The organism is Streptomyces sp. CNS606, from assembly GCF_000426325.1.
Genome location: NZ_AUFD01000009.1, coordinates 173015 through 229270 on the forward strand (window position 1 = coordinate 173015; position 56256 = coordinate 229270).

The window sequence follows — 56256 nt, forward strand, 5'->3', positions numbered from 1 at the left end:
GGACGGCGGCGCGCTGGCCGTCATCACCCCGGTCGCCGCGCGGACACCGGCGCACAAGCGGCACATCGCGCTCGACGAGAGCGAGATCGCCGCGCTGACCGGCGGGTGGGCGCAGGCGCTGCGCCGGGACGCGGACGGCCTGGCGATGCTCGTCCTGCGCGGCCCGGTGCGCGGGACTCGAACCACGGCGACGTCGACGTCCTGAGGGAGACGGGCGCGGGGACGCGCGGTGCGCGGTGACCGTCGTGGGCTGCTGCTGCCGGGTCGCCGACAGCGCCGCAGCGGCCCATGGCGCCGGGTCAGATGAGGGGCCTGCCGTTGCGGCGGGCCTCGGCCCACTCGCGGTAGAACGCCCGGCTGATCACGAACAGCACGCCGGCCACGATGACCGGCCATATCAGGATGTACACGGTCAGGGCGAGAGTGGTCACGGTGCCTCCGGGGTGCTCACTTGATCTTCACGGTCGACTCGGACTCGGCGTCGTCGATGCCAGGCTGTGGCGGAACGCCTGCCTCGACGTCGTGGGCGGCCGGTGCCCGGGCCGCGGCTTCGCCGTCGTCGAAGTCGCCGGTGCGCTGGGCGATGACGGCGAAGTCGAAGCCTTCCCGCTGCCGCGTGGACATGGCCCAGCAGATGACGGTGCTCACGGAGTAGGCGACGAGGGAGCCGCACAAGGTCGCGTACTCGTGCAGGGAGCCGAGGGCGAACGGGGCGGAGACCGCTGTCGCCAGCGCGCCGACGACCTTCGCCACCTTCGCGCCCAGGAAGCCGAACACCATCAGGCCCAGGACGACGCCGATGCCGATGACCGACAGCACGTCCACGGTGATGCCGACGGCTCCGTGGGCGGCTTCCATGGGGATCCAGGCGAAGCGGACCGGCAGGAACACCGCGAGTGCCGCGAGTACCGAGGTGGTGAACGCCCTTCCGGTGACCTTGTCCCAGTAGAAGCTGGCCAGCACCGGGAAGACGAGGGCGCCCCACAGCGCGCCGACGAACACCAGCAGGTCGAGGATGCTCAGTTGCAGGCTGGCGAAGGCGACGGCCGCAGCGGTCGCCACGACCATAGTGAGGCGTCCGACGAGCAGCATCGTCCGCGGGTTCGCGTTCTCCTTGCCGGAGATGTTCTGGCCGTAGACGTCGGTCATCATGATCGAGGACAGTGCCGAGAGGTCGGAGTCGGCGGTGGAGGACAGCGCGCCGATGATCATGATGAAGAACGCGGCCAGCAGCAGGGGCGGCAGGTAGGTCGCGGCCATCCCCGGGATGATGTTGTTCAGATCGCCGCCGGCCGGCTCGAAGCCCAGGTACAGGGCGAGTACACCGAGCATGCCGACGCCGATCACCATGGCGCCGTAGCCGATGGTCGCGGTGACGAAGGTCGGCTTGATCAGGGTCTCCTTCACCGCGAAGAGCCGCTGCGCGATGGTCTGGTTGCCGATGGCGTACGCCAGCACCGCGGCGATGTAGGGGGCGCCCTGCTGCATGAACGCCTCGCTGGAGAAGAAGTTTCCTTGCTGCGGGGTCAGGTTTCCCGCGCCCGTCTCGAACACCGCCGGGAAGTCCGCCGCGACGAAGACGAACGGGACGATGACCGCCACCGCTCCGAGCATCGCGAGGACCTGCACGAAGTCGGTCAGCACCGAGGCGCGGAAGCCGGACCACAGGGTGTAGAGCAGGACGCCCGCAGCCACGGCGAAGACTCCCTGGACGAAGGTGAACGGCGACAGCAGGGAGATCAGCACGCCGCCGGCGATGAAGTTCGACATGAGGCTGATGAGGCTGCCGACGACGTTGGAACCGGCGAGCATCAGCTGGCTGGAGCGGCCGTGCCGCGCGTACATCACCTCTGCCAGCGTGTGGGCCTTCGGCGCGACTGCTCGGATGCGCTTCCCGAAGGGGTAGATGAAGAGGATCATCAAGGCGCCCCAGAGCCCGTAGTGGACGGGCCCCGATATGCCGTACTGGTAACCGGACGTGGCGGACGCGTACATCGAGGACGCCCAGATCCAGGTCGCCGTCATGCTGGCGGCGGAGATCCCGAAGCCGATGTTGTTGCCGGCGGTCATGTAACCGTCGGCGTTCTCTTCCCTCTTGCCGATGCGGGTCGAGATCAGGAAGGTCCCTCCGTAGAAGAGGACCAGCAGACCCACTACCACCACGGCGCTGAACCGGGCTGTCTCCAGTCCGTCCACAGGCGCCACCTCCTTGTGCTCGGTGGAGCCCGGTCGGCCGCGGCTCCGGCACCGGCCGGGGGCCTGTGGGCGCGTTCTGCGCGCTGCGAGCGGCGGGAAGGGGCTCCAGGCCCGGCAACGGCGGCGTCGGCACCGGAACCGGGGGCGTTCACAACAACGTGCGGACCCTTTGAACCCGCAAACCTTTGCACGTTAACAGCCTCTTTACGGCGCCACGTCTGTGGGCGGCTCCGGGGTCCGTGAGGTGCATTCCTGCCTGATTCGGGGCAGTAACAGGTGATGCTTGCACGTTCACTTCATCGACATGTCCGTTTTGTCGTGCCCATGGTGTCCGTTTGCGCCTGTTTCTTTACGCGTCGCAACTGCGACGTCAATGTGCTTTCGGTGTGGTAGGGATCACCGGCCACGACGCGTCCGGGCCCTCCGCCGGGTCCACCGAGGCGAGGGCGGAGGCCCGTCCGGACATCAGGCCCGACAGCCCGGCGCCGGGGCTCTCGCCACCGGCGCCGGGCTGTCGGGCCGGGCTGCCCCGGGGGAACTACGACACGATGTCCTTGCGGGAGAAGTTGCGGAAGGCCAGGGCGAAGAGCACCAGGGCGAAGGTCACGGACACCGCAGCGCCCTTGACCATCCCGCCCCACTCGACCTGCGGTTGCAGCGCATCGACCCAGGCGAACTGCCAGTGTGCGGGCAGTGCTTGACGCCAGCCGCCCAGCGCCTCCACCGCGTCCAGGACGTTGCCGATGATCGTCAGCCCCACGGCGCCGCCGACCGCGCCGAGCGGTGCGTCGGTCTTGGTCGACAGCCAGAACGCCAGCCCTGCGGTGACCAGTTGGGAGACGAAGACGAACGCCACGATCACGCCGATCCGCAACAGGGTGTCGCCTGCCGGCAGCGAGCCGCCGGCAGGCAGCTTCAGCGGCCCCCAGCCGTAGGCGAGGGTTCCCGAGACGAGACCCACCAGGGGCAGCAGGAGCATCGCGGCGGCGCTGAACCCGAGCGCCACCGCGAGCTTCGACCACAGCAGCCGCGTGCGGGGCACGGGCGCGGCGAGCAGGTAGCGCAGGGACGACCAGCTGGCCTCGGAGGCGACCGTGTCGCCGTGGAACAGCGCGACCGGGACGACCAGCAGGAAGCCGGCCGACACGAAGAGGCAGGTGGCGGCGAAGTTCGCACCCGAGGCGGTGGCGGTGTCCATCAGGTTGATGCGCCTGCCGGGGCCGTCGTCGGCGGGGCTGCCTCCGATCGCGAAGGCCGCGATGAGGATCAGCGGCAGCGCGCCCAGCACGGCTGCCATCGCCAGGGTGCGGCGGCGTTTGAGCTGCCGCAGCGCCTCCACCCGCAGCGGCAGCGTGCGCCCGGCGCGGTAGCCGGGCGCGGACGGCCCGGACGGCCCGGACGGCCCGGACGGCCCGGACGGCCCGGACGACAGTGCGTCGGGGGCGGACGCGGCGGGCGTCGGTGCGCCCGGTCCGGTGTTCACCGGCGCGCTCATGCGGATGCTCCGATCAGGGTGAGGAAGGCGTCTTCCAGGCGGTGGTGCGGGGCGACGCCGCTCACGGGCACGTCCAGACGCACCAGTTCGGCGACGAGCGTCGCGGCCGGGGCGCCGTCGAGCCGTACGAGCAGCCCTTCGTCGGCACGTACGGCGGAACGGATCCCGGGCAGCGCCGCGATCTTCTCGACGGTCGGCTCGGGGACCGCGTGCTCGGTGGTGACGAGCAGGGTGTCGCCCTCGCCGGTGATCTCGCCGACCGGGCCCGCCTGGACCAGCCGGCCGCGGTCCATGACCACCAGGTGGGTGCAGCACTGCTCGACCTCGGAGAGCAGGTGGCTGGAGACGATGACGGTCCGGCCGTCGGCCGCGTAACGGGTCATCACCTCCCGCATCTCGCGGATCTGCGGCGGGTCGAGGCCGTTGGTGGGCTCGTCCAGGATGAGCAGGTCCGGCATTCCGAGCATGGCCTGGGCGATGGCGAGCCGTTGCCGCATGCCCTGCGAGTACGTGCGGACGGCGCGGGCCAGCGCGTCGCCGAGCCCGGCGATCTCCAGGACCTCCTCGATCTGGGCGTCGGCGGCCGGTCGTCCGGTGGCCGCCCAGTACAGCTCCAGGTTCTCCCGGCCGGACAGGTGCGGCAGGAAGCCGGCTCCCTCGACGAACGCGCCGACCCGGGACAGCACGGGCGCACCGGGCCGGATGGCGTGGCCGAAGACCCGGATCTCTCCTTCGTCGGGGCGGATCAGGCCCATCAGCATCCGCAGGGTGGTCGTCTTGCCGGCGCCGTTCGGGCCGAGGAGACCGAGCACCTGGCCCGGCTCGACGCGGAAGGACAGCTCCCGCACGGCGTACCGGTCGGACGCTCCGGCGTAGCGCTTGGTCAGGCCGGTGATCTCCAGCGGCACCTCGGCCCGTTCGGCGTCCGGGGCGGGCGGCACGGACCGGCGGCGTGCGGTGAGCAGGAGGGCGGCGGCCAGCACGGCGCCTGCTGCGGGCAGCGCCCACACCCACCAGGCCAGCCCGGCGTCCTCGGTCCGCACGTCCGGCGCGGTGGGCACGGAGAGGGCTCCCGTCACGGACGCGGTGTAGCGCGCGGGCTCGTCCGGGGACGCGTACCCGAGGTCGGTGGCCGCGAGGACCAGCCGCAGCCGGTGCCCGGCGTCGACCTCGTGGTCGACGGCCGGAAGGGTCAGTTCGACCTTCCTGCCGTCCTGCGCGTCCTCGATCCGGACCGGGGCGACCAGCTGCGAGGGCAGGACCTGCTGTCTGCCGCCCGGCCCGACGTCGTAGAGCTTGGCGAACAGCACCGCTTCGCCGCTGTCGGAGGCCACTTCGACGTCGACGGTGGGCGTGCCGGTGATGCGCAGCGGGCGGTCCAGCGGCGCCGACTCGAACCGCGCGTGCTGGCCGGGGAAGTCGAGGGAGATCCCGACGCCGAAGGAGGAGAGCGCGCCGGCGCCGCCGCTCAGCCCGGGGACGGAGGAGATGGCCGGCGGTGCGCCGCCGGCAGGGTTGGCGAACCGCTGCTCCGGTCCGGAGAGCTCCACCTCGCGGGTGCCGGCGGTGAGGCCGGGGTAGGAGGTGCTGGTCGCGCCGCGCGAGGTCACCTGGCCGTCGGTGGAGTCGATGCCGCCGGTCCGGGTCACGCGGAACGCCGGGCCGGTGTCCGCGCTCTCGTCCTGCTTGAGGTGGCGGTCGAACCAGTCGCCGATGCGGGCTTCGACGCGGGCGGTTTCGCTGTCGCCGCCGTCGTGGCCCCCGGCGATCCAGTCGACGGCGACGGGGGCGCCGTTGCCGCGGATCGCCTCGGCGGTGGCGTCCGCGTGGGAGAGGGGGAAGAGCGAGTCGGACTGCCCCTGGACGAGGAGCGCGGGTTCGTCGATGCGGTCGGCGAACGCCGACGGGCTACGGCTCTCCAGCAGCGCACGGGCCTCCGGGTCGGGCTTTCCGGCCACGGCGACCCGCTGGTACATGGCGCAGAGTTCCTTCGTGAACGCGCCGCAGGCCGTGGGGTCGGCAGGCGCCGATGCGCCGCCGTCGGCGGGCGCGTCCGCAGGGGCCGCGGAGTCTCCTGCGGAGTCCGCCCCGGACCGTTCGCGGCCGTCGGCGGGGTCCTCGGCCGGCGGTTCGCCGTTCGTCGGGCCGCCCGGTGCCAGGCCGCCGGGGGCTGCCGCCGTACCGGTCGAGAAGAAGATCCCGGCCCAGAGCTTCTTGAAGACGCCGTCGGGGAAGAGCGCGTCGGCGAGGTTCCCGTAGGTGATCCGGGGCGCGAGGGCGTCCACCCGCTCGTCGAGGGCCGTCGCCAGCAGGGAGACGGCGCCCCCGTACGAGGAGCCGCTGATGCCGACGCGCGGGTCGCCGTCGCCGTCGCGCTGCACCTCGGGGCGCTCCGCCAGCCAGTCGATGAGCCGGGAGACGTCCGCGACCTCGCGTTCCGGGTCGTTCAGGCCGATCTTCCCGGTGGACTCACCGAAGCCGCGCGCGGACCAGGTGAGGACGGCGTACCCGTCCTGCGCCAGCTGCTCGGCCTGGGTGCGGACGTCCTGCTTGCTGCCGCCGAAACCGTGCGCGAGGAGCACCGCGGGCCGCGGTCGGTCGCCACCTGTCGTGAAGTACGAGGTGTCGATCTCCGCCCCCGGCATGTCGTGCACCCGTTCCTGGCGGTGCACGGTGGGTGCTGAGTCGTCGGCGGAAGCGACCCAGCTGCCGGTCCCGGCGAGTACGGCGACGGTGGCCGCGCCCGCGAGCCACCGGCGGCCCTTTCGCCGGAAATGTCGGATCTGCATGAAGTGAACCTCAACGTATGTGGAATCTCGGCTTCTGGTGGTCAACGGCCGCCGCCGCCCCGGCGTTCCACCTGGCCCGGCCGGCCCTCGGCCGGTGGCCGAGCTCTCACCCCGCGTCGGCTCGGGTACGCAACCGGCTCTCCTGCCCCGGTCCGCGGCGCCCGGCCGCGGGCGGACAGCCGTCCGCGTGCCGGCCGCCCGGTGCCGCCTCCCAGCGGCGACGGCCGGTCATCGACGAGCCGGGCGTGGTTCCGAGATGATCGGCCGTTTGAAGGTTTCGCCCCGTGGCCGCGCTGAATTCGCGTCCAAGTCTCCACCGAAGGTTCAACGATACCGTTGAAGGCATGAATGCCGACATCAAACCCACCACCCATGCCGTCGAGGCCGGCGCTCTCCTGGAACTGCTCCCGGCCCGGCCCCGGATGCTCGCCCTGGGCGAGCCCACACACGACGAGGACGCGCTGCTGGAGGTGCGCAACGCCCTCTTCCGGCAGCTCGTCGAACAGGAGGGCTACCGGACGATCGCGATCGAGAGCGACTGCCTGGCGGGCCTCGTCGTGGACGGCTACGTCACCTCGGGCGCCGGGACCCTCGACGACGTCATGGAGCGCGGGTTCAGCCACGGATGGGGCGCCTCCGCCGCCAACCGCGCGCTCGTGCGCTGGATGCGGGAACACAACGACGACCGGCCCGCGTCCGAACACGTCCGGTTCGCCGGGTTCGACGGCCCGCTGGAGATCACCCACGCCGCGAGCCCCCGCCACGCCCTCTCCGCCCTGCACGACTACCTCGCGGTCTGCGTGGACACGGACCTGATGCCCTGTACGGCGTCGGCGCTCGACGACCTGCTCGGCGCCGACGCCCCGTGGACCGAGCCCGCCGCCATGAGGGACCCGGCCGAGTCGGTGGGGCAGTCGGCCGAGGCCGGTCGGTTGCGGCTGCTCGCCGACGACATGGTGGCCCTGCTCGACGCGCACCGGCCGCACGCGGTCGCGGCGACGTCCCGCGAGGCCTTCGACCGCGCGCGACTGTACGGGCGCACCGCGACGGGCCTGCTGCGCTACCACCACGCGATGGCCGACCCCTCACCGGCCCGCATGACCCGGCTGTGCGCGCTGCGCGACCTGATGATGGCCGACAACCTCCTCGCCCTCGCCGAACGCGGCCCGGTGCTCGCCCACGCCCAGAACTCCCACTTCCAGCGGGAGAAGAGCTCGATGCAGATGTGGCAGGGGCGGGTGGAGTGGTGGAGCGCCGGCGCGCTGGTGGGCGACCTGCTCGGTGAGGAGTACGCCTTCGTCGCCACCGCCCTCGGCACCCTCCGCCACCACGGTGTGGACATCCCGCCGCCGGACAGCGTCGAAGGACTCCTGCACGCGCTGCCGGAAGAACGCTGCCTCGTCGACGCGCCCCGGCTGGCCACCGCCCTCGGCGACACCCGTCCCGCGCGTCGCACGTCTCCGTGGTTCGGTTACGCCCCGCTCGACCCGGCCCACCTGACGACCGTCGACGCTCTCCTCTTCCTCAAGGACGTCCCGCGGAGCGCGCCTGCGGCCGCGGCCCGCGCCTCGTCAGGGCGGGCGTAGCCGGCGCTGACGCCTCACCTTCGGCGGTCACCCGCGGCGTCGGTGGCGGTGGATGGTGCGGGGGCGTGGGGTCGGACGGGGTGTGGAGGGCCGGCTCTGGCGGGCGGCGGTGAATTCGGCGTAGCCGGAGCCGGCCGGGGGTGGTGGGGGAGTGGGTGTGCCGGTGGTGCGGCAGGCGGGGCAGCGTGTCTCGTCGGTGCCGGGTGGCGGGGTGAAGAGGCGGGGCTGGTCGTGGCGTGTGGCGCATTCGCGCATGCGGGAGACGCGTGGTTCCGGTGCGGGGGCGGCGGGTGTCGCGGGCGGGGCCGGTGGGACGTCGGGGAGGGCGTGCTGGAGCCGCCAGTGCAGGGCGCCGAGTGGGTTGCGGGCGCCTTGCAGGCCGTCGGTGAGGGCGTGGCGGATGTGCAGGGGGGAGAGGCCGCTGTCGAGCCATGTCGCGGCGAGTGGTGCCCAGCGTTGTGCGGTGCGGGTGGGCAGGGCGAGTTGGGGGTCGACGCGGCCGAGGGAGAGCAGCAGGGTCCGTGCGGCGGCGTGTTGCGCGGCGGGGTCGGGGTCGGGCGCGGCCACCGGTTCGCCTGCGGGTTCGGGGGCGGGGTTGGTGGGTGGGGTGGTGTTCTCCCGGGTGTTCTTCTTGTGGAGGCGGCCGACGGACGGACGGGTTGGCTGTCCGGGGGCCGGTGGAGCGGCACTCGGCGGCTGCGCGTCCGTGCGGGACGTCGTCTTCCTGCCGCCGGGCGGGGGTTGGTGGCCGTCGCGGGCGGCGAGCGCCTCCGTCGCGTTGAGCGGGGTGTTGGCGACGAGCTGGACGGTGAGGAAGCGTCCTCCGTCGGCGCGAAGGGTCCACTGGTGGAGGTAGCCCTCGTCCAGGAGCTGGCGTTTGGCCTTCTGGAAGGCGCACTTCTTGATCCCGGCGCGGCGGGCGGTGTCGCTGAGGCACTGGGCCTCGCTCGCGGGGAGGGAGAGCTGCCAGGTGAGGAGGGTCTTCGCGTCCGGTGACAGGCGCGGGTGGCGGAGGATGGTGTTCGGGATCTGCGCGTACGCACGCGCCGGAGGGATAACATGCCGAAGCATCTCGGGGACTCCTGTTAAGTCCTCTGGGGTGTAGGCCCCCGGGCCGGTGCTTCCAACACCTCCGGGGGCTGCCTCATGTTCGGGATGAGGCAACCCGTTCAGTCGGCACAGTACACCGCGCGGTGACAGTGTGGCCATCAGTCATTGCGCAGTGTGATGATCTGCCAGCAGCGTTATGACACACTGCGCTGCCTGCCGCCACAGGAATCGCGGGACCTGCTGGAGCGACTGCGAGGAGAACTGTGAGCACCGATGCACTCACCTGGTTCAAGTCCAGCCGCAGCGGCACGCAGGGCGACGACTGCATCGAGGTGACCGTGGCCGCCGACGCCGTTCACGTGCGGGACTCCAAGGACCTCACCCGCCGGCCCTTCAGCGTCGGGCGCGAGAGGTGGGCGCGCTTCCTCGCCCACGCGACCACGCGTTGACCGTCGCATGAGCGACTACCCGCCCGAGCCGTGGCAGTTGGCCGGGGACATGGACGCCGCCGCGATGGCGGCTGCCGCACGGGGCACGGCCCCTCATCGTGGGCGGCAAGGTCACCCTGGTCACGTTCTGGGTGGACTACCGGCCCCCCGGCGTGCCGGCCTACCGCGAACTGCTGGCGGCCCTCGCGGTGACCTACCGCGGGCGGATCGCCGGGACGGCCGTCGCCGCGTGGGTGGACGACGAACGCTCCCTGCGCGGGGGCCGGGAGTTGTGGGGCATCCCGAAGGAGCCGGGTGCGTTCGCCTTCAGCCGTGACGCCTCCGGTCTCCGGGCGCGGCTGACGACCGCGGACGGCGGGACCGTGCACGGCGACCACCGGACGGGCGTGCCGTTGCCCGGACGCCTCCCGGTGCGCGCCCACCTGGTGCAGGACGTGGGCGGGGAGACGGCACGCGTGCCGCTGCGCGTGACCGGCCGTCCGTACGTGGGGCGGCGTGCTCGGTTCACCGTGGACGGGGGAAGCCCGCTGGGGTTCCTCCACGGGCGCAGGCCCGCGGCGACCGTGGCGCTGCGGGGCTTCCGGTTCGTCTGCGGGCGCGGGGCGCCGGCGTCCGGGTAAGGTCCCGGCGCCGCGCGTGTCCGTATGGCAAAACGCGTTATGCACCTTACGCGGGTCCGTGCCAGGCTGCGTCTCGTGCTGGGGATAACGGATCTCCCCACCTACCTGGTGGGGCTCGCGCTGATCATTCTGCTGCCGGGGCCGAACTCGCTCTACGTCGTCTCGGTCGCGGCGCGGCGCGGCGTGCGCGCCGGGTACCGGGCGGCGGGCGGAGTGGTGTGCGGCGACGCGGTGCTGATGGCGCTGTCCGCGGGCGGAGTGGCCTCGTTGCTGCAGGCCAGCCCACTGGCCTTCGCGGTGGTGAAGTTCGCGGGTGCCGGGTACCTGACCTGGCTCGCCGTCGGCCTGCTGCGGGGGGCCTGGCGGCTCTGGCGCCGCCGGAGCGAGGGGCGCGCCCCCGACGCTCCGGCCGAGGCCGCGGTCGGCGACACCGGGGAGCGGCCGTACCGGCGGGCGCTGGTGGCCAGCCTGCTCAACCCGAAGGCGATCCTGTTCTTCGTCTCGTTCTTCGTGCAGTTCGTGGACCCGGCCTACCCGCACCCCGCGCTGTCGTTCGTCGCGCTGGGGCTGTGGGCGCAGCTGTTCAGCATCGCCTACCTGTCCGTGCTGATCTTCTCCGGTACGCGGCTGGCAGCCGCCTTCCGCCGGCGCCGCCGCCTCCAGGCCGGGGCCTCGGCCGCCGCCGGAACGGCGTTCCTGGGCTTCGCCGCGAAGCTCTCCCTGGCGAGCTGAACCCGTCGAGACGACGCACACGCCGCCTCTACGATGGGCCGATGCCGTCGATCAAGCACATCCAGATCACCTTCGACTGCGCGGAACCGGAGCGCGTCGCTCGCTTCTGGCGCGAGGCGCTGGGGTACGAAGTGCCGCCGCCACCGGAGGGTTTCGCCACCTGGAGTGATGCCGACCGGGCGCAGCCGCCCGGGCACCGGGGGCCGGCGTACGCGTGGATCGATCCCGTGGGCACCGAGCCGCGGATGTTCTTCCAGCGCGTTCCCGAAGGCAAGACCGTCAAGAACCGCCTGCATCTCGACGTGCGGACCGGCACCGGGCTCGTGGGCGAGGAGCGCGTGGCCGCGCTGGAGGCCGAATGCGCACGGCTCGTCGCGCTCGGCGCCGTACGCGTGCGCCTGCTGCCCGCCGACGAGGACGACGAGTCCTGCCTCGTGATGCAGGACGTCGAGGGCAACGAGTTCTGCCTCGACTGACCGTCCACGTCAGGAGATTCCCGCAGGGAAGGGGCCCCGGCGGACGCCTGACGTCCACCGGGGCCCCTTCGTCGACGCGGGCTATCGCGCGCCGGCGTGGTCGTCCATCATCCGGAAGATCCTGATCTCCCGGAGGAGGCCGGGAAACTCGCGCACGAGCAGGGCGAGCGCCAGCCCGCCGAGCAGTGCGCCCTGTGCGATGAGCACGTTTCTGGCCATGGCCATGGTGACGCTCCTTCCTGGTAACGGTTCGGCGGGGCTCAGCCCGGGGGGAGGTTGGGCATGGTGTCGGACACCGGGTCGTGCTTCCTCCACTGCACCCCGGTGGAGCGCCGGGAGTCGGCGGTGCCGTCCGGGTGGTGGCCCGGCTGGCCCTCGTAGGGGCCTTCGTTTCCCTCGTGGATGCCGGGCACGTGGGAGGTGGCGTCCGGCTTGGTGTCGGGCCTTCCGACGCGTATGCGACCCATGACGGTCTCCTTTCGCTGCGTCCGTCAGTCGTCCTCGGTGAGTTCCGTGAAGAAGCGCTCGACCTCGGGCCAGACCCGGCCGCCGCCGGACAGGCCCCGCCACTCCTGCCGCACCAGGGCGACCAGGCGGAAGCAGTCGTCGAGCGGGACGATCCAGTGGTGCTGCTGCCCGCGCACGGTGTTGACCAGCAGCGCCTGCACGCCGGGCTCCAGCGCGGCGAGTTCCGGGTGGTCCTCGCCCAGACGCCGCCAGGCCGCGGCGTCGACCTCCGCCTGCGCCGGACCTGCCGGGCCGGGGAAGTGCGCCTCCACGCCGCCGTCGGCGTCCGGCACGAAGAACGCCAGCCCGACGGGCACGCCCAGGGATTCCGTGGACAGGGGAGCCAGTCGTACGCGGCGCCGCGGCACCAGCCGGAAGTGCCCGTTGCTCGCCGCCTGCTGCTCGAAGAGCAGGGTGCAGGGCACGCAGACGCACAGCATCTCCCCGCGCGCGGTGTCCAGCATGTGCCGGTGGGTGGCGGCGACCGGGGCGCGGCACATGTCGCAGTGCTCGGCGGCGCGCGCCGCGCGCCGTGCCCCGGCGCCGCGCACGACCCGCGCGAGCGCGCCCGTGCTCATGTCCGCTCCCCGGCGGGCACCGACGGCGGGCGGGCGACGGTCAGCGTGTCGAGGGGCACGAACGCCTGGTCGGAGCCGCCCTCGGCCGGTGCCCGCCGCACCTCCGTCAGCTCGGGCGCCACGCCCAGCACGGCCTCGCGCACCGCCTCCTCCAGCGTCCCCGCCGACGTCCCGCACCCCTTCGCCTGCAGCCGTACGGTCGCCACGGTGCCGTCGACGCCGACGAGTTCGACGTCCCCGCCGTGCTCCTGCACGCCGGGCCGTAGGCGTTCCACGGCGGCGGCCACCCGCGCCTCCACGGGCTCCGGGTGGAGTTCGTGCAGCACCATCAGGTGCGCGAGCAGTTCGTCCGCGCCCATCCGCGCGCGCAGTTCCTCGCCGGCCAGGTCCAGGACGCGGGCCAGCGCCTCGCCGTAGATCTCGGCGAGCGTCTGCACGGCCTCGACGGCCGCCTCGGTCGTGGGGCCGGCGACGCCCTCGACGCGTCCGAGGAGGTCGTCGGCACGCGCCAGGCGCGCGCCGACGGCCGTGTCGTCGAGCCGGCCGGACGGCGCGGCGGCGGGCGGCGCGCCCGTCGTACCGGCCGGGGGCGCGGTCCCGGAAGCGGCGCCGCCGCCGCAGCAGGCGTCACCCATGGCCGGCCGTCCCGAAGTTCGGGGAGTGCACCTTCTTGAGTTCGTTGCCCTTGCCGAGGTACATGTGCACCCCGCACGGCAGGCACGGGTCGAAGCTGCGCACGGTGCGCATGATGTCGACGCCCTTGAAGTTCTCCGGACCGTTCTCCTCGAAGATGGGCTGGCCCTGCACCGCGTCCTCGTACGGGCCGGGGGTGCCGTAGCTGTCGCGGGGGCTGCCGTTCCACGGCGTCGGCGGATACGGGTGGTAGTTCGCGATCTTCTTGTCCTTGATGACCAGGTGGTGGGACAGGACGCCGCGCACCGCCTCGTGGAAGCCGCAGCCGATCGCCTCGTCCGGCACCTCGAAGTCGGTGAAGACGCGGGTCTCGCCCGCACGCACCAGCTGCAGGGCCTCCTCGACGAACTGCATCGCCATCGCCGCCGCGTACGCGACGAAGTAGGACCGGGCCCGGCCGCGCTCCAGGGTGTTGCTCCACTGCGGGACCTTCCACTCCAGCGTCATCTCCGGCAGCGCGGCGCTCTTCGGCAGCGAGATCTGCACGCTCCGCCCGGTGGACTTCACGTAGCGGGCGTCCACCAGACCGGCCAGCGCGGTGGACCAGAGGCGGGCGATGGGGCCGCCGCCGGTGTCCAGCGCGAGGTGGTCGCCGGACTGCTGGTCGTACCAGCGCGGGCTCATCACCCAGCTGTAGTTCCCGCCGAAGTCCCGCTTCTGCGGCATCGGGACGGTCGTCTGGTTCCACGGGTGGCGCATGTCGACCGGGTTGCCCAGCGGGTCGTGGGTGACGAACGGCTGCTCGTTCGTCCAGTCCTCGTAGAAGGAGCTGCCCAGCAGGATGCGCATGCCGAGGTTGATGTCGACGAGGTTGTTGGTGCGCAGCTCGCCGTCGACGACGATGCCCGGGGTGACGTACATCGCCTTGCCCCACTCGTTCATCGACGCGTAGCGGTAGTCGCACACCCGGTGGTCCTGCCAGGCGCCCCAGCAGCCGAGCAGGATGCGGCGGCGGCCGACCTCCTCGTAGCCGGGCAGCGCCTCGTAGAAGAAGTCGAAGACGTCGTCGCACAGCGCCACGGACTTCTTCACGAAGTCCAGGACGCCGACCAGCCGGGTCAGGTAGTCGGTGAAGACGGTGGGCTCCGGCATCGTGCCGACGCCGCCCGGGTAGAGCGTCGACGGGTGCACGTGCCGCCCCTCCATGAGGCAGAACATCTCGCGCGTGACGCGGCTGACCTTCAGCGCCTCCTTGTAGACCGACCCCTCGAACGGGTTGAACGCCCGCATGATGTCGGCGATCGTCCGCATGCCGTGGATCTCTGCCTTGGGGGCGGGGGTGCGCTCGGCCTGGTCCAGGACCCCGGGGTTGGTCTGCTTGACCATCGCCTCGCAGTAGTCGGCGAAGAGCAGGTTGTCCTGGTAGATGGTGTGGTCGAAGATGTACTCGGCCGCCTCGCCGAGGTTGGTGATCAGCTCAGCCATCGGCGGCGGCTTGATGCCGTATGCCATCTGCTGCGCGTAGTTGGAGCAGGTGGTGTGGTTGTCGCCGCAGATGCCGCAGATGCGGCTGGTGATGAAGCCGGCGTCGCGGGGGTCCTTGCCCTTCATGAACACCGAGTAGCCGCGGAACAGCGACGAGGTGCTGTGGCACTCGGCGACCTCGCGGTTGGCGAAGTCGATCTTGGTGTAGATGCCGAGGTTCCCGACGATCCGGGTGATCGGGTCCCACGCCATGTCCACCATCTGCGAGGGCTGGCGCTCTCCGGTCCCGGCCCGGGATTCGGTTGCCGTCATGTCAGTTCCCATCTCGTTCGTCTGCTTCGCTGCGCGGAGGTGTGCGGAGGTGTGGGGAGGGGTCGGGCCGGCCGGTTCAGGCGCGCCAGTGCGGGTCGTAGCCGGTGGTCACCGCGTCCTCGTTGTGCCGCCACTTCGGTTCCTGGTTGACCACGGCGTTGGTGATGCCGCGCATCCGCCGGATGAAGGCGCCGTACGGCCGGATGAGGACCGACGACAGGCCGCCGCCCGGAGGGGTGTCCATGAACGGCATGAACGCGTCCGGGAAGCCCGGCATGGTGCAGCCGATGCAGATGCCGCCGACGTTGGGGCAGCCGCCGATGCCGTTCATCCAGCCGCGCTTGGGCACGTTGCAGTTGACGACGGGGCCCCAGCAGCCGACCTTCACCTGACACTTGGGCGAGTTGTAGTCCTTCGCGAAGTCGGCCTGCTCGTAGTAGGCGGCGCGGTCGCAGCCCTCGTGCACCGTCCTGCCGAACAGCCACTGCGGGCGCAGCATCTCGTCCAGCGGGGGCGGCGGCGCCGCGCCGGTCGCGTGGTAGAGGACCCAGGTCAGGGTCTCCATGAAGTTCTCCGGCTGGATCGGGCAGCCCGGCACGTTGACGATGGGCAGCCCGCCCGCGGAGCGGTAGTCCCAGCCCAGGTAGTCGGCGAGGCCCATGGCGCCGGTGGGGTTGCCCGCCATGGCGTGGATGCCGCCGTACGTGGCGCAGGTGCCCGCCGCCACCACCGCCCAGGCGTGCGGACCCAGGTGGTCCAGCCACCAGTTGAGGGGGAGCGGCTCGCCGGTCGTCTCGTCGTTGCCGAACGAGGTCCAGTAGCCGTCGCCCTCGATGATGTTCTGGTTCGGGATCGACCCCTCGATGACCAGGATGAACGGGTTGGCGGCCTCGCCGCGGGCCGCGGCCCGGAAGGGGGCGAGGTACTCCTCGCCGCCCATCGTCGGCGACAGCACCTTGTTGTGCAGGTTCACCTTGGGCAGCCCGGGGATGAGCCCCAGCACGACGTCCTCGATGGACGGCTGGCCGGACGCGGTCATCGACACGGTGTCGCCGTCGCAGCTCAGGCCCTCGGAGATCCACAGGATGTCGACCTCGTCGAAACCCTTGCGCTCGGCCCCGCGGGACGCCTGCCCGTCGGTCTGGGTGGTGCCGCTGTCTATGGTCATGTCGTCGGCCTCCTTGGCAGCCGTGCGCGGGGTCGGTCGGTGGCGGTCACCGGGCCCGCCGGGTCAGTGGTCGGTGAGGTCGCAGGGGTCGGGGGAGGGGCGCAGCGAGCGGATCGTGCCGTGCAGCCGGGCGAAGACCTCCGGCGGCATGGCGTCCACCCGGTCGAGGATCTCGGCGGCGCGCCGGTCGGTCGCCCGGGCCTCGCGCTTCTCCTCGTCGGTGAGCAGCAGCGTGCGCAGCGAGAGGATCTCGTCGATCTCCGCCGCGTCGTGCAGGTCGCCGGGGCTCTCCGGGGCGACCTGCGGGTGGTCGGAGAGGATGATCGGCGAGGACAGCACCAGGTCGTGGCTGCCCGGCTCGCCCGCGAGCACGGGGAAGGTGTGCTCGTTGCGGCAGCCGCGGGCGTACGGCTCGGCCCACGCGGGCGGGTCGGCGAGCGACGCGAAGTCGAGGCCGTGGCCGCCGACGAGCGTGTGGGTGGCGATCAGCGCGTGGCGCAGCGCCTCCTCGCGGGGGGTGTCCGGGCCGACGGAGGTGTCGGTGTTCTCGGTGCGGATGCGCAGCCGGAAGGCGGGGCGGCCGGTGTCGAGCCGTTCGGCGGACACGGTGACCGTCGCCTCGACGGGCCGCCTGCGGCGGACCAGCCTGCCGCTGCCGCCGGGCAGCTCCTCGGTCTCCTCGCCGCCGGGGGAGTGCACCGGGAAGCCGCGTCCGCGTGCGCCGTCGGCGAGCAGTTCCGCCAGCGGGACGGTCAGGTCGGTCTCGTGGGGCACCGCCTCGTCGAAGGGGAGGTACACCTCGTCGCCGGCCTCCAGTTGATCCACCGGAGTGAACGTGCCGTCCGCCTCGCGCCGCTCGACCTGCCGCTGCTGCAACTGCAGGTGGCGCACGCGGACGTGCACCACGGCGTCGTCGGCGGCCTCGCACAGGCACTCGGTCTGCTGCCGCCAGGACTCCGCGGAGCCGGCCAGCACCGGGGTGACGGGGCCGTCGGCCTCGATCCACCGGCGCGGCGCGAGCAGCCCGAACTGCCAGCGGACCCGGTTCTTGCCGGAGGAGCGGCGGTAGGGGTAGAGGAGGTAGCCCTCGTAGAGAACGGCGTCGGCGACCGCGCTCGCCCGGTCGAAGCGCGGGCCGGGGTCCGCGACCGGCGTCGCGGGTGCCGTGCCGTCCGTGTCGTTCCGCATCGGGGCTCCGTTCCCTCTCCTCGGGGCCGACGGCGGCAGCGCGTCGGCACCCGGCGAACCTGCGGGACAACGTTCGCACGGTTCGGGGTGTTATGCGTGTTTTGTCGCTTTCTAGGCGTCCACTTGAGGACGTGGCGAGTGCGGCGGCACCCGTCCGGCGGTGCGGCCCGCCCCTCTGTGGCGCCTGGCGTCATGCGTGGTGCCGCGCGGCATCGTTCTGGCGCCTGATGGCGCCACTTCGCGTCGCCGAGTAGTGTGCGGTTGTCTCTGGCGTCATCGTGGTGCCGTCGAATCTGCGACTGTTCTCGCAGGTAAGGGCGTTGGCGTGGGGGCCTCTTTCGAGGTGGGTGCCGTAGTGGCTTGCGCGTGGCGCCATAGTGGTGTCACTATGGCGTCATGGATCTCACCCCGTATGTCGACACACTCCGCCGTGAACTCGCGGTGGCCGCCGAAGCCGGCGGGGAGGAAGCCCGTGAGCTGGCCGACCGGCTCACCGCCCCGCTGGAGTCGGCGACCCGGCTGGCCATGCTCAGCGTGCTCTCCGCCGCGATGGACGAGATCACCCGCGAGCTCGCCCCGGGGTCGGTGGACGTGCGGCTGCGCGGGCTCGATCCCGACTTCGTCGTCACGCCGCCGCCCGGCGGCCCCGGCGCCGCGGAAGCGGCCGCCGGGCCCGTCGAGACGCTCAAGGCTCCCGCTCCCGCCGACGGCGACGACGGTGCCACCGCACGCGTCAACCTGCGCCTGCCGGCCCACCTCAAGGCGCGCGCCGAGGAGGCCGCGAGCGGCGAGGGGCTGTCGGTCAACGCGTGGCTGGTGCGGGCCGTCTCGGCGGCGGTCGACGGCGGCGCGCACCCGCGCCCCGCCGGAAGGACCCCCACGGTCGGCCAGAGCTTCACGGGCTGGGTGCGCTAGCCGCGCCCGCGCCCGCCCGCTCCCCACTCACACCACGTCCCACCTGCGGGGACGCTCCAAGGACTCATGAGGACGGTACCGCCATGCCTGATTTCGACACTCCCGAGCCGATTACGGCCACCCTCCACGTGGGGGCCGGCTCCCTCCGCGTCGCCGCGGCCGACCGCTCCGACACGCACGTCGAGGTGCGCCCCCGCGACCCGAAGCGGAACAAGGACGTACGGGCCGCCGAGCAGACCGAGGTCGGGTACGCGAACGGCGTCCTGACCGTCAGGACCAAGGAACGCCGCATGGTGGGCCCCAGTGGTGCCGTCGACGTGGCGGTCGAACTGCCCGCGGGCTCCCGGGTCGACGTGACCGGCTCCTGGACCCAGGTGTTCGGCGAGGGCCGGCTCGGCGAGGTCCACGTGAAGATCTCGTCGGGCGACACCCGTCTCGGCACGACCGGTCCGCTCCGGCTGGTCACCTCCCACGGCTCGGTGCACGTCGACCGGGTCGAGGGGAGCGCCGACATCGCCACCAGCTTCGGCGGGGTGCGCGTCGGCACCGTCGACGGCCCCGCCGTGCTGAAGAACTCGCACGGCGCCACGAGCGTCGGTGCCGCGCTCGGTGACCTGCGGGTGCGCGGCGCACACGGCGACATCGACGTCGGACGTGCCGAGGGGTCCGTGGCCGCGACGGTCGCCCACGGCACGCTGCGCGTCGCCGAGGTCGCCCGCGGCACCGTCTCGATGGAGAACTCGTACGGCGCCATCGAGGTGGGCGTCCGCCCCGGCACCGCCGCCTGGCTCGACGTCAGCTCCGAGCGCGGCCAGGTGCGCAACGCGCTCGCCGACTCCGGCCCCCCGGAGGAGGTCGAGGACACCGTCAAGATCCTCGCCAGGACCCGCTGGGGCACGATCGACGTGCGCCGCGCCGGAGCCTGAGCGGCCCTCCCCGGGCGCTCGGGCCGGGGCCCTTCCCGGGCCCCTCCCCGAGCGCCGGCCCCGCCTGCCGGGCACGCCCGGCCCCCGCATCCCCCTTCATCACACCCTTCACCTCTGTCTTCGACCAGGAGGACTCCATGTCTTCATCTGTCATGCCCACGCCCAGGCGCGCGGGCGAGGCGGCGCCGCCCGCCGCCGTGTCCGCCGTCGGTCTGCGCAAGTCGTACGGCGACAGGACGGTGCTCGACGGCATCGACCTGCACATCCCGGCCGGAACCGTGTTCGCCCTGCTCGGGCCCAACGGCGCCGGCAAGACCACGACCGTGCAGATCCTCTCCACCCTCATCGGCGCCGACGGCGGCCGGGCGCAGGTCGCGGGCCACGACATCGCCGCCTCGCCGGACGGGGTCCGTGCCGCCATCGGCGTCACCGGGCAGTTCGCCGCGCTCGACGACCTGCTCACCGCCGAGGAGAACCTGCTCCTGATGGCCGACCTGCTGCGCCTCGGCAAGCGCGAGGGCCGGTCCCGGGCGCGGGCGCTGCTGGAGCGGTTCGGGATCGCGGACGTCGGCCACAAGCGGGCCGCGACCTTCTCCGGCGGTATGCGGCGGCGGCTCGACATCGCCATGACGCTCGTCGGCGATCCGCAGGTGATCTTCCTGGACGAGCCGACGACCGGGCTCGACCCGCGCAGCCGCCGCACCATGTGGGAGACGGTGCGCTCGCTGGTCGAGGGCGGCACCACCGTCTTCCTCACCACGCAGTACCTGGAGGAGGCCGACCAGCTCGCCGACCGGATCGCCGTGCTCGACGGCGGCTGGATCATCGCCGAGGGCACCGCCGACGCCCTCAAGGCGCAGATCCCCGGCAGCCATGTGCGGCTGACCTTCACCGGCCTCGACGCCTACGAGAGCGCGGCGGCGGCCTTCCCCGAGGCGTCACGCGACGACGACAACCTGGCCCTGCGCGTGGCGGGCGACGGCGGCCTCGACGCGTTGCGCGCGCTGCTCGACCGCCTCGACGCCGCCGGTGCGCGTGCGGCCGGCTTCTCCGTGCACACCCCCGACCTCGACGACGTCTTCCTCGCCCTGACCGGCGACGGCACCGCCGGTGCCGGCGTCCGCACCCCGCTTCCCGTCAAGGAGACCCTGCGATGAGCACCCTCACCCACGCCGTCCACGACTCGACGACGATGCTGCGGCGCAACCTCAAACACGCGATCCGCTATCCGGCCGTGGGCTTCGGCAGCGCCCTGACGCCGATCCTGATGCTGCTGCTGTTCGTGTACGCCTTCGGCGACTCGATCGGCGCCGGTATGGGCGGCGGCCGGGACGCCTACCTGGAGTACCTGACCCCCGGCATCATCATCATGGGAGTGGCCGCCGGCGCGATGTCCACCTCGATCGCGGTCTGCTCCGACATGACCGAGGGCATCATCAACCGCTTCCGCACCATGGCGATCACCCGCTCGTCGTTCATGACGGGGCACGTCGTGGGCAGCGTGCTCCAGACGATGGTGTGCCTCGTCCTGGTCGTGGCCGTCGCCTTCGCGCTCGGCTTCCGGTCGGACGCGAGTGCGCTGGAGTGGCTGGCCGCGACCGGCCTCCTCGCGGCCATCGCGTTCGCGGTGACCTGGCTGTCGGCGGCTCTCGGCCTGATCTCCAAGACGGTGGAGTCCGCGAGCAACAAGCCGCTGCTGGTCCAGTTCCTGCCGTTCCTGGGCTCGGCGTTCGTGCCGGCCGACTCGATGTCGCCGGGCCTGCGCTGGTTCGCCGAGCATCAGCCCTTCACGCCGATGACCGAGACGCTGCGCGGCCTGCTCTCCGGATCGGAGATCGGCTCCGCCGGCTGGATCTCGCTGGCCTGGTGCGCGGGCATCGCCCTGGTCGGCTACGTCTGGTCGCGGTCGCTGTTCAACAGCACCACCACGCGCTGACCGAGGGGGTGGCGGGTCCGGGAGGGCCGCCACCCCCTCGTCACGCGACGTCGCCGCGGAGGAGGCCGCTGCCCTCCGGTGCGTCGGCCGGGTCGTGGCCCGTGAGGGCCACCTTGTTGTCCCCGTCCACGAACACCACGCTCGGCTTGAGGCCGCGGGCCTCCTCGTCGGACACCTGGGCGTACGAGATGATGATCACCAGGTCGCCGGGGCTGATCAGCCGGGCCGCGGCACCGTTGATGCCGATCACGCCCGAATCCCGCGGGCCCTCGATCACATAGGTCGACAGGCGCGCGCCGTTGTCGACGTCGACGATGTCCACCTTCTCGCCGGGCAGCAGGTCGGCCGCCTCCATCAGATCGGAGCTGATGGTCAGCGAGCCGACGTAGTGCAGGTCGGCCTGGGTCACGGTGGCCCGGTGGATCTTCGACTTCATCATGGTGCGGTACATGGGAGGGTCCTCACGTCCTGTGCCGGTCGGCGGCGCGCACGAAGCGCCCGTCGAGCCTAGTGCAGACGGGTGACCCGTCCGCGTTCCGGTGCAGGTGAGAAGCGTCTCCCGGCGCGGCTCCCGGCAGTCGGCGAGCGGAGGGGGCGGGCCCTTTCGGGGTTCGGCGGCACAGACGGTATCTTGATGTCGAGAAATGTTGCAGACGTGGAGCGGAGAGCACCCGGTGACTGACTCGACCATCATCTACACGCACACCGACGAGGCCCCGGCCCTGGCGACGTACTCGTTCCTGCCCGTGATCGAGGCCTACGCCTCGACCGCCGGGGTGCGGGTGGAGACCCGGGACATCTCGCTCGCGGGGCGCATCATCGCGCAGTTCCCCGAGCACCTCGAGCCGGGTCAGCGCATCGACGACGCGCTCGCCGAACTGGGGGCGCTCGCCAGGACGCCGCAGGCCAACATCATCAAGCTGCCCAACATCTCGGCGTCGATCCCGCAGCTCAAGGCCGCGGTCGCGGAGCTGCAGGAGCAGGGCTACGCGCTGCCCGCCTACCCGGACGACCCGAAGACCGACGAGGAGCGCGAGATCCGCGCCCGCTACGACAAGGTCAAGGGCAGCGCCGTCAACCCCGTCCTGCGCGAGGGCAACTCCGACCGCCGCGCCCCCGCGTCCGTCAAGAACTACGCCAAGGCCAACCCGCACCGCATGGGCGCCTGGAGCGCGGACTCGAAGACCAACGTCGCCCACATGACCGGCGACGACTTCCGCTCCACGGAGAAGTCCGCCGTCGTCGAGCGGGACGGCGCGCTGCGCATCGAGCTGCACGGCGACGACGGTGCGACCACCGTCCTGCGCGAGTCGGTGCCGGTCCTGGCCGGCGAGGTCGTGGACGCCTCCGTGATGCGCGTGGCCGTGCTCCGCGAGTTCCTCGCCCAGCAGGTCGCCCGCGCCAAGGCGGAGGGCGTGCTGTTCTCCGTGCACCTCAAGGCCACCATGATGAAGGTCTCCGACCCGATCATCTTCGGCCACGTCGTCCGCGCCTTCTTCCCGAAGACGTTCGCGGAGTACGGCGAGACCTTCGCCGCCGCCGGCCTCACCCCGAACGACGGCCTCGGCGGCATCTTCAAGGGCCTGGAGTCGCTGCCCGAGGGCGACAAGATCAAGGCGTCGTTCGAGGCCGAGCTGGCCGAGGGCCCCGACCTGGCCATGGTCGACTCGCACCGCGGCATCACCAACCTGCACGTGCCGAGCGACGTCATCATCGACGCCTCCATGCCCGCCATGATCCGTACCTCCGGCCACATGTGGAACTCCGGCGACCAGGAGCAGGACGCCCTCGCGGTCATCCCGGACAGCAGCTACGCCGGCATCTACCAGGTCGTCATCGACGACTGCCGCGCCCACGGCGCCTTCGACCCCTCGACGATGGGCACGGTGCCCAACGTCGGCCTGATGGCGCAGAAGGCCGAGGAGTACGGCAGCCACGACAAGACCTTCGAGGTCCCCTCGACCGGCACCGTGCGCGTGGTGGACGGGAACGGCGAGGCGGTGCTGGAGCAGACCGTCAGCGCCGGTGACATCTTCCGCATGTGCCAGACCAAGGACGAACCGATCCGCGACTGGGTCAAGCTCGCCGTCACCCGCGCCCGCGCCACCGGCGACCCCGCCGTGTTCTGGCTCGACGAGAACCGCGAGCACGACGCCCGCCTCATCGAGAAGGTCCGCGCCTACCTGCCGGAGCACGACACCGACGGCCTGCGCATCGAGATCATGGCGCCGGCCGACGCCATGGCGTTCTCCCTGGAGCGCATCCGCCGCGGCGAGAACACCATCTCCGTCACCGGCAACGTGCTCCGCGACTACCTGACCGACCTCTTCCCCATCCTGGAGCTGGGCACCAGCGCCAAGATGCTGTCGGTGGTGCCGCTCATCAACGGCGGCGGCCTCTTCGAGACCGGAGCCGGCGGCTCCGCGCCGAAGCACGTGCAGCAGCTGGTCAAGGAGAACTACCTGCGCTGGGACAGCCTGGGCGAGTTCCTCGCCCTCGCCGTCAGCTTCGAGCACCTCGCGAAGACCACCGGCAACGCCCGTGCGCAGATCCTGGCCGACACCCTGGACCGTGCCACCGGCACCTTCCTCCAGGAGAACAAGTCGCCCAGCCGTCGCCTCGGCGGCATCGACAACCGCGGCAGTCACTTCTACCTGGCCCTCTACTGGGCCCAGGAGCTGGCGCGGCAGACCGACGACGCCGCGCTCGCGCAGGCGTTCGCCGACCTCGCCGAGACGCTCACTGCGCAGGAGCAGGCCATCGTGGACGAACTGGTCGCCGTCCAGGGCTCGCCCGCCGACATCGGCGGCTACTACCAGCCCCAGGTCGCCAAGGCCGACGCCGTGATGCGCCCGTCGAAGACCCTCAACCAGGCCCTCTCGGCGCTTTCCTGACGCCCTCCCGGGGCGCCCGCACGGCGTCCTCCCGGACAGGCCCGGCGGTTTCCACCGCCGGGCCTGTCCCGTTCCCGCACCCTCGCGGGTCGCACATCCGGACGTGCTCCGTACGTGTGCGCGGGCGTGTGCGTCTACCACGAACGTCCGGGCCGCGAAGGCGCTTTCGCAGCGAGGTCCTTCGTTGTGGGGACACCTCTGCCACTCCTCCCGCCCCCCACCCCTCCACGTGACTAGCGTCCGGTACGGCCGATGCGCGCAGGTCGGCCTTCCTGCCCCGCACTCACGACCGAGGGACCGCGGAATGTCAGTGCCCGTCACGCCCCGCCCGCGCCGGAACAGTGCGAAACAGCGCATGTCACCGGCCGTGCCACTCCTCCTCCTGGTGGTGGCCGCCGTCGTGGGAGGGGCGGTGACACTGGCCGCTCCCGGACCCGCGACGGGCTGGGTGCTGGCAGTCGTGGTGTGCGCCTGGCTGGGCCTCGCGGCGGCCACCGCGGCAGCCGTGACGCTGGTACGCCAGGCGCGCAGCGCGGCCGAGGCCGCCCGGCGCGAGGCCCGCGCCGCCGCCCGGCAGGCCGCCCAGCACGCCGCCGAGGCCGGACACCTGCTCCAGGTCACCGTTCCGGCCGTGCTGGACCGGCTCACCGAGGGCGGCCGCGCCGACGAGACCCTGGCCGCGACCCCGCAGCCGTCGGACCCGCAACTGCGCCGGCTGCTGCACACGTTCGTCTCCGAGGTGGGCGCCGCCGAGGAGCGCGCCCTCTCCGCCACCGCCGCGGCGACCACCGCACGCGTGCGGCTCGAGCAGGCGGGCGGCGAGCTGGACCGCCTCACCGCCACCGTGCTCCCCACCGCACTGGCCGGCCTGCGCAACGGCGCGTCCGCCGACACCGTGCTGGCCGGTCTCGAACGCCCGCAGGACGCACGGCTGCGGGCCCTGCTGGAGTCGCTGGTACGGGAGTTCGCCCGGAGCGAGCGGCGCGCGGCAGCCGCCCAGGGCGCCAGCGCCAAGGCGCTCAGCCGGGTGCAGGCCAAGACGGTCGGCATGCTCGCCGACCTGCGCGAGATGCAGGACCGGTACGGCGAGGACGTCTTCGGCGACCTGCTCCGGCTCGACCACAACACCTCACAGCTCGGTCTGATGACCGACCGGCTCGCCCTCCTGATGGGCGGCCGCACCAGCCGCTCGTGGAACAAGCCCATCGGCATGGAGAGCATCCTGCGCGGCGCGATGGGGCGCATCGCGGCCTACCAGCGGGTGCGACTGCACTGCTCCAGCACGGCGGCCATCGCCGGGTTCGCCGCCGAGGCGGTGATGCACCTGCTCGCCGAACTGATGGACAACGCCGCCAACTTCTCACCGCCCATCGACGAGGTGCACGTCTACGTCGAGGAGCGCAGCGCCGGCATCGTCGTCACCATCGAGGACAGCGGCCTGAAGATGGCCGACGCGGCGATGCGTCGCGCCGAGGAGGCGGTGTCGGGCCGGTGCAACGACCTGGCGCTGCTCCAGGGCACCCGGCTGGGCCTCGCCGTGGTGGGCCGGGTCGCCGCCAAGTACCACATGACCGTCAACTTCCGGCCCTCCTCGCGCGGCGGCACCGGCGTCGTGGTGCTGTTCCCACCGCAGCTGCTCGCCCAGCGACGCATCGCGCTGCCCGAGCACTTCGGCTCCCACCTCGCCCAGCACACCCCGCCGCACGGCACCCCGGCCGCGCTCGCCGACGCCGTGAGCACGTCGGGCACCCACCCCACGCCGGACTCCCTCGGGCCGGACGACCCGGCACCCCGCACCCCCGAGACGCCCCCGGAGCGCGGCGCGCCCGACCCGGTCCGTCCCGCGCCGCTGCCCGCCCAGGCGACCGGCGGCGACGCCGAGTCCACCCCCGGCGGCCTGCCCGTCCGGTTCCCCGGACGCACCATGGCCACGGCCGACCGGGAGCACTCCGAGCACCTGATGCGGCGCCGGGCCGAGTCCCCGCCACCGTCCACCGGCGGCACACCGCGCCATGCCCGTGACGCGGGGACCGGCTTCGGCGCCTTCCACCGCGCACGCCGGGGCCAGACGGACGCCTCCCCGACGCCGCCGGAGTAGCCCCCGGCACGCACGCAGCCGACCCGGGGCCGTGTCCACGGCGCGACGCGGCCCCTCCCCTGCCCGAGACACGACGAAGAAGGAGGCACGGGCTGGTGACCGGCTCCCTGGGCCTGTCCGCCCCCCACCCCACCATGCCGACCACAGACAACAGCCTCACCTGGCTCCTGGAGAACCTGCTGGAACGGACCCCCGGCACGCGCAACGCGCTGGTGCTCTCGCGGGACGGCCTCAAACTCTGCTGGAGCCGTCACCTCGCTCTCGACCAGGCCGACCAGCTGGCCGCCATCTGCTCGGGCATCCAGGCGCTCGCCCAGGGGGCGTCGGTGGAGTTCGGCAACGGTACCGGCGGCGTGCGGCACTCCATGACCGAGTTCCACGGCGGCCTGCTGTTCATCGTGGAGGCGGGCGACGGCGCCCACCTCGCCGTCCTCGCCGACGACGGCGCGGACCCGGGCGTCGTAGGGCACCAGATGAGCGAGATGGTCGAGCAGATCGGCGAGCACCTGCGCGCCGAGCCCCGGATGCTCTCCCCGGAGGGCACCCGCTCGTGAGGCAACCCGTCGACACCGGCGAACCGGACCGGCTCTACACCTTGACGCAGGGGCGCTGCCGCGCAGACGACGACACCTTCGACCTGGTGACGCTGATCGTCAGCGAATGCGAGCCGACCCCGGGCATGCAGTCCGAGCACGTGCGCATCCTCGGTCTGTGCCGCCGGCCCATCGCGGTCGTCGAGATCGCGGCCGAGCTGAAGCTCCCGGTGACCGTCGTCCGCATCCTCCTCGGGGACCTGCTGGCGACCAGCAGGATCACCGCCCGCCGCCCGCCCGTCACCCGGGCCGTCGCCTCCCAGCCCGATTCCGCACTCCTGATGGAGGTGCTCAATGGACTCCGCAACCTCTGAACTGGGCGCCGAACTCACCCCCTCGGACCCCGTCCCGGACGCGGCCGACCCCGGCGGCGGCCCCGTCCTCCCCACGGCCCGTTCGGACCGCACGCCGCTGGCGCACGGCGCCGAGACCGGCCTCAAGATCGTCGTCGTGGGCGGCTTCGGAGTGGGGAAGACCACGCTGGTGCGCGCGGTCAGCGAGATCCGCCCGCTCAACACCGAGGAACTGATGACGCAGGCCGGCGTCGGCGTCGACGAGACCACCGGGGTGGCGGGGAAGACCACCACCACCGTCGCCTTCGACTTCGGGCGCATCACGCTCAACGAGCGGATGGTGCTCTACCTCTTCGGCGCCCCCGGGCAGGAACGGTTCTGGTTCCTCTGGGACCGCCTGTTCGCCGGCACCCTCGGTGCCGTGGTGCTGGTCGACACCCGCCGGATGAGCGAGTCCTGGTATGCCATCGACCGGCTGGAACACCACCGCACGCCGTTCGTCGTGGCGGTCAACCGCTTCGACGACGACACCTCCGCGTTCTCCCTCGCCGAGATCCGGCAGGCCCTCGCACTCCCCGACCACGTGCTGCTGGTCGACTGCGACGCGCGCGTGCGGTCCTCCGGCAAACACGTCCTGATCACCCTCGTCAACCACCTGTACGACATGGCCCTGGCACGGGAGACGACCTCATGACCGACCTGACCGGTGCCGACGCCGAGACCGACGGCCTCGGCGCCGACCCGTCCGCCGCCCACCACCGCACCCTCACCGCCACCGCAGGCGCGAACAGCGACGCCGTGCCGCCCCCCGGCTGTCCCGCGCGGCCGCACGGCACGGCGGTGCGCCTGAGCGGCCTGGAGTACCAGCAGACGCCGTCCGAGCTGTACCGCAGCCTGCGGCGGGAACACGGCCCGATCGCCCCGGTCCTGCTGGACGGCGACATCCCGGCCTGGCTGGTCCTCGGCTATCCCGAGGTCAGCTACGTCACCCAGCACGACGAGCTGTTCGCCCGCGACTCGCGCCGCTGGAACCAGTGGGAACACATCCCGCCGGACTGGCCGCTCATGCCGTACGTCGGCTACCAGCCGTCCGTGCTCTTCGCCGAGGGCGCCGAGCACCAGCGGCGGGCCGGGGTCATCACCCAGGCGCTGGAGGCGGTCGACCAGTTCGAACTCGGCCACGACTGCCGGGTCATCGCGGACCGGCTGATCGACGGCTTCTCCGGCAGCGGTGTCGCCGAGCTGATGAACTCCTACGCCCACCAGGTGCCGATGCGCGCCGCCGTCCAGATGTGCGGCATGCCCGCGGGCGCCGCCGACACCGAAGAACTCGTCACCGACCTGCGGATCTCGCTCGACGCCGCAGAGGGGGACGACCCGGTCGCCGCCTACGGACGCGTGGGCGAGCGCATCGCGCAGCTCGTCGCCGACAAGCGGCGCAGCCCCGGCCCGGACGTCACCTCGCGGATGCTGCTGCACCCGGCGGGCCTGACCGACGTGGAGATCGTGCAGGACCTGATCTCCGTCATCGCCGCCGCGCAGCAGCCCACCGCGAACTGGATCTGCAACACCCTGCGCCTGCTCCTCACCGACAACCGGTTCGCGGTGAACGTGTCCGGCGGACGCGTCAGCGTCGGGCAGGCGCTCAACGAGGTGCTGTGGCTGGACACCCCCACCCAGAACTTCATCGGGCGCTGGGCCGTACGCGACACGCAGCTCGGCGGCCGTCTGATCCGGACCGGCGACTGCCTCGTGCTGGGCCTGGCCGCGGCCAACACCGACCCGCAGATCTGGCCGGAGGCGCACGTCGGAGCGGAGAACTCGGCACACCTGTCCTTCAGCAACGGCGAGCACCGCTGCCCCTACCCCGCCCCGCTGCTGGCGGACGTCATCGCCCGCACCGCCGTGGAGACGCTGCTGGAGCGGATGCCCGACGTGGTGCTGGACACGGAGCCGTCCGAACTGACCTGGCGGCCGTCCATCTGGATGCGCGGGCTCACGGCGCTGCCCGTGCGCTTCACCCCGGCGGCCCAGTGACGGCGGGGGCCGCCGGGGGAGCGGGCGACCTCAGGCCGCGACGGGCGTGAACGTCACCGGCAACGACTTCGGGCCGCGGGTGAACACCCCCTGCTCCACGGGATCGAAGCCGTCCGCGAGGCGCACGTCCGGCATGGCGTCGAGGAGCTGCCCGACTCCGGTCTCCACCTCGGCCTTCGCGAGCAGCGCGCCGACGCAGAAGTGCCGGCCCAGGGCGAACGCCAGGTGGTCGGCGGCGGCGGAGAACGCGTTGCCGGTGGACAGGTCGTCGCGGTGGATGTCGAAGCGGTCCGGGTCGCGGTACCGCTGCTCGTCGCGGTTGGCGGCGCCGATCAGGCACGTGACGGTCGCCCCCGCGGGTATCGTGCCGCCGCTGAGCGCCACCTCCGTCGCGGACTGACGCATGATCATGTGTACCGGCGGCGTGTGGCGCAGCGTCTCCGCGAACGCCTTCGGGATCAGGCTTCTGTCCGCACGGACGGCGGCCAGCTGCTCCGGGTGCGTCAGCAGGTTGGCGAAGATGCCGGCGATCGCCTTGTCCGTCGTCTCGCCGCCGGCCGCCAGCAGCAGGCTGCAGAACGCCTTGATGTCCTCGTCGCTCATGCGCACCCCGTCCACCTCGGCGACGCACAGCTTGGACAGCAGGTCGTCGCCCGGGTTCTGGCGCCGCTCGCGGATGATCGGGAGCATGTACTCGGCGAACTCGACGCGGGTCCGCTCCCCCCGCGCGGCGACCTCCGGGTCGCCGGACAGGTTGCCCAGGAAGTCGATGACCGCGGTGTACCAGCGGTGGAACCGGTCGTGGTCGGCCTTGTCCAGGCCGAGCATGTCGGCGATCACGTTGACCGGGAAGCGGGTGGCGTACGCGTCGACGAGGTCCACCGCGCCGCGGTCGCGGAAGGCGTCGACCAGTTCCCGGGAGTTCCGCTCGATGACGGGGAGGAAGTGCTCCTCCAGGTCCCGCCCGCGGAAGGCCGGCGCGACCAGGGCCCGGCGTACGGCGTGCTCACGGCCGCTGAGCTGGAGGATCGTACGGCCGTGCACCGGCTCGACCTGCCAGTTGTAGTTGTCCGTCGTGAACGCGCCCTCGCGGTCCTTGAAGACCCGCTCGACGTCCTGGTAGCGGGAGACGAGGTAGCTCTGCGTCGGCTCGTGCCAGATGAGGGGAGCGCTCTCCCGCATCACCCGGTAGGCGGAGTAGGGGTCCGCCGCGAACTGCGGCGAGAGAATGTCGGGCACCTGCTGAACGGTCGCCATGTCGCCCCCTCGTATGAACGAATTGTGCATACAAGGCTATTGATCCGGCGTCAGAGGGGACACCGGTGCGCCCGCCCGGTTCGAAGGTGGCCGAAACCGACCGTTCCCGGCACGTCTGGCAGGAGGGTGTCAGGCGGCGACGGCGAGGCTCGCGTTGTGGCCGCCGAAGCCGAAGGAGTTGCTGAGCGCGACGACCTCGCCGGCGGGGAGGGCGCGGCTGCCGCCCGCCGTGACGTCCAGGTCGATCTCGCCGTCCTGGTTCCCGGCGTTGAGCGTGGGCGGGGCCAGCCGGTGGTGCAGGGCGAGCAGGGTCGCGACGGCCTCCACGCCGCCGGAACCGCCCTGGAGGTGGCCGATCATCGACTTCGTCGCCGAGACCGCCACGTCGTCGGTGTGCGGTCCGAGCACGCGGCGCAGTGCCCGGGCCTCGGCAAGATCACCCGCCGGGGTGGACGTGGCGTGCGCGTTGACGTGCACCACGTCCGCAGGTGCGACCCCGGCGTCCGCGAGGGCCCGTGCCATCGCCTTGGCCGCGCCCCGCCCCTCGGGCTCCGGCTGCGCGATGCGGTGGCCGTCGACCGACATCCCGGCGCCGAGCACCCGCCCGTAGACGCGGGCACCCCGCGCCCGGGCGTGCCGTTCGGACTCCAGGACGACGATTCCGGCGCCCTCGCCGAGCAGGAAGCCGTCACGGTCCTTGGCGAAGGGCCGCGACGCCTGCTCCGGCGCGTCGTTGCGCCGGGACAGCGCGCGCATCGAGGCGAAACCGCCGAGAACGAAGGGGTGGACGGGCGCCTCGGTGCCCCCGGCGATGACCACGTCCGCCCGGCCGAGCCGGATCATGTCGGCGCCGAACGCGATCGCCTCGGTGCCGGACGCGCACGCGCTCGCGGGGGAGTGCGCGCTGGCCTGGGCGCCGTAGTCGAGGGCTATCCGGGCCGCCGAACCGCTCGGGAGGAGGGCGGGAACGGCGAACGGAGACATGTGGCGCCAGCCCTTGCCGAGCAGGGCGTCGTACGCGGACAGCATGGTCTGCAGGCCGATGATCGAGGAGACCGAGACGGCCAGCCGCTCGCGGTCCACCGTCGCGTCACCGGTCAGTCCCGCGTCGGCCCAGGCCTCGCCGGTGGCGACGAGGGCGAGCTGAGTGGCCCGGTCCATGCGGCGGGCCTGCGCCGGCGGGAAGTGGGACGGCAGGTCGACGGCGGCGGGCGCCGCGATGCGTACGGGGAGGTCCTCCGCCCACGGTTCGGTGAGGGTGCGGGCACCGGAGCGCCCGTCCAGCATCCCCTGCCAGGTGGCCGGCACGTCCGCCCCCAGCGGCGTCACCGCACCCATACCGGTCACCACCACACCGGGTCTGTCCGCGCATCTGTTCACGTCGATCAACAACCGCTCGCTCGTACACCGTTCGACCGGCTGTGACCATAACAGGACAGGGTGCAATTCGTATCAAAAGCTCGTGAGGATGTGCCTAACATCACTGATCGTCAGCTAACGCCGCAACAGGGGTCAAGGGTGATCAACGCGGCAACCGTGTGCGCTGCGCGGCGAGTTCGGTGGCGCGCGGTCGGACGTGCCCGAGAGGTGCGTCGGTGTTTCGTGTCCCGTTCGCCGGACCGTCTCTCTGTCCGGGCGAACACCGCAGAACACCTGAAAACGGGCATGTCTGTGGCGGTGCCTGGCGTCTCGCGGAGGTGTCCCGCGCCGCGCCCTCCCGCGGAAGTGTGCTCCCGGCGGTCCCGCCCGCCCGGGGTCGGGTCGCCGCCATCCGGGCTACCCGGGGCCGGACCGGGGTACCGGCGCCGCCGCCCGGGTACCCGCTCACTCATCACCCGCCCCGACGCGCGGAAGGGGCGGGAGCGGCCCGGAGTGCGGGCCGGATCCGACGGAGCAGGAGGCATCCGATGAGCGGCGCGGACGACGGCGACCGGACCGGCAACACCGAGTACGGCCGGCGGACCTTCAAGCGGTCCAGGAGCCACTTCGCCGACCGCATCACCGCGGACGGCCGGGACGGCTGGCCGGTCGAGGCCGGCCGCTACCGCCTGGTGGTGAGCCGCGCCTGTCCGTGGGCCAGCCGCGCGCTGGTCGTGCGGCGCCTGCTGGGGCTGGAGGACTCCCTCTCGCTCGCCGTGGCCGACCCGATCCAGGACGACCGGAGCTGGCGTTTCACCCTCGATCCGGACGGCCTCGACCCGGTGCTCGGCATCCACCTGCTCAGGGACGCCTACGACGCGCGGGAGACCGGCTATCCCGGCGGCGTCAGCGTCCCCGCGGTCGTGGACGTGCCCAGCGGCAAGCTGGTGACCAACGACTACCAGCAGCTCACTCTGGACCTCTCCACCGAGTGGAGCGCCCTCCACCGTCCCGGCGCTCCCGACCTCTACCCCAAGGCGCACCGCGACGAGATCGACGAGGTGATGCAGGGCGTCTACCGGGACCTCAACAACGGCGTGTACCGTGCCGGCTTCGCGGTCGGGCAGCAGGAGTACGAAGAGGCGTACGGGGACGTCTTCCACCGCCTGGACCAGCTCTCGCAGCGGCTCGCCGACCGCCGCTACCTCGTCGGCGACACCCTCACCGAGGCCGACATCCGCCTCTTCACCACGCTGGTCCGCTTCGACGCCGTCTACCACGGGCACTTCAAGTGCAACCGATCCAAGATCGCCGAGGACCCGGTGCTCTGGGCGTACCTGCGCGACCTCTACCAGACGCCCGGCTTCGGCGACACGGTGGACTTCTCCGACATCAAGCGCCACTACTACCTGGTGCACACGGGCATCAACCCGACCGGCGTCGTCCCCGCCGGGCCCGACCTCTCCCTCCTCCACACCCCGCACCACCGGGAACAGCTCGGTGGCCGCCCCTTCGGGGACGGCACCCCGCCGGGCCCGCCCCCGCCCGGGGAGGCCGTCCCCGCCGCCCACCGGCCCCCGGGGCGCAGGTCCTGAGGCCGCCGCCCCGACGGCTCGCCCACCCCGAGCCGTGTCCGCCGTGTCGCCCGTGTCCGCCGTGTCGGCTGTCGAGGTCTACGGCTGTTTCGTCCCCCGATAGGGGGAAGAGGGAGGAGACGGAACGGTTCGGCACGTCCTGCCGGTTCTAGCGTCGTCGCATGGACGCTTCGCCGACCCCCGTCGTCTCCGAGCTGCGGCTCTCCGCCTTCCGCGCGCACCGGGGCAGGGTGCTGCCGCTGCGGGGGTTCACGCTGCTGACGGGGCCCAGCGGGTCCGGCAAGTCCAGCGTGCTGGAGGCGTTCCACGCGCTCGGACGGCTCGCGCACGGCGACGGCCTGAGCGAGGTGTTCGGGGACCGGATCGGCGGCGCCTCGTCGTGCGTGCCGTTCGCCGCCCGCCCCGACGGGCAGGGCCGGCGCGGGTTCCGGCTGGGTTGCACCGTCGACGGCCCGGCCGGCCCCGTGCGGCTCGACCTCGCGGTGCAGGCGGAACCCGAACTGCGCGTGGCGGGCGAACGGCTGGTCGCCGCCGACGGGCGGACGCTGCTGTCCACGGCGCAGCGTGACCCGGGCCGCCCCAGCGTGCAGGCCGAGTGGCACACCGCGGGCAGCAAGGTGGTGAGGGCGCCGCTGCCCGACGACCGGCTGGCGACCGCGCTGCTGCCGTTGCGGGTGGCGGGCACGACGGAGGGGCAGCGGGAGGTGCTGGCCGCGGTCGAACAGGTCGTGGTGGCGCTGCGCTCGGTCTTCCCCTGCGATCCCGCGCCGGAGGCCATGCGGGCGCCCGCGGACCTCGCGGACGGCATGCTCCGCTCCGGCTGCGACAACCTCGCCGCGGTGCTCAGACGCACCCGCGCCGAGAGCACGACCCGGCACGCCGCGCTGGTGGAAGCCGTGCGGGCCGGCTGTGCGGGGCCGGTGGACGGGCTGACCGCGGTCGCCTGCGACGGCGGCCGGGTGCGGGCGCTCCTGGAGCGCGGCGGGAGCGCGGAGCCGATGCCGGTCGACCGGCTCGGTGACGGCGAGCTGCGCTACCTCGGCCTGGCGCTGGTGCTGCTGGCCGGGCCGGGGGTGCTGAACGTCGATCCGGTGGAGGGCATGCTGCCCGCCCGGCAGGCGCTCGCGGTGCTCGCGGACGGCCTGGACCGCGGGCTGGACCGGCGGCAGTCGGCGGAACTCCTCGCTCTCACGGCGCGCATGTGCCGGCGCGGGCACATCCGGCTGCTGGGCACCCTGCACGAGGCGCCGGACGCCGTGCGGGTGCCGGAGGCGACCCTGGTAGACCTGGGGCGTGAACGCATTCCCGCACAGCTCCCCCGGGCCTGACGACGACGTGCCCGCCGCCCGCAGCCTGCCCGGACTCCAGCGCCGGCTCGCCGAGTTCGCCGAGGTCCGCGACTGGGGCCGCTACCACACGCCGAAGAACCTGGCCGCCGCGCTGAGTGTGGAGGCCGGCGAACTGGTGGAGATCTTCCAGTGGCTCACACCGGAGGAGTCGGCGGGCGTGATGGCGGACCGGAGGTCCGCCGCGCGCGTCGAGGACGAGGTCGCCGACGTCCTGGCGTATCTCCTCCAGTTCTGCGAGGTGCTGGGGGTGGACGCGCTGGCCGCACTCGAAGCCAAGATCGCACGGAACGAGGAGCGTTTCCCGGCACCCGGAAACGGTGACTCTATGGAGTGAGGGAGTTATGCAGAGTGGCGAAGTTGTCCACATTTCTCCCCAACTTTCCGAGGGAGAAGGTCGATCGGTGTCACCGTGGGTGAGAACCGTGTGGAGGGGGAAGGCGATGGAAGCAGTCGGACTCATCGAGGAGACGCGGCAGGCGCTCGCGCGCAGCGCCGCCGCAGCAGGCACCTCGGGCGTGGCGGACGTGATCGCGGAGGTCTGGCAGGTGCAGGCGCTGGTGGAGGCGGTCGGGTCACACCTGGCCATCACCGGCCCGCCGGCCGTCCGGGCGGAAGCCGTGTCGCTCAGCGAGGCGGGCATGAGCGGCTGTGTCACGCTGCGGCACGACGGGCAGGGCGCCGAGGGGGTCCGTGCCGCGCGCCTGACCCGGATGGACGACGTGCACGCGGCGCTCGGCGCGCTGGCGGTGCTGCTGGGCGAGTCGGTCACCGCACTGGTCGGCGTCTGCGTCTCGGCGGAGGAGCAGGGGCTGTACTGGCAGTGCGTCGAGGCCATCGACGCCGCCGACGTGTCCGCGGACCGCGTGACGGGCATACTCCGCGGGCTGGCCCTCCCGGAAAGGGGCCCGGCCGCCTGAGGAGCCCTCCCGCCGGAGCGCGGTGCGGCCGTGCAGGATGGGGTGATGGACCTGCGCATCTTCACCGAACCCCAGCAAGGCGCCGACTACGACACGCTGCTCGCCGTCGCCAGGGCCACCGAGGACCTCGGCTTCGACGCGTTCTTCCGCTCGGACCACTACCTGGCCATGGGGGACGCCGACGGCATGCCCGGCCCCACCGACGCCTGGACCACCCTGGCGGGGCTCGCCCGCGAGACCCGCCGCATCCGGCTCGGCACCCTGATGTCCGCTGCCACCTTCCGGCTGCCGGGGCCGCTGGCCATCCAGGTCGCCCAGGTGGACCAGATGTCCGGCGGGCGGGTCGAACTCGGCCTCGGATCGGGATGGTTCGAGGAGGAGCACACGGCCTACGGCATCCCGTTCCCGAAGGAGAAGCTGGCGCGGCTGGAGGAGCAGCTCGCCGTCGTCACCGGCCTGTGGGCGACACCGGCGGGGGAGCGGTTCGCCTACGACGGCGCGTACTACCGGCTCGCCGACTCCCCGGCACTGCCCAAGCCCGTCCAGCCGAAGATCCCGGTGCTGGTCGGCGGACTCGGCGAGAAGCGCACGCCCCGCCTGGCCGCCCGCTACGCCGACGAGTTCAATCTGCCCTTCACCCACCCCGACGACAGCGCCCGACGCTTCGCCCGGGTCCGGGAGGCGATGGCCGAAGCCGGGCGGAAGCCGGACGAGCTGGTGTACTCCAACGCGCTGATCGTCTGCGTCGGGAAGGACGACGCGCAGGTCGCCCGCCGCGCCGCCGCCCTCGGCCGGGACGTCGGCGAGCTGAAGGAGAACGGCCTCACCGGCACGCCGGAGGAGGTCGTCGACAAGATCGGCCGCTACCAGGAGGCCGGATCGTCCCGGATCTACCTCCAGGTGATGGATCTGCAGGACCTCGACCACCTGGAGCTGATCGCGTCCCGGGTGCAGAGCCGGCTGTCGTGAGCCTCCCCGCGCTCCCGCTCGCCGACGCCCTCGCCCGCGGCACGGTCGTCCTCGACGGCGGGCTGTCCAACCAGCTTCAGGCGCAGGGCTGCGACCTGTCCGACGCGCTGTGGTCGGCGCGGCTGCTCGCGGACGGCCCGCACGAGATCGTGGCCGCGCACCGGGCCTACGTGCGGGCGGGAGCGCGGGTACTCATCACCGCGGGCTACCAGGCGTCCTTCGAGGGGTTCGCCCGCCGCGGCCTCTCCCGCGCGGAGGCCGCCGGCCTCTTCCGCCGCAGCGTCGCCCTCGCCCGCGAGGCGGCCGGGCGGACGCCCGTGCACGTCGCCGCCTCCGTCGGCCCGTACGGCGCGGTGCAGGCCGACGGCGGCGAGTACCGCGGCCGGTACGGGCTCACCGTGCGCGAGCTGGAGCGCTTCCACCGGCCGCGCATCGAGGCGCTCGCCGAGGCCGCGCCGGACGTGCTCGCCCTGGAGACCGTGCCGGACGTGGACGAGGCGGAAGCCCTGCTGCGGGCGGCGGAAGGGACCGGCCTGCCGGTCTGGCTGACCTACACCGTCGCCGGCGACCGCACCCGCGCCGGGCAGCCGCTGGCCGAGGCCTTCGACCTGCTCGCCGGCCACGACCAGGTCGTCGCGGCCGGCGTCAACTGCTGCACCTCCCGCGACGCGGCGGAGGCGGTGGCTCTCGCCGCCGCCCACACCGGCAAGCCCGTGGTCGTCTACCCCAACAGCGGCGAACGCTGGGACGCCGACGGGCGCCGCTGGCGCGGCGCGGTCACCTTCGACCCGCGTGCCACGGCCGGCTGGGCCGCGCGCGGCGCCCGTCTCCTCGGCGGCTGCTGCCGTGTCGGCCCCGCCCTCGTCGCCCGCCTCGCCGCCGCGCTCCGGCCCCCTCCGGACGGCGACCCCGGCCGTCCCGGAGACCCCCGCTAGACCGGCTCGCCCGGGGCCGCCGCGGCCGGTTCGGGGGAGGCGGCCGCGGTGCGGGCGCGGGCGCGGCGGGAGAGGACCGCGATGGAGGCCAGGGAGAGCACGGACAGGGCCATGATGTAGCCGCCGACGGCCAGCGAGGTGCCGGTCGCCTCGAGCAGCAGCACCATCAGGAAGGGCGCCAGCCCGCCACCGATCACCGCGGCGATCTGGTATCCGAGCGAGGCTCCGGTGTAGCGCATCTCCGCGGTGAACAGCTCGGCGAACAGCGCCGCCTGCGGGCCGTACATGATGCTGAGGAAGCAGCTGGTGACGAACGTGCCCACGGCCAGCCACCACAGCGAGCCGGTGTCGATGAGCAGGAACATCGGGATCGCCCACACCAGCAGTCCGGCCGCGCCGACGGTGTAGACGCGCACCCGGCCGACGCGGTCGGACAGGGCGGCCGCGGCGGGTATCAGCGCGAACTGGGTGAGGCTGACCAGCAGGGAGACGGTGAGTACCGCGCCGTGTTCCATGCCGAGTTCGCGGGTGGTGTAGTCGAGCACGCCGGTGATCACGATGTAGAACGTGGCGGTGTTCACGGCGAAGGAGGCGGCGGCGAGCAGCACGGTGCCCAGGTGGTGCCGCAGCACCTCGCGCAGCGGGGAGCGCGACGCGTCCGTCTGCTTCTCCTGTTCCGCCAGCGCCCGTTCGGCGGCGCGGAACTCCGGCGTCTCCTCGACCCGGGTGTGGATGTACCAGGCGAGCACGAGGACGAGCAGGCCGACGCCGAAGGGGATGCGCCAGCCCCAGGAGGCGAAGGCGCTGCCGCTGGTCGTGCTCTCCACGACGAGGAAGACCACGTTCGAGGTCACCACGCCGATCGGCACGCCGAGTTGGACCAGGCTGCCGTACAGTCCGCGCCGCCCCTCGGGCGCGTACTCGGTCGCCATCAGCATCGCGCCGCCCCACTGTGCGCCCACCGCGACGCCCTGGAGGACGCGCAGCGCCACCAGCAGGATCGGTGCGGCGACGCCGATGGTGTCGTAGCCGGGCAGCAGGCCGATCGCGGTGGTGGCGAGGCCCATCACGGTCAGCGCCAGCACGAGCATGGGTTTGCGTCCCCGCTTGTCCCCGAGCTGGCCGGCGACGATGCCGCCGAGCGGGCGGGCCAGGAAGCCGACGGCGAACGTCGCGAAGGCGGCGAGGACGCCGGCCACCGGACTGCTGGAGGGGAAGAACTCGTCGCCCAGCACGAGCGCGGCGGCGATGCCGAAGATGAAGTAGTCGTACCACTCCACGGCGGACGCGGCCGCCGCGGCGGAGGCGACCTTGCGGCGGTGGGTCGCCGACGAGTCGGCGGGGGAGGGTGGCGTGGTCTTCATGGATGCACGCTCCTGGAAGGCCGTGGCCGCTGCCGCGGCCGGGAAGGGGGACCGGGGAGAAGGACCGGAGCTTCGAGTTCCGGGGAACGTACCGACCGGACGGTACGGGGTCAACAGTTCGTGCGCGGACCGCTTCCGGCCGCGGGGAAAACGGGTGGTCGGGGACGAGCGGCAGGGCGATACTCGAGCGCGTGTTCCTGACGATCTCCACCACCGGCACCGTCGAAAGCCCGGCCACCGACCTCGGGTTCCTGCTGCACAAGCACCCCGGGAAGGCCCAGGCGTTCGACACCTCCTGCGGCACCGCGCACGTCCTCTACCCCGAGGCCGACGCGCATCGCTGCACGGCCGCCCTGCTGCTGGAGGTCGACCCGGTCGCGCTGGTGCGCCGCGGCCGCGGCAAGGGCCGGGGCGGCGCCCCGGACTCCGCTCTCGCCCAGTACGTCAACGACCGCCCCTACGCGGCGTCCTCGCTGCTCGCCGTCGCGCTCGGCGCCGTGTTCCGCAGCGCGATGTCCGGACGCTGCCCGCAGCGTCCGGACCTCCCCGGCCGTGCGCTGCCGCTGCGCGTCGCGGTCCCGGCGCTGCCCGCGCGCGGCGGAGTGGACACCGTGCGCCGCCTGTTCGAGCCGCTGGGCTGGTCGGTGGACGCCGAACCGGTGCCGCTCGACGCGCACTTCCCGGAGTGGGGCGACTCGCGCTACCTGCGGCTGACGCTGGAGGGCGCGCTGCGGCTCGCCGACGCGCTGCGGCAGCTGTACGTGCTGCTCCCCGTCCTGGACGGGGCCAAGCACTACTGGGTGACGGCCGACGAGGTCGACAAGCTGCTGCGGGCCGGCGAGGGCTGGCTGGAGAACCACCCGGAGCAGGGCCTGATCGCCGGCCGCTACCTGGCCCGGCGCGGCGCTCTCACCCGGCGGGCGATGGAGCGGCTGGAACTGGCCCGGCTCGCCGAGTCCGACGACGCGGCGGCCGAGGACCTCGACAACGCCGTGCCGGAGGGCGACGACGACTCCACCCCGTCCCCCGGCGCCCCCTCCTCCTCCGACGGCACCCCCGCCGGCGCGGAGGCACCGGAGACGCCCGGCACCGCGGCGCCGGAGACGCCCGGCACGGCGGCGCCGCAGGCGTCCGACCCTGCGGCGGCCGGGAAGCCGCGCGGCCTGGCCGCCGAGCGCCGGGACGCGATCCTCGCCGCCCTGCACGAGACGGGCGCCGCGCGCGTGCTGGACCTGGGCTGCGGCGAGGGCCGGCTGGTCGCCGCGCTGCTGTCCGACCGGCGGTTCACCCAGGTCACCGGCGTCGACGTGTCGATGCGGGCCCTGCACGTCGCGAGCCGCAGGCTGCGCCTGGACCGGATGGGCGAGCGGCAGGCGTCCCGGGTGAGCCTGCTGCAGGGCTCGCTCGCCTACACCGACTCCCGCCTCAAGGGCTACGACGCCGCGGTCCTCAGCGAGGTCGTCGAGCACGTCGACCCGCCGCGGCTGCCCGCGCTGGAGTACGCCGTGTTCGGTGCCGCGCGGCCGTCGGCTGTCGTCGTCACCACGCCCAACGTCGAGTACAACGTCCGCTGGGAGTCGCTGCCGGCCGGCCACGTCCGGCATCACGACCACCGGTTCGAGTGGAACCGGGAGGAGTTCCGGTGCTGGGCGGAGGAGGTCGCCGGACGGCACGGCTACGCCGTGGACCTGCGGCCGGTCGGGCCGGACGACCCCGAGGTCGGCCCGCCCACCCAGCTCGCCCTGTTCACCCTTCTCCCGACGGAGGCCGCCGCATGACGGACGTCCGTGCGCTCGCCGTGCCCGACCTGTGCCTCGTCGTGCTGGTCGGCACCACCGGAGCGGGCAAGTCCACCTTCGCCCGCCGCCACTTCCTGCCCACCGAGGTGGTGTCCTCGGACGTGTGCCGGGGGCTGGTCGCCGACGACGACAACGACCAGTCGGCCACCCCCGACGCCTTCGACCTGCTGCACTACATCGCGGCCAAACGCCTGGCCGGCGGCCGGATCACGGTCGTCGACGCCACCAACGTGCAGTCCGAGGCGCGCCGGCAGCTGGTCGCGCTCGCCCGCGAGCACGACGTGCTGCCGGTGGCGGTGGTGCTGGACGTGCCGGAGGCGGTGTGCGCCGAACGCAACGCGGCCCGCGCGGACCGTGCCGGTCTGCCCGCGCACGTCCTGCCGCGGCAGCGGCGCGAACTGCGTCGTTCGCTGCGCGGCCTGGAGCGCGAGGGCTTTCGCCGGGTGCACGTGCTGCGCGGCGTGGAGGAGGTGGAGTCGGTCCGCGTCGAGCGGGAACGCCGCTGGAACGACCTGCGGCAGCTGGCCGGCCCGTTCGACATCGTGGGCGACGTCCACGGCTGCCGTGCGGAGCTGGAGACGCTGCTCGCCGGCCGCCTCGGCTACCGGCTGGAGCGCGACGCCCGGGGCCGCGCGGTCGGCGCACGCCACCCGGAGGGCCGCACCGCCGTGTTCGTCGGCGACCTGGTCGACCGCGGCCCGGACAGTCCCGGCGTGCTGCGCCTGGTGATGGGCATGGTCGAGGCGGGCACCGCGCTGTGCGTGCCCGGCAACCACGAGAACAAGCTCGGCCGCTGGCTGAAGGGCCGCAAGGTGAAGGTGGCGCACGGACTGTCCGAGACGGTCGAGCAGATGGAGAAGGAGGCGCAGGACGACCCGGAGTTCGCCGGGCGCGTCGGCACGTTCGTCGACGGGCTGGTCAGCCACTACGTGCTGGACGGCGGCGCGCTGGTGGTGTGCCACGCGGGCCTGCCGGAGAAGTACCACGGCCGTACGTCCGGCCGGGTGCGGGCGCACGCGCTGTACGGCGAGACCACCGGTGAGACGGACGAGTTCGGCCTGCCGGTGCGCTACCCGTGGGCCGAGGACTACCGCGGCCGGGCGGCCGTCGTCTACGGCCACACGCCGGTGCCGCGCGCGTCCTGGGTCAACAACACCCTCTGCCTGGACACCGGCTGCGTGTTCGGCGGCGCCATGACGGCGCTGCGCTGGCCGGAGCGCGAACTGGTCGACGTGCCCGCCGAGCAGGTCTGGTACGAGCCGGTCCGCCCGCTCGCCAGCGACGCGCCCGGCGGTGCGGACGGCCGTCCGCTGGACCTCACCGATGTGCACGGCCGCCGCATCGTGGAGACCCGGCACGCCGGACGGATCTCCGTCCGGGAGGAGAACGCGGCCGCCGCGCTGGAGGTGATGAGCCGGTTCGCGCTCGCGCCCGGGCTGGTGCCGTATCTGCCGCCGACCATGGCGCCGTGCGCCACCTCCCACGAGGACGGCTGGCTGGAGCACCCGGCCGAGGCCTTCGCGGGCTACCGCGCCGACGGCGTGCGGGAGGTGGTCTGCGAGGAGAAGCACATGGGCTCGCGGGCCGTGGCGCTGGTCTGCCGGGACGCGGCGACGGCCCGGGAGCGGTTCGGTGCCCGGGGGGACGTGCCCGGCGCCCTCTACACCCGTACCGGCCGGCCCTTCCTCGACGACGCGCTGACCGCCGCCGTGCTGCGGCGCGTGGCGCGCAGCGCCGAGGACGCCGGGCTGTGGGCGGAACTGGACACCGACTGGATGCTGCTGGACGCGGAGCTGATGCCGTGGTCGCTGAAGGCGGGCGGTCTCCTGCGCAACCAGTACGCCGCGGTCGGCGCGGCGGCCGGAGCGGTCTTCCCCGACGCGCTCGGCGCCGTGGCGGCGGCCGCCGCGCGCGGGGTGGACGTCGGCGGGCTGCTGGACCGGCAGCACGGCCGGGCCGCGGACGCGGCGGCGTTCACCGAGGCGTACCGCCGCTACTGCTGGCCGGTGGGCGATCCGGCGCGCGGCTGGCCCGGCGAGCCGCAGGACGGTCCCGCCCGCACGCCGGGCCGGGGCAGCGACGGGCTGGACGGCATCCGCCTGGCGCCGTTCCAGATCCTCGCCGTCCGGGACCGCAGCCTGGCCACGCTGCCGCACGACCGTCAGCTGGCTCTGATCGACCGGATGATCGACGCCGAGGGTGCGGCCGCCGTCCGGGCCAACGCGGGCGACGGGCCGTGGACGAACCGGCTGCTCGCGCCGACGCGGAGGCGCTGTGTCGACACGCACGACGAGGCGTCGGTCGCCGAGGGCGTGCGCTGGTGGCTGGAGCTGACCGGCGCCGGCGGCGAGGGCATGGTCGTCAAGCCGCTGGCCGCGTACGTCCGCGGTGAGAACGGCCGGCTGGTGCAGCCGGGGGTGAAGGTCCGGGGCCGGGAGTACCTGCGGATCATCTACGGCGCCGAGTACACCCGCCCGGACAACCTGGAGCGCCTGCGGGTGCGGCACCTCGGACACAAGCGGTCGCTGGCCCAGCGGGAGTACGCGCTCGGGCTGGAGGCGCTGGACCGGCTGGCCGGCGGCGAGCCGCTGTGGCGGGTGCACGAGGCGGTGTTCGCGGTGCTCGCACTGGAGTCGGAGCCGGTCGACCCGCGTCTCTGACGCCGCCCGGCGGGCGGGGCCACGCCGGGCACCGCCCGCCGAGGAGGCGTGCCGGCGTGTGATGTTCCCCGGAATCCGTGCACGGGACCGGGCGGGAGGCGTCCGGTGGGGACAGGATGGGTCCATGGGATTCCATGTCGACTCCGAGGCCGGGCGGCTCCGCCGCGTCATCCTGCACCGGCCCGATCTCGAGCTGAAGCGGCTCACCCCCACGAACAAGGACGACCTCCTGTTCGACGACGTGCTCTGGGTGCGGCGGGCCCGGCAGGAGCACGACGCCTTCGCCGACGCACTCCGCGACCGCGGTATCCAGGTGCACCTCTTCGGCGACCTGCTCACCGAGAGCCTCGCGCTGCCGCAGGCGCGGGAACTCGTGCTGGACCGGGTCTTCGACGAGCGCGAGTACGGGCCGCTTGCCACCGACCACCTGCGGGCGGCGTTCGACGCCCTCCCCACCCCGGAACTCGCGCAGGCGCTGATAGGGGGCATGACCAAGCGGGAGTTCCTCGAGCACCATCCGGAGCCCACCTCGGTCCGCTTCCACGTGATGGATCTGGACGACTTCCTGCTCGCCCCGCTGCCGAACCACCTCTTCACCCGGGACACCTCGGCCTGGGTCTACGACGGCGTCTCCATCAACGACATGCGCTGGGAGGCGCGGCGCCGCGAGACCGTGCACTTCGAGGCCATCTACCACCACCACCCGCTCTTCGCCGCCAACGACTTCCACATCTGGTCCGACGGCCGCGGCTCGGCGTACCCCTCGACGATCGAGGGCGGCGACGTGCTGGTCATCGGCAACGGGGCGGTGCTGGTGGGCATGAGCGAGCGCACCACCCCGCAGGCGGTGGAGGCGCTCGCCCGGGGGCTCTTCGACGCCGGTTCGGCGACCAGCATCGTGGCGCTGGACATGCCGAAGGCGCGCGCCTTCATGCACCTCGACACCGTGATGACGATGATCGACGGCCGGTCCTTCACCCAGTACGAGGGTCTGGGGATGCTCCGCTCCTACACGATCGAGCCGGGGAGCGGGCCGGAACTCAAGGTCACCGATCATCCGCCGGAGCACATGCACCGGGCGATCGCCGCGTCGCTGGGGCTCGACTCGATCCGGGTGCTCACCCCGACGCAGGACGTGCACTCGGCGGAGCGGGAGCAGTGGGACGACGGCTGCAACGTGCTGGCGGTCGAACCCGGCGTGGTGCTGGCGTACGAGCGTAACGTGACAACCAACACCTTCCTGCGCAAACAGGGCATCGAGGTGGTGGAGATCCCCGGCAGTGAGCTGGGCCGCGGCCGGGGCGGTCCTCGCTGCATGAGCTGCCCCGTCGAGCGGGATCCCGTCCCGTAGCGAATAGACATGCGGGGCGTCGTATACAATTACAGCTCAGGCTGATGTACGCGACCGAGGAGCCCTCCCATGGCGACAGATCTCACGGGCCGCCACTTCCTCAAGGAGGTGGACTTCACCCCCGGCGAGCTCCGCCACCTCGTCGACCTCGCCGCCCGGCTCAAGGCCGAGCGGAAGGCGGGCACCGAGCAGCAGCGGCTCCGCGGGCGCAGCATCGTCCTGATCTTCGAGAAGGCCTCCACGCGCACCCGGTGCGCCTTCGAGGTGGCCGCCTCCCATCAGGGGGCGGCCACCACCTGCCTCGACCCGTCCGGCTCCCACCTCGGCCGCAAGGAGTCCGTACGGGACACCGCGCGCGTGCTGGGGCGCATGTTCGATGCGCTGGAGTTCCGGGGCAGCGACCAGGCCGTCGCCGAGGAGCTGGCCGAGCACGCCGGTGTTCCGGTCTACAACGGGCTGACGGACGCCTGGCACCCCACCCAGCTGCTCGCCGACGTGCTCACCATGACGGAGCACTGCCCGAAGCCGGTCGAGGCGATGGCGTACGCCTACCTCGGCGACGCCCGGAGCAACATGGGCAACTCCTCCCTGGTCACCGGCGCGCTGCTCGGCATGGACCTGCGGATCGTCGCCCCGCGCGGGCTCTGGCCGGACGACGCGGTGATCGCGCGGGCCCGCGAGGTCGCCGCCACCACCGGCGCCCGCCTCACCCTCACCGAGGACGTCGCCGCAGGGGTGCGCGGCGCGGACTTCGTCGGCACGGACGTGTGGGTGTCGATGGGGGAGTCGGCCGCGCTCTGGGACGAGCGCATCGCGCTGCTGCGGCCGTACGCCGTGACGACGGAGGTGCTGCGGGCCACCGGCAACGACGACGTCCGCTTCCTGCACTGCCTGCCGGCGTTCCACGACCTCGGGACGACGATGGGGCGGGAGATCCACCAGCGGTACGGGCTGGACCACCTGGAGGTCAGCGACGAGGTCTTCGAGTCCGAGCGCTCCGTCGTCTTCGACCAGGCCGAGAACCGGATGCACACGATCAAGGCGGTGCTCGTCGCCACGCTGGCCGGCGACGCCGGCTGACGGTCCACGTCCGGGGCGGGACGCGGAGGAGTCCGGGAGCGGTGCAGGGCGGGGCCGGGCGGCGTGACGCCGCAGGTGCCCGGCGTGGTGTATCGCGTACCCGTGACGACAGTCACGGACAAGTGATACGTTCGCCAGGTCGGTCACCCCCGGAGGGAGAACGCCCATGAGCCCGTTCACCGGTTCCGTCCGCGCGGCGGAGCGCTGGTCGCACCTCCGTGTCGCGGAGGACGACGGCGTCGTCACCGTCACCCTCGACCGGCCCGACAAGCTCAACGCGCTGACCTTCGAGGCGTACGCCGACCTCCGCGACCTGCTCGCCGAGCTGTCCCGCGAGCGGCGCGCCCGCGCCCTGGTGCTGGCGGGCGAGGGGCGCGGCTTCTGCTCCGGCGGCGACGTCGAGGAGATCATCGGCGAGACGCTGTCCCTGGACACCGCGCAGCTGCTCGACTTCAACCGCATGACCGGCCAGGTGGTGCGGGCCGTCCGCGAGGCGCCGTTCCCGGTGATCGCGGCCGTGCACGGCGTCGCCGCCGGTGCGGGCGCCGTCCTCGCCCTCGCGTCGGACTTCCGCGTCGCCGACCCCACCGCCCGCTTCGCGTTCCTCTTCACCAGGGTCGGCCTGTCGGGCGGCGACATGGGCGCCGCCTACCTGTTGCCCCGCGTGGTCGGCCTCGGTCACGCGACCCGCATCCTGATGCTGGGCGAGCCGGTGCGCGCGCCCGAGGCCGAACGCATCGGGCTGATCAGCCGGCTGACGGACGACGGCGGGGCCCGGCAGGCCGCCGCCGAACTCGCCCGCCGCCTGGCCGACGGCCCGGCCCTCGCCCACGCGCAGACCAAGGCGCTGCTCACCGCGGAGCTGGACATGGGCCTGTCCGCCTCGGTCGAGATGGACGCCGCCACCCAGGCCCTGCTGATGAACAGCGAGGACTACGCGGAGTTCCACGCCTCCTTCACCGAGAAGCGGCCCCCCAAGTGGCAGGGCCGCTGACGCCACCGGGAGGAAGACCCGGCAGCGGCAGGCGCCCGCCCCACACCCCAGGAGTCCCCATGCGCATCGCGGTCATCGGCGGCGGTCCCGGCGGCCTCTACGCCGCTGCGCTGCTCAAGCGCCTCGACCCGGCCCGCGAGGTCACCGTCCACGAACGCAACGCCCCCGACGACACCTTCGGCTTCGGAGTGGTGCTCTCCGACGAGACGCTCGGCGGCATCGAGAGCGCGGACCCGGTGGTGTACGCCGCGCTGCGGGACGAGTTCGTGCGCTGGGACGACATCGAGGTGGTGCACCGCGGCCGGAAGCTCACCTCCGGCGGCCACGGGTTCTCCGCCCTCAGCCGCCGCCGGCTGCTGGCCGTGCTGCACGAGCGCTGCCGCGACCTGGGCGTCGACCTGCGCTTCCGCTCCGAGGCCCCGGCCGCCGCGGAACTCGCCGCGTCGCACGACCTGGTGATCGCCGCCGACGGCGTGCACAGCGCCACCCGCGAGGCGTTCGCCGACGCCTTCGGCCCGGACCTGACCACGCACCGCTGCCGCTACGTCTGGCTGGCCGCCGACTTCGCGCTCGACGCCTTCCGCTTCGAGATCGCCGAGACCGAACACGGCGTCATGCAGCTGCACGGCTACCCCTTCTCGGCCGACGCCTCGACCGTGATCGTCGAGATGCGGGAGGAGGTCTGGCAGGCGGCCGGCCTGGACCGGATGGACGAGGCCGCCTCGGCGGCGTACTGCGCCAAGCTGTTCCCCGACACGCTCGGCGGACGGCCGCTGCGCGGCAACAACTCGCAGTGGATCGCCTTCCGCACCGTCGTCAACGCACGCTGGTCGCACGAGAACATCGTGCTGCTCGGGGACGCCGCGCACACCGCCCACTTCTCCATCGGCTCCGGCACCAAGCTGGCCGTCGAGGACGCCCTCGCGCTGGCGGCCTGCGTGGAGGAGAACGCCACGCTGCCGGGGGCGCTCGCCGCGTACGAGGCCGAGCGGCGCCCGGTGGTGACGTCCACGCAGCGCGCCGCCCGCGCCAGCCTGGAGTGGTTCGAGGACCTGGCCACCTACACCGGCCAGCCGCCCCACCGCTTCGCGTTCAACCTGCTGACCCGCAGCCGCCGCGTCACCCACGACAACCTGCGGCTCCGCGACCCGGACTTCGTCGCCGCCGTGGAACGGGAGGCCGGCGTGCCGGAGGGCACGCCGCCGATGTTCACCCCGTTCCGCCTCGGCCCGCTGGAACTGCGCAACCGGGTCGTGGTCTCCGCGATGGACATGTACTCGGCCGACGACGGCGTCCCCGGCGACTTCCACCTCGTCCACCTGGGCAGTCGCGCCCTCGGCGGCGCCGGGCTGGTGATGACCGAGATGGTGTGCGTCTCGCCGGACGGCCGGATCACGCCCGGCTGCACCGGCCTGTGGAACGACGCGCAGGCCGACTCCTGGCAGCGGATCGCCGACTTCGTGCACACCCGCTCACCCGGCACCGCTCTCGGCGTGCAACTCGGCCACTCCGGACGCAAGGGCTCCACCCGGCTGATGTGGGAGGGCATCGACGACCCGCTGCCGGACGGCAACTGGCCGGTGGTCGCCCCGTCCCCGCTGCCCTACCGCGACGGCGTCAACCAGGTGCCCCGCCCACTGGAGGTCTCCGAACTCGCCGGTCTGCGCGACCAGTTCGTCGGCGCGGCGCGGCGGGCTGCCGGCGCCGGGTTCGACCTGCTGGAGCTGCACTGCGCGCACGGCTACCTCCTGTCGAGCTTCCTCTCGCCGCTGACCAACCGCCGCACCGACGCCTACGGCGGCGACGTCCGGGGCCGGCTGCGGTTCCCGCTGGAGGTCTTCGACGCGGTCCGCGAGGTGTGGCCCGAGGACCGCGCGCTCACCGTCCGCATCTCCGCCACCGACTGGGCCGAGGGCGGCACCAGCGCCGAGGACACCCTGGCCGTCGCGCGGGCGTTCGCCGACCACGGTGCCGACGCGATCGACGTGTCCACCGGGCAGGTCGTCTCCGAGGAGAGGCCCGACTTCGGGCGCTCGTACCAGACGCCGTACGCCGACCGCATCCGCAACGGCCTCGGCGTGCCTGTGATCGCGGTCGGCGCGATCTCCTCCTGGGACGACGTCAATTCGCTGCTGCTCGCCGGACGCGCGGACCTCTGCGCCCTGGCCCGGCCGCACCTGTACGACCCGCACTGGTCGCTGCACGCCGCCGCCGACCAGGACTACACCGGGCCCGGCGCACCCTGGCCGCAGCAGTACCGGGCCGGCAGCCGCAAGCCGCCCACCGGACGCACGGACGCGCCGAAGCAGCGGCTCACGCTGTGACCCAGGGCCGGTGGGGTCGTGCGGGGCGTCCGGCCGGAGGTCACTCGTCCTCGTCCCACCAGCGCTCGCCCGGCTCCCGCCGGTTGCCGACGATCACCGCGGCCGGCGGCAGGGCCATCGCCACCACGCACAGGGCGATCGCGGCCGGCACGGACCACAGCCGTACGAACGCCCATGCGCTGACGAAGAGCACCAGCGCGGCCGTCATCATCGCGAAGTAGCGCCGTCTGCGCCGTGTCGCCGGGTCCACACCTCCACTCTCGCACCGGCCCGCCCGGCGCGGAAACCGACACCGCCGGGCCCGCGCGGGGTCCGTTACGCTGACGTGCGCACGGCAGGACGGCGGGGCAGTGACGGCCGCCGGACCACGGACGGGGGGTGGGCACCGGTGAGGACGCGAGCGGACGGCACGGGGGCGGCGACCCGCGGCACGATGCGCCGGGTCGCGGCCGGACTGCTGGGCCTGCTCGTCCTCCTCCTCGGCCTCGGGTTCCTCGCCGCCGGATATCTGGAGGGGCCGGTGAAGCTCGACGGTGGCGCGCCGGGCGCCGTCACGGTCGAGCGGTGCGATCCCCGTTCCTTCGAGGACGCGGTCTGCTCCGGCGTCTTCCGCTCCCACGACGGCGAGGTCCGCCACCGGGTCGAGGACTTCCGGCCGGGCGCCCCGCACGACCCCGGGGACGAGGTGGAAGCGGTGTCGCTGTCCCCGGACCGGCTCGAACCCGCGGCACGCGTCCTCTGGGCCCAGGCGGCCTACCTGGTGTGCTTCGGGGTGGCGCTGTGCGGCGTGGCGGTGTTCCTGCTGAGTGGCGCGTTCCGCCCGGCGGGGCGGGCCCGCAGCCGGGCCACCGGCCTGACCGGGCGCGTCCTGGTGGTGGGCGGCCTGGCGGGCACCGGGGTCGGCGCGATCGTCGCCGCCGTGCTGGCCTGAGGCGCGCCTGCCTGCCCCGACTCCGCCTAACCGCAGGCACGGAGGACCGCGGCCGCGTGCTCCGCGCCCGGCCCGCGCAGCTTCGCGTCGAGGGCGTGGAAGACCTCTGCCGCCCGTTCGCCCGGCCAGTCCTCCGGAAGCAGGCCGGAGGGCAGGCCCGGGTCGGCGTACGGCAGCCGCCGCCAGGCGTCCAGCGCGGGCAGGTAGTCGCGGTACGCCTCCTCCGGTGTCACCTTCCGGCGCCGCGCCCACGCGTGCAGCACGGGCTCCTGCGCGTGGAGGAAGTCGCGGTGCAGGGACGCGAGGGCGTCCAGGTCCCACCACCGCGCCACCGCCTCGTGCGTCGGCTCGAAACCGGCGTGCACGCCCCGGAAGAGGTCGACGTACGCGGTGAGGCCGAGCCGCTCCAGGGTGTGCCGGGTCTCCTCCTCCAGGTGCGCGGGCGCGATCCAGATACCCGGTGCGGCGTTGCCGAAGCCGAGCCGGGCGAGCCGCGAGCGCAGCAGGTGCCGCCGCTGCCGTTCCCGTTCGGGGACGGAGAACACCGCGAGCAGCCATGCGCCGTCGGCGGCAGGGCGGGGCCGGTCGTAGATGCGCCGGTCGCCGTCGGCGAGCACCTGGCGTGCCGCGTCCGAGGGCGCGTACGCCGCGGCGCGGCTGCCCGCGCGGTCGGCGACCAGCAGCCCGCGCCGTTTCAGCCGGGAGACCGCGGACCGCACGGACGGCGCGTCCACGCCGACCGTGGCGAGCAGCCGGATCAGCGCCGCGACGGGCACGCTGCCGGCCGGGCCGCCGCCGTCCGGTTCCTCGCCGTTTCCGGAGGTGCCGGAGTCCCCGGCGGTGCCGGGCCGTCCGTACGCGCCGAAGAACGTGAGGATCAGGGAACCGGGGGAGGAGGGCTGGGCCACGCCTTCACTCTAGTCAGCCCGCTCCTGCGCCCGCTCCTCCGCTCTCTCCTCCGGCTGTGCGGGAGCCTCCCGCAGCCGGAAGCGCTGGAGCTTCCCGGTCGGGGTGCGCGGCAGCGCGTCGGCGAAGACGATCTCCTTCGGGCACTTGAACGGGGTCAGCTCCTCCTTGGTGAAGGCGCGCAGCCGGTCCACGGTGTCCGCGCCGCGCGGCACGCCCTCCCGGAGCACCACGTGGGCGACCACGGTCTGTCCGCGCTCCTCGTCCGCGCGGCCGACGACCGCGACCTCCTCCACGTCGGGGTGCCGCAGCAGGGCGCCCTCGACCTCCGGACCGGCGATGTTGTAGCCCGCCGAGATGATCATGTCGTCCGCGCGGGCGACGTAGCGGAAGTAGCCGCCCGCCTCGCGCACGTAGGTGTCGCCGGTGAGGTTCCAGCCGCCGCGCACGTAGTTCTGCTGCCGCGGATCGGCCAGGTAGCGGCAGCCCACCGGGCCGCGCACGGCCAGCAGCCCCGGCTCGCCGTCCGGGACGGGGGTGGTGCCGTCCTCGCCCACGACCCGCGCTTCGAAGCCGGGCACCGGGCGGCCGGTGGTGCCGGGGCGGATGGCGTCGTCGGCCGCGGAGATGAAGATGTGCAGCATCTCCGTGGCCCCGATCCCGTCGATGAGCCGCAGCCCGGTGCGCTCCCGCCACGCCTCCCAGGTGGCCGCGGGCAGGTGCTCGCCCGCCGAGACGCAGCGACGCAGCGAAGTGACGTCCCAGGGCTCGCCGCGCACCTCGCCGTCCGCGAGCTTTCCCAGGATCGCCCGGTAGGCGGTCGGTGCGGTGAACAGCACCGACACCCGGTGGCGTTGCACGGCGGCGAGCATCTGGTCGGGGCCGTTCCACTGCTGGAGCAGCGCGGCGGCGCCGACCCGCAGCGGGAAGAGCACCAGGCCGCCCAGGCCGAAGGTGAAGCCCAGCGGCGGACTGCCGGCGAACAGGTCGTCCGGCTCCGGGCGCAGCACGTGCGCGGAGAAGCTGTCGGCGACGGCGAGCACGTCGCGGTGGAAGTGCATGCAGCCCTTGGGGCGCCCGGTGGTGCCGGAGGTGAAGGCGATGAGCGCGACGTCGTCGGCGGCCGTGGCCACCGCGCCGTAAGGGCGGCCCGCCCAGGGCCCGGTCAGCCGGTCCAGGTCGCCGGGGGAGTCGCCGCCGAAGGGGGTGACGCGCAGGCCGGTCACGTCCGCCTTGACCAGGTCGTCCAGTGTGGCGGCGTCGCACAGGGCGTGACCGACCTCGGCGATCTCGCAGACGGTGCGCAGCTCGTGGGAGCGCTGTGCGGCGAGCACGGTGACGGCGACGGCTCCGGCCTTCATCACCGCGAGCCAGCAGGCGGCCAGCTCGGGCGTGGTGGGCCCGCGCAGCAGCACCCGGTTGCCGGGTACGACGCCGAGGTCGCTGGTCAGCACGTGGGCGATGGCGTCCACCCGGTCGCGCAGCTCGCCGTAGGACCAGGAGGCTTCGTCGGTGACGAAGGCGCGGCGGTCGGCGCCGAGCCGTTCCACCGTGCGGTCGAGCAGTTCGGCGCCGCAGTTCAGGCGGTCCGGGTACCGCAGCTCGGGCAGGTCGAAGACGAGTTCCGGCCACTGCTCCCGGGGCGGCAGGTGGTCGCGGGCGAAGGTGTCGACGTGGGCGGACGGGATCGGTTCCATGACGGTCGTGCCCCCTTGCGGCGGTCCCCGAAGGCGGTGGGCCAGGCTCCTCGCGGGCCTCTCACGGGCCTTTTCGCGGTGGAGCACTGGCGTGCCCGGATGCGGATGAGCGTAACGTGTTAGTGACGACAGTCAACGGTCCGCGATAAAGGAGGCGTCGCCGATGCGGGCGTTCGCGCTGGAGCCGGAGCAACAGCAGTGGTGCGAGGAGCTGCGGTCGCTGGCCGCGGAGCGGTTCCGGCCGCTGGCGGCCGAGCACGGCGAGCGGCCGGGGGTGAACCGGGCGCTCGTCGCCGCCCTGGGCGACACCGGCCTGCTGGAACGGGTCTTCCCGGCCGACGGCCGCCCGGCCCGCGCGATGGACCTGTGCCTGCTGCGCGAGTCCCTCGCCCACGGCTGCACGGAGGCCGAGACCGCCCTCGCCCTTCAGGGGCTGGGCGCCTACCCCCTCGCCCTGTCCGGCACGGACGAGCAGCGGGCCCGGTGGCTGCCCGACGTGGCCGCCGGGCGCGCCGTGGCGGCCTTCGCGCTGAGCGAGCCGGGCGCCGGCTCGGACGCCGCGGCGCTGTCCCTGGCCGCGGTGCCGGCCGGTGACGGCTGGGAGCTGCGCGGCACCAAGACCTGGATCTCCAACGCACCCCACGCCGACGTCTACTCCGTCTTCGCCCGCACCACCGACGGCGCCGGCGCGCGCGGCGTGACCGCGTTCCTCGTCCCGGCCGGGCGTCCGGGGCTCACCGGCGAGCCGCTGCGGATGCTCTCCCCGCACCCCATCGGCACCCTCACCTTCGACGGAGTGCCGGTCACCGGTGCCGACGTACTGGGCACGGTCGACGAGGGCTTCGGCGTCGCCATGCGGACCCTCAACCTCTTCCGCCCCAGCGTGGGGGCGTTCGCGGTGGGCATGGCGCAGTCCGCGCTGGACGCCGCGGTCGCGCACGCCGGCAGCCGTACCGCCTTCGGCGGGGCGCTGCGCGAACTCCAGGCCGTGTCCCACCAGCTCGCCGAGATGGCCACCCGGATCGAGGCGGCACGGCTGCTGGTGTACGCAGCCGCGGCCGCGTACGACCGCGGCGAGGAGGGCATCGCGCGCCGGGCGGCGATGGCGAAACTGCTGGCCACCGAGACCGCCCAGTACGCCGTGGACACCGCCGTCCAGATCCATGGCGCCGCCGCCCTTCAGCACGGACATCTCCTGGAACACCTGTACCGCGAGGTGCGTGCTCCGCGCATCTACGAGGGTGCGACCGAGGTACAGCGCTCGATCATCGCCAAGGAGCTCTACGCATGACACTCGAACGTGTGAACCCCGGCGAGCTGGCGCCGCCCACCGGCTTCTCGCACGCCGTGGCCGTCACCGGCTCCCGCCTGGTGTTCCTCGCCGGACAGACCGCCCTGGACGGCACGGGGAGGATCACCGGGGACGACCTGCCCGCGCAGTTCCGGCAGGCCCTCGGCAACCTCCTCACGGCGCTGCGCGCCTCCGGCGGCACGCCCGCCGGCCTGACCCGCGTCACCGTCTACACCACCGACGTCGGCGCCTACCGCGCCCACGCCCGCGAACTCGGCCGCATCTGGCGGGAGCTGGCCGGGCGCGACTACCCGGCGATGGCGCTGATCGGCGTCGTGCGGCTGTGGGACGAGGAGGCGCTGGTCGAACTGGACGGCATCGCCGTCCTCGACTGACGGCCCGTGCTGCCGGCCGGGGCCCCGCCCCGGCCGGCACCGGCCGTCGCTCCGCCAACGTCCCGGCGCTGCGCCCGCCGGGGCCGCCCGCGCGTCAGCTCGGCTCCACGGCGGCCGGGTCCATCCACATGACCTCCCACTGGTGGCCGTCCGGGTCCTGGAAGCTGCGGCCGTACATGTACCCCTCGTCCATCGGCTCGTTCGCCGGGCTGCCGCCGCTCGCCAGGGCCTTGTCGGCGAGTTCGTCGACCGCGGCGCGGCTCTCCAGCCCCAGCGCCACGATCGCCTCGGTGGTCTTCGTCGCGTCGGCGATCTCCTTCTTGGTGAAGCCCTTGAAGAAGGGCTCGACCAGCAGCATCGCGAAGATCCCGTTGTCCTTGTCGATCTCCATCGCGGTGGCGTTCTCGTCGGTGAACTGCTTGTTGAAGGTGAAGCCCAGCCTGCCGAAGAACTCCACGGACCGGTTCAGGTCCTTCACCGGGAGGTTCACGAAGATCATCTTGCTCATGGTGGACGCCCTCTCTCCTGCGCTGCCCGGCCCCGGACGGGCCCGGCACAGGTAGAGACGGCCGCCCCGCGGAAAACTCATCGCGCGCCGGGGAAGACGTCCCGGCACGGCCGTGAGTCCCGGCCGTGAAGCCCCTCCGACCTGCGCCTCCGCCGAGTGAGACGGAAATGAGCCGGAAAGGAGACCTGCCGCTCACCATCGCAGTGCCACCGCCCCACATCACGCGGAGACCACTGCGGAGGAGCACACCATGCAGGAGCCACAGGACAGACCCGTCGGCCACCCCGGCACGGACGCCCGCCCCGACAAGGACGTCACCTCGCGCATCGACCGCCGGCTCTTCCTCGGCGGGGTCGGCGCGGCCACCACCGCGGCGATGCTGGCGAACACCTCGGGAACCGCCTACGCGGCCGAGGAGCCCGCGTTCGCCCCGCTGCCGGCCGAGATGCAGCCCCCGGCGTCGGCGTCGCTGATGGCGCTGAAGACGTTCAGCAGGATCGACGGCACGCCCGTCTACTACTGGCGCGGCAACCGCGGGAACACCACCCTGCGCGACTGGCGCTGCACCCCCGCCTTCTACGACCGCCTGGTGGTGTGGATCCGCGACCTGCGCCGGCTGTCCGAGGACGGCGGCTTCGGCAACGTCAAGTTCCTCGTCTCGGCGGGCTTCTACGTCAACCGCAGCGGCCAGCACGGCAACGGCACCGCGATGGACCTGGACCTGGTCCGCTGGGGCGGCGGACGCCAGTCGTCCCCGCTGGACGGCCACCACGCCGGCGACCGCACCCGCCGCCGCCGCTACCTCGCGGTCGACGCCACCTGCCGCCGCCGCTTCCGGTACGTGCTCGACGGCTGGTACAACGCCGACCACCGCGACCACATCCACGCCGACTTCGGCGGGCTGCCCACCAAGTGCTCCAAGGGCTCCAGCAGCGACACCAAGTTCGTCCAAGCCATGTCCAACAACTTCATGGGCGCGGGCATCGCGGTGGACGGCGTCTGGGGACCGCAGACGGAGAAGTGGTTCAACCGTGCGCGCAACCGCCTGAGCATCGAGGGCAACCCGCACGCCAGCATCGACTCCTGGCGGACGATGCTCGCACGCGTCGCCCGGCACGGCTTCCGCAACGAGGCGTTCTGACCCAGCCCGGCACGGCACGGGAGGCGCCCCACCCGTGCCGTGCCCGGGCCCTCGCCGGGCACCGGCGCGTCAGACGGCCTCCTCCGTGAGCGGCGGCAGGCGGCGCACGTGCTCCGGCAGCCGCAGGCAGGCGGGCGTCAGCCCCAGCCCGTGCAGCACCCGCCGGTACGCCCCGGCGTGGTCCTCGGCGCCGGCCACGTCGCCGGCCAGCCGCAGGGTCACGGCGAGCCGGGCCTCGGTGCGCGCCACCTCCACCGGTGCCGCCATCCGGCCGAACACCGCCGACGCCTCCCGCAGCCGGTCCCGCGCGGCCGACGCCTCGCCCGCGCCGATCGCCGCGTCCGCCAGGCTCCGCAGCACCAGCGCCGTGCCCGACCGCTCGCGGTTCCGCCGCAGCGTGGCCAGCGCCGCCTCCAGGCGTTCCCGGGCCCGGGCCCAGTCCCGCGCGGCCAGGTCCACCTGGCCGCGCACCCGTTCC

At 73.2% G+C, this 56256-nt stretch carries 53 protein-coding genes (2 of these 53 only partly in view); 32 read left to right on the forward strand and 21 right to left on the reverse strand.

Features of this window, described 5'->3' with window-relative positions:
* Positions 1-205, forward strand: partial view of a class I SAM-dependent methyltransferase gene (locus K304_RS27810; RefSeq protein ID WP_051308047.1) — the 3' end only. 437 nt of this gene lie to the left of the window's left edge; 205 of the gene's 642 nt are visible here — the last part of the coding sequence; the start codon falls outside the window, past its left edge; its stop codon occupies positions 203-205.
* 94 nt (positions 206-299) lie between these two features.
* On the opposite strand, the gene K304_RS33935 is transcribed toward K304_RS27810, so the two are convergent.
* The 4 genes from K304_RS33935 to K304_RS0107290 all read right to left on the reverse strand — a co-directional run bounded on the left by K304_RS33935 (position 300) and on the right by K304_RS0107290 (position 6480).
* The gene (locus K304_RS33935) at positions 300-431 is read right to left on the reverse strand and encodes a putative transporter small subunit (protein WP_027763205.1); all 132 of its coding nucleotides are present in this window, start codon (positions 429-431) and stop codon (positions 300-302) included.
* A gap of 16 nt (positions 432-447) precedes the next feature.
* Entirely contained in the window at positions 448-2196 is a 1749-nt protein-coding gene (locus K304_RS27815; protein WP_051308049.1) for a sodium:solute symporter family protein, read from the reverse strand.
* A gap of 538 nt (positions 2197-2734) precedes the next feature.
* The gene (locus K304_RS0107285) at positions 2735-3691 is read right to left on the reverse strand and encodes an ABC transporter permease (RefSeq protein ID WP_078528744.1); all 957 of its coding nucleotides are present in this window, start codon (positions 3689-3691) and stop codon (positions 2735-2737) included.
* Positions 3688-6480, reverse strand: a complete 2793-nt coding sequence (locus tag K304_RS0107290) for an alpha/beta fold hydrolase (protein WP_027763207.1) — start codon at positions 6478-6480, stop codon at positions 3688-3690. Before K304_RS0107290 ends, K304_RS0107285 begins: the two co-directional genes overlap by 4 nt.
* A gap of 344 nt (positions 6481-6824) precedes the next feature.
* Here K304_RS0107290 and K304_RS27820 point away from each other — a divergent pair, with 344 nt between their 5' ends.
* A complete protein-coding gene (locus tag K304_RS27820) occupies positions 6825-8066 on the forward strand; it encodes an erythromycin esterase family protein (protein ID WP_037789449.1) in 1242 nt (413 codons plus the stop codon).
* Positions 8067-8093: 27 nt separating this feature from the next.
* Here the strand turns inward: K304_RS27820 and K304_RS31630 are convergent, their stop codons facing one another.
* Positions 8094-9137: a hypothetical protein gene (locus tag K304_RS31630; protein WP_051308051.1), complete on the reverse strand. Its 1044-nt coding sequence runs from the start codon at positions 9135-9137 to the stop codon at positions 8094-8096.
* A gap of 242 nt (positions 9138-9379) precedes the next feature.
* Between K304_RS31630 and K304_RS0107305 the strand changes: the two genes are divergently transcribed.
* The 4 genes from K304_RS0107305 (at position 9380) to K304_RS0107320 (ending at position 11393) form a co-directional block, all read left to right on the forward strand.
* Complete coding sequence (locus K304_RS0107305) at positions 9380-9565, forward strand: DUF397 domain-containing protein (RefSeq protein WP_027763208.1); 186 nt, start codon at positions 9380-9382, stop codon at positions 9563-9565.
* A gap of 98 nt (positions 9566-9663) precedes the next feature.
* Entirely contained in the window at positions 9664-10185 is a 522-nt protein-coding gene (locus tag K304_RS27830) for an acetoacetate decarboxylase family protein (protein ID WP_051308053.1), read from the forward strand.
* Between the two features lie 75 nt (positions 10186-10260).
* Complete coding sequence (leuE, locus tag K304_RS0107315) at positions 10261-10917, forward strand: leucine efflux protein LeuE (RefSeq protein ID WP_027763209.1); 657 nt, start codon at positions 10261-10263, stop codon at positions 10915-10917.
* A gap of 41 nt (positions 10918-10958) precedes the next feature.
* Entirely contained in the window at positions 10959-11393 is a 435-nt protein-coding gene (locus K304_RS0107320; RefSeq protein ID WP_027763210.1) for a VOC family protein, read from the forward strand.
* Positions 11394-11474: 81 nt separating this feature from the next.
* Here the strand turns inward: K304_RS0107320 and K304_RS33280 are convergent, their stop codons facing one another.
* From K304_RS33280 to K304_RS27840, 7 genes are all read right to left on the reverse strand, one after another.
* Positions 11475-11618, reverse strand: coding sequence for a hypothetical protein (locus K304_RS33280; RefSeq protein WP_158687313.1), 144 nt, complete (start codon positions 11616-11618; stop codon positions 11475-11477).
* Between the two features lie 35 nt (positions 11619-11653).
* A complete protein-coding gene (locus K304_RS0107330) occupies positions 11654-11860 on the reverse strand; it encodes a hypothetical protein (RefSeq protein WP_027763211.1) in 207 nt (68 codons plus the stop codon).
* Between the two features lie 24 nt (positions 11861-11884).
* Entirely contained in the window at positions 11885-12478 is a 594-nt protein-coding gene (locus K304_RS0107335; protein ID WP_027763212.1) for a DUF5947 family protein, read from the reverse strand.
* The gene (locus tag K304_RS27835) at positions 12475-13113 is read right to left on the reverse strand and encodes a NifU family protein (RefSeq protein ID WP_078528750.1); all 639 of its coding nucleotides are present in this window, start codon (positions 13111-13113) and stop codon (positions 12475-12477) included. The genes K304_RS0107335 and K304_RS27835 overlap by 4 nt, the downstream gene beginning before the upstream one ends.
* Positions 13106-14908, reverse strand: a complete 1803-nt coding sequence (locus K304_RS0107345) for a nickel-dependent hydrogenase large subunit (RefSeq protein ID WP_027763213.1) — start codon at positions 14906-14908, stop codon at positions 13106-13108. Before K304_RS0107345 ends, K304_RS27835 begins: the two co-directional genes overlap by 8 nt.
* Positions 14909-14984: 76 nt before the next feature.
* Positions 14985-16076: an NADH-quinone oxidoreductase subunit B family protein gene (locus K304_RS0107350; RefSeq protein ID WP_027763214.1), complete on the reverse strand. Its 1092-nt coding sequence runs from the start codon at positions 16074-16076 to the stop codon at positions 14985-14987.
* A 63-nt stretch (positions 16077-16139) separates the two neighbouring features.
* Positions 16140-17264, reverse strand: a complete 1125-nt coding sequence (locus tag K304_RS27840) for a hypothetical protein (RefSeq protein ID WP_051308055.1) — start codon at positions 17262-17264, stop codon at positions 16140-16142.
* Between the two features lie 396 nt (positions 17265-17660).
* Between K304_RS27840 and K304_RS0107360 the strand changes: the two genes are divergently transcribed.
* From K304_RS0107360 to K304_RS0107375, 4 genes are all read left to right on the forward strand, one after another.
* On the forward strand, positions 17661-18179 hold the full coding sequence (locus K304_RS0107360) for a histidine kinase (protein ID WP_027763215.1): 519 nt from the start codon (positions 17661-17663) through the stop codon (positions 18177-18179).
* A gap of 83 nt (positions 18180-18262) precedes the next feature.
* A complete protein-coding gene (locus tag K304_RS0107365; RefSeq protein WP_027763216.1) occupies positions 18263-19105 on the forward strand; it encodes a DUF4097 family beta strand repeat-containing protein in 843 nt (280 codons plus the stop codon).
* 152 nt (positions 19106-19257) lie between these two features.
* Complete coding sequence (locus K304_RS0107370; RefSeq protein WP_037789452.1) at positions 19258-20262, forward strand: ATP-binding cassette domain-containing protein; 1005 nt, start codon at positions 19258-19260, stop codon at positions 20260-20262.
* Positions 20259-21041: an ABC transporter permease gene (locus K304_RS0107375; protein WP_027763218.1), complete on the forward strand. Its 783-nt coding sequence runs from the start codon at positions 20259-20261 to the stop codon at positions 21039-21041. Before K304_RS0107370 ends, K304_RS0107375 begins: the two co-directional genes overlap by 4 nt.
* Before the next feature lie 40 nt (positions 21042-21081).
* Here K304_RS0107375 and panD read toward each other — a convergent pair whose 3' ends face one another.
* Positions 21082-21492, reverse strand: coding sequence for an aspartate 1-decarboxylase (gene panD / locus K304_RS0107380; RefSeq protein WP_027763219.1), 411 nt, complete (start codon positions 21490-21492; stop codon positions 21082-21084).
* Between the two features lie 223 nt (positions 21493-21715).
* Here panD and K304_RS0107385 point away from each other — a divergent pair, with 223 nt between their 5' ends.
* From K304_RS0107385 to K304_RS0107410, 6 genes are all read left to right on the forward strand, one after another.
* Positions 21716-23935, forward strand: a complete 2220-nt coding sequence (locus tag K304_RS0107385; protein ID WP_027763220.1) for an NADP-dependent isocitrate dehydrogenase — start codon at positions 21716-21718, stop codon at positions 23933-23935.
* A gap of 304 nt (positions 23936-24239) precedes the next feature.
* Complete coding sequence (locus tag K304_RS0107390) at positions 24240-26033, forward strand: ATP-binding protein (RefSeq protein ID WP_027763221.1); 1794 nt, start codon at positions 24240-24242, stop codon at positions 26031-26033.
* Between the two features lie 134 nt (positions 26034-26167).
* On the forward strand, positions 26168-26587 hold the full coding sequence (locus tag K304_RS0107395) for a roadblock/LC7 domain-containing protein (protein ID WP_027763222.1): 420 nt from the start codon (positions 26168-26170) through the stop codon (positions 26585-26587).
* Positions 26584-26940 carry a DUF742 domain-containing protein gene (locus K304_RS0107400; RefSeq protein WP_027763223.1) on the forward strand — a complete coding sequence of 119 codons (357 nt, stop codon included), beginning with the start codon at positions 26584-26586 and terminating at the stop codon, positions 26938-26940. The genes K304_RS0107395 and K304_RS0107400 overlap by 4 nt, the downstream gene beginning before the upstream one ends.
* Positions 26921-27613: an ATP/GTP-binding protein gene (locus tag K304_RS27845; protein ID WP_078528753.1), complete on the forward strand. Its 693-nt coding sequence runs from the start codon at positions 26921-26923 to the stop codon at positions 27611-27613. The genes K304_RS0107400 and K304_RS27845 overlap by 20 nt, the downstream gene beginning before the upstream one ends.
* Complete coding sequence (locus K304_RS0107410; protein WP_486591599.1) at positions 27610-28956, forward strand: cytochrome P450; 1347 nt, start codon at positions 27610-27612, stop codon at positions 28954-28956. Before K304_RS27845 ends, K304_RS0107410 begins: the two co-directional genes overlap by 4 nt.
* Positions 28957-28986: 30 nt before the next feature.
* Here the strand turns inward: K304_RS0107410 and K304_RS0107415 are convergent, their stop codons facing one another.
* Positions 28987-30213, reverse strand: coding sequence for a cytochrome P450 (locus K304_RS0107415; protein WP_027763225.1), 1227 nt, complete (start codon positions 30211-30213; stop codon positions 28987-28989).
* Positions 30214-30342: 129 nt separating this feature from the next.
* Positions 30343-31566 carry a beta-ketoacyl-[acyl-carrier-protein] synthase family protein gene (locus tag K304_RS0107420; RefSeq protein WP_027763226.1) on the reverse strand — a complete coding sequence of 408 codons (1224 nt, stop codon included), beginning with the start codon at positions 31564-31566 and terminating at the stop codon, positions 30343-30345.
* 554 nt (positions 31567-32120) lie between these two features.
* Between K304_RS0107420 and K304_RS0107425 the strand changes: the two genes are divergently transcribed.
* The 6 genes from K304_RS0107425 to mmuM all read left to right on the forward strand — a co-directional run bounded on the left by K304_RS0107425 (position 32121) and on the right by mmuM (position 37337).
* Positions 32121-33167, forward strand: a complete 1047-nt coding sequence (locus K304_RS0107425; protein ID WP_027763227.1) for a glutathione S-transferase C-terminal domain-containing protein — start codon at positions 32121-32123, stop codon at positions 33165-33167.
* A gap of 161 nt (positions 33168-33328) precedes the next feature.
* Positions 33329-34495 carry an AAA family ATPase gene (locus K304_RS0107430; RefSeq protein ID WP_027763228.1) on the forward strand — a complete coding sequence of 389 codons (1167 nt, stop codon included), beginning with the start codon at positions 33329-33331 and terminating at the stop codon, positions 34493-34495.
* 25 nt (positions 34496-34520) lie between these two features.
* On the forward strand, positions 34521-34850 hold the full coding sequence (locus tag K304_RS0107435) for a nucleotide pyrophosphohydrolase (protein ID WP_037789527.1): 330 nt from the start codon (positions 34521-34523) through the stop codon (positions 34848-34850).
* 106 nt (positions 34851-34956) lie between these two features.
* Positions 34957-35433, forward strand: coding sequence for a DUF6099 family protein (locus tag K304_RS0107440; protein ID WP_027763230.1), 477 nt, complete (start codon positions 34957-34959; stop codon positions 35431-35433).
* Between the two features lie 45 nt (positions 35434-35478).
* Positions 35479-36402 (forward strand): LLM class F420-dependent oxidoreductase, encoded by a 924-nt coding sequence (locus K304_RS0107445; protein ID WP_027763231.1) that lies wholly within the window; start codon positions 35479-35481, stop codon positions 36400-36402.
* Complete coding sequence (mmuM, locus tag K304_RS27850) at positions 36399-37337, forward strand: homocysteine S-methyltransferase (RefSeq protein WP_051308059.1); 939 nt, start codon at positions 36399-36401, stop codon at positions 37335-37337. The genes K304_RS0107445 and mmuM overlap by 4 nt, the downstream gene beginning before the upstream one ends.
* Here mmuM and K304_RS27855 read toward each other — a convergent pair.
* Positions 37334-38701 (reverse strand): MFS transporter, encoded by a 1368-nt coding sequence (locus K304_RS27855; RefSeq protein WP_051308061.1) that lies wholly within the window; start codon positions 38699-38701, stop codon positions 37334-37336. The genes mmuM and K304_RS27855 overlap by 4 nt on opposite strands.
* Before the next feature lie 191 nt (positions 38702-38892).
* Here K304_RS27855 and K304_RS0107460 point away from each other — a divergent pair, with 191 nt between their 5' ends.
* The 6 genes from K304_RS0107460 to K304_RS0107485 all read left to right on the forward strand — a co-directional run bounded on the left by K304_RS0107460 (position 38893) and on the right by K304_RS0107485 (position 48909).
* Positions 38893-40479 (forward strand): 3' terminal RNA ribose 2'-O-methyltransferase Hen1, encoded by a 1587-nt coding sequence (locus tag K304_RS0107460; RefSeq protein ID WP_027763232.1) that lies wholly within the window; start codon positions 38893-38895, stop codon positions 40477-40479.
* Positions 40476-43160: a polynucleotide kinase-phosphatase gene (locus tag K304_RS0107465; protein WP_027763233.1), complete on the forward strand. Its 2685-nt coding sequence runs from the start codon at positions 40476-40478 to the stop codon at positions 43158-43160. Before K304_RS0107460 ends, K304_RS0107465 begins: the two co-directional genes overlap by 4 nt.
* 124 nt (positions 43161-43284) lie before the next feature.
* On the forward strand, positions 43285-44511 hold the full coding sequence (locus K304_RS0107470; protein ID WP_027763234.1) for an arginine deiminase: 1227 nt from the start codon (positions 43285-43287) through the stop codon (positions 44509-44511).
* Between the two features lie 69 nt (positions 44512-44580).
* Positions 44581-45591: an ornithine carbamoyltransferase gene (argF, locus tag K304_RS0107475; protein ID WP_027763235.1), complete on the forward strand. Its 1011-nt coding sequence runs from the start codon at positions 44581-44583 to the stop codon at positions 45589-45591.
* A gap of 166 nt (positions 45592-45757) precedes the next feature.
* Positions 45758-46585, forward strand: a complete 828-nt coding sequence (locus K304_RS0107480) for an enoyl-CoA hydratase family protein (protein WP_027763236.1) — start codon at positions 45758-45760, stop codon at positions 46583-46585.
* A gap of 59 nt (positions 46586-46644) precedes the next feature.
* Positions 46645-48909, forward strand: coding sequence for a bifunctional salicylyl-CoA 5-hydroxylase/oxidoreductase (locus K304_RS0107485; RefSeq protein ID WP_027763237.1), 2265 nt, complete (start codon positions 46645-46647; stop codon positions 48907-48909).
* A 40-nt stretch (positions 48910-48949) separates the two neighbouring features.
* Here K304_RS0107485 and K304_RS27860 read toward each other — a convergent pair whose 3' ends face one another.
* On the reverse strand, positions 48950-49159 hold the full coding sequence (locus tag K304_RS27860; RefSeq protein WP_037789456.1) for a DUF3099 domain-containing protein: 210 nt from the start codon (positions 49157-49159) through the stop codon (positions 48950-48952).
* 138 nt (positions 49160-49297) lie between these two features.
* On the opposite strand from K304_RS27860, the gene K304_RS0107495 reads away from it, so the two are divergent.
* The gene (locus K304_RS0107495) at positions 49298-49840 is read left to right on the forward strand and encodes a hypothetical protein (protein WP_158687314.1); all 543 of its coding nucleotides are present in this window, start codon (positions 49298-49300) and stop codon (positions 49838-49840) included.
* Between the two features lie 26 nt (positions 49841-49866).
* Here K304_RS0107495 and K304_RS0107500 read toward each other — a convergent pair whose 3' ends face one another.
* Together K304_RS0107500 and K304_RS27865 are read right to left on the reverse strand one after the other, a co-directional pair.
* A complete protein-coding gene (locus K304_RS0107500; protein ID WP_027763239.1) occupies positions 49867-50748 on the reverse strand; it encodes a PaaX family transcriptional regulator C-terminal domain-containing protein in 882 nt (293 codons plus the stop codon).
* Between the two features lie 9 nt (positions 50749-50757).
* A complete protein-coding gene (locus tag K304_RS27865; protein WP_051308063.1) occupies positions 50758-52443 on the reverse strand; it encodes an AMP-binding protein in 1686 nt (561 codons plus the stop codon).
* 163 nt (positions 52444-52606) lie between these two features.
* Here K304_RS27865 and K304_RS0107510 point away from each other — a divergent pair, with 163 nt between their 5' ends.
* A complete protein-coding gene (locus tag K304_RS0107510; protein ID WP_027763240.1) occupies positions 52607-53734 on the forward strand; it encodes an acyl-CoA dehydrogenase family protein in 1128 nt (375 codons plus the stop codon).
* Positions 53731-54129, forward strand: coding sequence for a RidA family protein (locus K304_RS0107515; protein ID WP_027763241.1), 399 nt, complete (start codon positions 53731-53733; stop codon positions 54127-54129). Before K304_RS0107510 ends, K304_RS0107515 begins: the two co-directional genes overlap by 4 nt.
* Before the next feature lie 94 nt (positions 54130-54223).
* Here the strand turns inward: K304_RS0107515 and K304_RS0107520 are convergent, their stop codons facing one another.
* Complete coding sequence (locus tag K304_RS0107520) at positions 54224-54637, reverse strand: VOC family protein (protein ID WP_027763242.1); 414 nt, start codon at positions 54635-54637, stop codon at positions 54224-54226.
* A gap of 250 nt (positions 54638-54887) precedes the next feature.
* Here K304_RS0107520 and K304_RS0107525 point away from each other — a divergent pair, with 250 nt between their 5' ends.
* Positions 54888-55778 carry an extensin family protein gene (locus tag K304_RS0107525; protein WP_027763243.1) on the forward strand — a complete coding sequence of 297 codons (891 nt, stop codon included), beginning with the start codon at positions 54888-54890 and terminating at the stop codon, positions 55776-55778.
* A 69-nt stretch (positions 55779-55847) separates the two neighbouring features.
* Here the strand turns inward: K304_RS0107525 and K304_RS0107530 are convergent, their stop codons facing one another.
* Positions 55848-56256 carry the 3' portion of a BTAD domain-containing putative transcriptional regulator gene (locus tag K304_RS0107530; RefSeq protein WP_027763244.1) on the reverse strand. 2732 nt of this gene lie beyond the right edge of the window, so 409 of the gene's 3141 nt are visible here — the last part of the coding sequence; its start codon lies off the right edge, out of view; it ends in the stop codon at positions 55848-55850.

Excerpts from the sequence above, each read along its gene's own strand:
- K304_RS0107285 (WP_078528744.1), bottom strand. The coding sequence starts at position 3,691 with ATGAGCGCGCCGGTGAACACCGGACCGGGCGCACCGACGCCCGCCGCG.
- K304_RS0107290 (WP_027763207.1), bottom strand. The coding sequence starts at position 6,480 with ATGCAGATCCGACATTTCCGGCGAAAGGGCCGCCGGTGGCTCGCGGGC.
- K304_RS27820 (WP_037789449.1), top strand. The coding sequence starts at position 6,825 with ATGAATGCCGACATCAAACCCACCACCCATGCCGTCGAGGCCGGCGCT.
- K304_RS31630 (WP_051308051.1), bottom strand. The coding sequence starts at position 9,137 with ATGCTTCGGCATGTTATCCCTCCGGCGCGTGCGTACGCGCAGATCCCG.
- K304_RS0107320 (WP_027763210.1), top strand. The coding sequence starts at position 10,959 with ATGCCGTCGATCAAGCACATCCAGATCACCTTCGACTGCGCGGAACCG.
- K304_RS33280 (WP_158687313.1), bottom strand. The coding sequence starts at position 11,618 with ATGGCCATGGCCAGAAACGTGCTCATCGCACAGGGCGCACTGCTCGGC.
- K304_RS0107330 (WP_027763211.1), bottom strand. The coding sequence starts at position 11,860 with ATGGGTCGCATACGCGTCGGAAGGCCCGACACCAAGCCGGACGCCACC.
- K304_RS0107335 (WP_027763212.1), bottom strand. The coding sequence starts at position 12,478 with ATGAGCACGGGCGCGCTCGCGCGGGTCGTGCGCGGCGCCGGGGCACGG.
- K304_RS27835 (WP_078528750.1), bottom strand. The coding sequence starts at position 13,113 with ATGGGTGACGCCTGCTGCGGCGGCGGCGCCGCTTCCGGGACCGCGCCC.
- K304_RS0107345 (WP_027763213.1), bottom strand. The coding sequence starts at position 14,908 with ATGACGGCAACCGAATCCCGGGCCGGGACCGGAGAGCGCCAGCCCTCG.
- K304_RS0107350 (WP_027763214.1), bottom strand. The coding sequence starts at position 16,076 with ATGACCATAGACAGCGGCACCACCCAGACCGACGGGCAGGCGTCCCGC.
- K304_RS27840 (WP_051308055.1), bottom strand. The coding sequence starts at position 17,264 with ATGCGGAACGACACGGACGGCACGGCACCCGCGACGCCGGTCGCGGAC.
- K304_RS0107360 (WP_027763215.1), top strand. The coding sequence starts at position 17,661 with ATGGATCTCACCCCGTATGTCGACACACTCCGCCGTGAACTCGCGGTG.
- K304_RS0107365 (WP_027763216.1), top strand. The coding sequence starts at position 18,263 with ATGCCTGATTTCGACACTCCCGAGCCGATTACGGCCACCCTCCACGTG.
- K304_RS0107370 (WP_037789452.1), top strand. The coding sequence starts at position 19,258 with ATGCCCACGCCCAGGCGCGCGGGCGAGGCGGCGCCGCCCGCCGCCGTG.
- K304_RS0107375 (WP_027763218.1), top strand. The coding sequence starts at position 20,259 with ATGAGCACCCTCACCCACGCCGTCCACGACTCGACGACGATGCTGCGG.
- panD (WP_027763219.1), bottom strand. The coding sequence starts at position 21,492 with ATGTACCGCACCATGATGAAGTCGAAGATCCACCGGGCCACCGTGACC.
- K304_RS0107390 (WP_027763221.1), top strand. The coding sequence starts at position 24,240 with ATGTCAGTGCCCGTCACGCCCCGCCCGCGCCGGAACAGTGCGAAACAG.
- K304_RS0107395 (WP_027763222.1), top strand. The coding sequence starts at position 26,168 with ATGCCGACCACAGACAACAGCCTCACCTGGCTCCTGGAGAACCTGCTG.
- K304_RS27845 (WP_078528753.1), top strand. The coding sequence starts at position 26,921 with ATGGACTCCGCAACCTCTGAACTGGGCGCCGAACTCACCCCCTCGGAC.
- K304_RS0107410 (WP_486591599.1), top strand. The coding sequence starts at position 27,610 with ATGACCGACCTGACCGGTGCCGACGCCGAGACCGACGGCCTCGGCGCC.
- K304_RS0107415 (WP_027763225.1), bottom strand. The coding sequence starts at position 30,213 with ATGGCGACCGTTCAGCAGGTGCCCGACATTCTCTCGCCGCAGTTCGCG.
- K304_RS0107425 (WP_027763227.1), top strand. The coding sequence starts at position 32,121 with ATGAGCGGCGCGGACGACGGCGACCGGACCGGCAACACCGAGTACGGC.
- K304_RS0107430 (WP_027763228.1), top strand. The coding sequence starts at position 33,329 with ATGGACGCTTCGCCGACCCCCGTCGTCTCCGAGCTGCGGCTCTCCGCC.
- K304_RS0107440 (WP_027763230.1), top strand. The coding sequence starts at position 34,957 with ATGGAAGCAGTCGGACTCATCGAGGAGACGCGGCAGGCGCTCGCGCGC.
- K304_RS0107445 (WP_027763231.1), top strand. The coding sequence starts at position 35,479 with ATGGACCTGCGCATCTTCACCGAACCCCAGCAAGGCGCCGACTACGAC.
- K304_RS27855 (WP_051308061.1), bottom strand. The coding sequence starts at position 38,701 with ATGAAGACCACGCCACCCTCCCCCGCCGACTCGTCGGCGACCCACCGC.
- K304_RS0107465 (WP_027763233.1), top strand. The coding sequence starts at position 40,476 with ATGACGGACGTCCGTGCGCTCGCCGTGCCCGACCTGTGCCTCGTCGTG.
- K304_RS0107470 (WP_027763234.1), top strand. The coding sequence starts at position 43,285 with ATGGGATTCCATGTCGACTCCGAGGCCGGGCGGCTCCGCCGCGTCATC.
- argF (WP_027763235.1), top strand. The coding sequence starts at position 44,581 with ATGGCGACAGATCTCACGGGCCGCCACTTCCTCAAGGAGGTGGACTTC.
- K304_RS0107480 (WP_027763236.1), top strand. The coding sequence starts at position 45,758 with ATGAGCCCGTTCACCGGTTCCGTCCGCGCGGCGGAGCGCTGGTCGCAC.
- K304_RS0107485 (WP_027763237.1), top strand. The coding sequence starts at position 46,645 with ATGCGCATCGCGGTCATCGGCGGCGGTCCCGGCGGCCTCTACGCCGCT.
- K304_RS27865 (WP_051308063.1), bottom strand. The coding sequence starts at position 52,443 with ATGGAACCGATCCCGTCCGCCCACGTCGACACCTTCGCCCGCGACCAC.
- K304_RS0107510 (WP_027763240.1), top strand. The coding sequence starts at position 52,607 with ATGCGGGCGTTCGCGCTGGAGCCGGAGCAACAGCAGTGGTGCGAGGAG.
- K304_RS0107515 (WP_027763241.1), top strand. The coding sequence starts at position 53,731 with ATGACACTCGAACGTGTGAACCCCGGCGAGCTGGCGCCGCCCACCGGC.
- K304_RS0107520 (WP_027763242.1), bottom strand. The coding sequence starts at position 54,637 with ATGAGCAAGATGATCTTCGTGAACCTCCCGGTGAAGGACCTGAACCGG.
- K304_RS0107525 (WP_027763243.1), top strand. The coding sequence starts at position 54,888 with ATGCAGGAGCCACAGGACAGACCCGTCGGCCACCCCGGCACGGACGCC.